This window comes from Streptomyces sp. NPDC055287, from assembly GCF_053646035.1.
The window spans coordinates 1-57,671 of record NZ_JBSHNE010000031.1; the positions used below are offsets into that span (position 1 = coordinate 1).

Sequence of the window (57,671 nt, forward strand, 5' to 3'; positions counted from 1 at the left end):
CCACAGGTGTTGTGATGCATAAACTCACCTACTAGGTCGCTGAGCAGCATCAACGTGAGACAGAACCCACGGCAACAGCATCGACCCCCAGAGAAGCCGCGTCCTCCTTGTCCGCCTGGACCATCGGGTACTGGCCGCCCTGTGTCGGCTGCACCGGCAGCCGGTCGAGCAGCGTGGAGTTGGAGAGGATGACACCGCAGGGGTGCATCGCGATTCCGCGCGGCAGTTTGTCCAGCCCTTCCGCCAGCTCCCACAGCGGCCCGTAGGAGGCCGCCTCGGCGGCGAGCGGCTTCAGCTCGGGGAGTTCGGCGAGTGCGCCGCGGATGTCGCAGGCGGGCAGGTGCGGGAACGACTTCGCGATCCGGTCGACGACCTGCGGGGCAACCCCCAAAGCCAAGCCTGCGTCGCGCAGGGCGTGGCGGGCACGGTAGGTCTCGGGCATGCCGGTAACGGCGACCCGCTCTTTCCCGAAGCGCTCGATGATGCGGTCGTAGACCTCCAGCCTTCGGGCGGACTCGACATCAACGTCGATGTCCGGCAGGGAGGCGCGCCGCTCGCTGAGGAACCTCTCGAAGAGCAGCGAGTGTTCGAGCGGGTTGGCTGCAGCGACGAAGAGGGAGTGGTTGACCATGGAGCCTGCGCCGGAGCCCCGGGCGGCGACTCGAATGCCCATGTCCCGGATGTCGGCGACGACCTGCGCAACGGCGAGAAAGTACGCCTCGAACCCGAGACGGCCGATGATGCCGAGCTCGTAGTCGAGTTGGTTCATCGCACGCTCGTCCAGGTCCAGGCCGCGGGCGACCATCCCGGCCTCGCACCGCTGGCGCAGCAGCCGCATCGCCCCTCCTGGACCGGACTGCGCGCCCACCACAGTGGCCTCGGGAAAGTGCGGCCCTCCGAGCCCGAGGTCGCGTGCGGGGTCCAGGACGCATGCGTCTGCGGTCGCGACCGTGTCGGCGATCAGCCGCTCCGCCCGGCGCGGAGGCGAGCCGGCGGCCGCGGTCATCCGCTGGGCTATCGTGATCATGTCGGCGGGGCCCTTGAGCCAGCGCTCGCCCCAGTCCAGCCGGCGTCGGTCGATCGGGCGCAGCAGGCGGGCCGCGTCCAGCACGTCCGCGATCCGGTGCTGCGCCGGGTCGGCGTAGCGGACCGCGTTGGACAGCACCGCCGTCACACCGAGCCGGTCTGCCAGCGAGAGGGTGTGCGCGGCCAGGCGCACCGATCCCGGACCGAGACCAGACAAACCCCAGCACACGACCTCCAGCCGCAGCGCGTCCCCGACGACCTCGCGCCAAGGAGCCAGGCGCCGCTCGGCGACGTCGGGCCGGCCGGCGGACAGCGCCCTCACCGGCTCCGAGGCGGGGCCGAGAAGGGCCGTCAGCCCCTCTCCCCCGTACCTGGTGATCGTCTCCCAGGACGCCGTAGGCGGCCTGCCGGCGGCAAAGCTGTCGGCGTGCGCGGCGGACACCAACCGGCACAGCCTCCCCCACCCGGCAGCGCTCTGCGCGAGAAACGTTGCCCGAAGCGGCGCCTGCTCCACGTGAGCCCCACCGCGTACGGGGGTCCGGCGCCGAGGACCAACATTCGTTGGTGCGTGGGCGGCGACGGCCAGGTCGACCCCGAAGACGGGGCGCACACCGGCAGCCATGGCAGCCTTCGCGAACCTCACCACACCGGTGACGGTGTCACGGTCGGTGAGCGCCAGCGTACCGATGCCACGCTCAGCCGCCCGGGCCACGAGAGCATGCGGATGGGAGGCGCCGTAGCGGGCGGAGTAGCCGCTGGCGACATGGAGGTGCACTCCAGTACCCACAGCTCACCTCCAACCCTCCCCCACTTTTCAGCCATCCTGACCTGAAATCAATGTATCGAACTAAATTCGAACAGAGCCAGTCGCCAGGGCCGGGACCTGTGCGTAATCGGTTGTTGTGACTGAGCGTTTCAGTTGGCCGCTGAGCGTTGCACTCGGCCCGGCTGAGCGTGACGGTTGGCCCGGGCCGTCCGCGGGTGGCGCCCCGCCGAGCTGTTCGGCTGCAGCGTCATGGGTTTCTCGCTGCTCCACAGCGCGGCCGATGAGTTTGTGGCTGGCCAGCCAGTCCAAGCTCGTGAGTAGTGGTCGGAGCGTCCCGGAGGACCGGGCGGCCATTCCTTTCGAGTCACAAACGACAACCCGCCATCAGCCACACGGTCCTCCCGGACCGCCTCACATTCATAGGGACACCGCCATGTCGGAGCTTCTCGTCGACTTCATCACCTCCCTCGACGGCCACGCATCCGGAGTGGGATGGCCCGGGTTCTGGGGCCTCGAGGGCCCGGAGTACCTCGCATGGCTCGGCGAGCAGCCCGAAGCCACCTACCTGATGGGAGCGAACACCTACCGCCTCATGTCGGGCTTCGCTGCAGGCCACGTCCCCAATGGCCAAGACGAGTTCAGGCCCGAAGAAGAGGCGTCCGTCGCCGAACTCACGCAAGCGTCCAAGGTGGTGTTCTCCTCCTCACTCGAGGAGCCACTGACGTGGGCCAACTCCACGCTCGTCCGCGACGACGCCATCGAAACGGTCCGCGCCATGAAGTCGAGTGGCTCCGGGCTCCTCAACACTATCGGCAGCCTCAGCCTGTGCCGGTCCCTGCTACGAGCCGGACTCGTCGACCGCTTCCGGGTCGTGATGTTCCCGGTGATCACCGGGGCCACGGGCGAAGAACGCATCTACGACGGCTATCCGGACGTTGCCCTCGAGATGATCGAGCACCGCACCTTCGACGGCCGCATTCAGCTGGTCGAGTACAAGCCCCGCGTGCTCGAGCACCCGCCGCTCGGCGTCCCTGCGTGACGTTGCCCCGTCCGCCGGTCCGGACGGCCGCCAGGCCGGCGGACGGCGGGTGCGGAGCAAGACCCAATAGAGGGCTTGCCAACGTCAGGGCGCCGAGCCGTCGCAGGTCAGCCCATGTACGCCCCTCCCGCAGTCTCCGCAAAGGTCCACCTTCCGGGTACGGATGCGCCACTGGACGTTTCCCAGGCAGCAGAGCCTCGCGGCGCCTACTTCCGGGAGAAGCGGACTTCTCCCAACCCGATCACGGCTCGGCCGCCGTCACCCCGCGTCGTCGTCGGCTGGATCCTCCAACGCCCCGAGACCCCCTCCCAGAAATCGACCACCTTCGGCTCAAGGCCGTCCTGGTCCACTGCCCCGAACTCGATGCCATGCGGTCTGCTTGAACAGGCGGAACGTGTGCTCGAACTCGAAGCGGCGGAGGGAGGACTGCCGGCAACGATCGACGTCCGGCGCCGTGGCGTACCGGTGTCGGACGATTTACAGCCCCAGCAGTGGCTGTTCGGTCCAGACGGTCTTCCCCTCGCGGGTATAGCGCGTGCCCCAGCGCTCGGTCAGCTGGGCCACCAGGAGCAGGCCACGTCCCCCCTCGTCAGTGGTGCGTGCCCGGCGCAGGTGCGGTGACGTGTGACTGGTGTCGGTGACCTCACAGATCAGAGATCGTTCACGGATGAGCCGCAGGGTCATGGGGCCACTGGCGTACCGGTAGGCGTTGGTGACCAACTCGCTGGCGATGAGCTCGGTGGTGAAGGTGAGTTGATCCAGGCCCCATTCGGTCAGCTGGGCCGTCGTCAGTGCCCTCGCCTGGGCGGCGGAGGTCGCGTCCAGCGGAAGTCGCCAGGAGGCGACGTTCTGCGGTGGGAGCACCCGTGTGCGGGCGATGAGCAGGGCGATGTCGTCGGCGGGGTGCGCGGGTACGAGGGAGTCGATCACCGCCTGACATGTCTGTTCCAGGGGGTCGGCGGGGCGGCTGAGCCCCGCGCACAGCCGTGCCAGAGCCGCGTCGAGGTCGACGTGCCGTTCACTGATGAGTCCGTTGGTGTACAGGCTGAGCAGGCTTCCCTCGGCCAGTTCGATGTCCCGGGCCTCGAACGGCAGGCCGCCCAGGCCGAGCGGTGGGCCGGCGGGCAGGTCGAGCAGGCTCACCTGTCCGTCGGGGGTGGTCACCGCCGGTGGCGGGTGGCCGGCGCGGGCCGCGGAGCACAGCCGGGAGACCGGGTCGTATACGATGTACAGGCAGGTGGCGCCGATGACCTGCTCGCCCACGGGCCGCTCACCGACTGCTTCTTGCTCGGCTGCCAGCAGGTTGACCAGGTCGTCCAGGCGGGAGAGAACCTCGTCCGGTTCCAGATCCAGGCTGGCAAGGGTCTGCACGGCGGTACGTAGTCGGCCCATGGTGGCTGCGGCGTGGAGGCCGTGGCCGACCACGTCGCCGACGACGAGCGCGACCCTGGCCCCGGACAGGGGGATGACATCGAACCAGTCGCCACCCAGCCCCGAGGCCGCTCTGGCGGGGAGGTAGCGGCGGGCCACTTCGACGGCCATTTGGTGGGGAACTGCCGTCGGAAGCAGGCTTCGTTGCAGGGTGAGCGCGGTCCGTTGCTGCTGGGTGTAGCGCCGGGCGTTGTCGATGCACACGGCGGCGCGCGAGGCGATCTCCAGGGCCAGTGTGAGGTCGTCTGCTTCGAACGGGTCAGGGCGCCGCGAGCGCCACAGGCTCATCGTGCCCAGCACCAGGCCCCGTGCCGCCAGGGGTACCACGATCAGGGAATGAACACCCAAGTCGGGAGCGTGGTCACCCTGGCGCGGTTCCCTGGACAACCAGTCAGGCGGAAGAACCGATTCCAATACGGCCCGCCCGTCGGCCAGGCACCTTGCTTGTGGGGTGCCGGGTGCGAACTCGAGCGGCTCCCCACCCGGGTGGAGCAGTTCGGGCTGCAGGGCCAGTGCGCTGCTCACCGCCACCCGTACGACAGGCTCCTCCGAGCCCTGCGCCGGCTCCTCGCCCCGCGTCACGGGTTGCGCCACGTCCACCGATACGTGGTCGGCCAGGTGAGGGACCATCACATCAGCGAGCTCCCAAGCCGTCTCTCCCACATCGAGCGTGGTTCCGATGCGGGTGCCGGCTTGGGCGATGAGCGCCAGCCGAAGCCGGGCCCGATGGCGTTCGGTGACATCCTCGACGGTCTCCGCCACTCCCAGGACCCGCCCGCCCGGGTCCTCCAGCCGGAAGGCCGAGACGGACGCTGCCCGCTCCCGTGCCGGATCCTGCTCCAGGCGGGTGTACTGCTCGGTGAAGAACAGTGATTTCCCCGTCTGCATCACCTGGCGCACCCGGTCCACGGCCTTGCGCGCGTCCTCGGCAACCAGCAACGCGCCGGTGGGCATTCCTTTGAATGACGCGGCCGGAACGCCGGTGAACCGTTCGATTGACCGGTTGACACGGAGAACTGTCATGTCGGGGCTGTGCACGACAAGGCCGATCGGGCACCGGCGGAACAGCCCGTCGAGAACCGCGCGGTCCCTCTGCCACTCGAGGATCTCCGCCGCCGGAGCCCCGACAAGGAACCACTCGCGGACATCGCCTTCGCGCAGGAGCGCACGTGCCCTGAACCCCATCTCCACGAGCCGTCCGCTGCAATGCCGCACAGCCAGTACGCCGAACCAGCCTCCGGCTCTCCTGCACGTCGCCGCGGCGTCCTTTGCGGCCGGCAGGTCGCGGGGATCGATCAGGACTTCGAGCGCCGGACGGCCTATCACCGCTGTCTCCGGGTAGCCGAGCAGCTCCCGCGCCCGCTGGCTCCATCCGACCACGGCTCCGCGGTCGTCGAGCACCGCCGAGGCGGCCAGGTGCAGAGCAAACGGATCATCCCGGCTCTCGCTGAGCACCGTCACCCGCTGGTCCACTGCTGGACACCACCTCTACTCGGCTACTGATGTTCTCCGCTGATACTGGTGCGCGACCGAGACTGGCGTGGCTCAGCCCGGAGCGGTCACTTCGCCGCGCCACAAGACCTCCGGAGCAAAAGATCCGGGTGATGCCATGGTGAGCCTATTGAACCCGGTCTGACCCGCCAGTCTTCCGGTCGCTGTGTCACGGCGTGGCGGCCGTCACCCGCACGGTCTCACCAGGGATCGGCCCTGCCCAGCTGAGCGTCCGAGTTGGCCGGTTGAGCGTTCGAGGTCATGGCCAGGGCACGTCACGTCGCACAAGTGCCTTGGCGACTGTTTCGCCACTGCGCCGGGCGTATTCCATCCGTTCCCGTACCTCCCGGAGAGTCCGGGGCCGCCTGATCAGACCGGAACCCCGCTCAATCGCGGATCACCCGCCTATACGTATGGCACAGGCGCCCGCGAGACGATCACCGTGGACGGCGACACCGTCAAGACCGGCCCCTGGTCCGCCAAGCCCCGCACCGAGCACCGCAGCGGCCGGTTCGACACGGAGCACGAACGTCGCGTGGCCGCGCTTTTCGACGTGACTGGACCGACGTGGCCCCCGCCTTTCCCCGAGCCGCCGGGCCGCGCCTGACTTGGATGAACGGCACCCTGCCCGACTCCTGGCCGCATCAGGTACCTAGTAGGTACCATCACGGTATGCCGTCCTTGAACATCACTTTCACCGACGAGGAACTCGAAGCGGTCCGCGCTGCCGCGGCCGCCGAGGGCAAGTCCCTCAAGCAGTTCGTCCACGACCTGCCTCTGCGGGAGCAGCAGCGCCTGCAGTTCGTCCGCTACGCCGTCTCCTGGAGCGAGACGCATCGCGCCGAGTTCGACGACGCCTTCCCCGACGAGATGCCCCCCACAGAAGCCCAGCGGGGAGCCGAAGCCGCCTGATGGTGCTCTACATCGACGTCCCCTGGCTCCTGGACGTCCAGGACCAAGTCGTCCCCGAAGACCTGAGCGTCGCCGACTACTCCGCCCTCGTCGCCGCCGTCGCCCGCCACAAGACCCGCATCCCCCGACCGGCCACCGCCGAACCCGACCCCGCCTGGCGCGGCGCCGCCCTGCTGCACACCCTGGTCCGCCTCCAGCCGCTGCCGTACCGCAACAGCCTGTACGCCTGCCAGGTCACCGCCGCCTACATGCACGCATCCGGGGAAGGCATCGATGCCCCGTACGGCGCCATGGTCGACCTGGTCCGCGACATCCAGGCCGGCAAGACCAGCGTCTACCAGGCAGCTGACCGCATCCGTACCTGGCGCATCTGACAGTCCGCCCCTCCAGCGGGAACCGGCGCGCGCCCGCCAGCGGGCGTCGGTCTGCCCCGCCGTGGGAGTGGAACGCGCGGGTGTGAAAGCTCCACCCCACTCGCCGTCAGACGCCGACGGCCGATACTGGCCAGGTGTCTGGCCAAACAGCGACCAATGTCCGGCTGCTGCCCTGCGCCCTCCAGGCTCTGCATCGTCACGGGGCGGCTGCCCCGCAACAGGAGACGTGGGTGGCCGAGGGCAGCCCGTCGCCCGGGCGTGGCTGAACTCCTCGCTGAAGGTCCCGGCGGTTAAGGAGCCTCGGCGAAATCCGCCCTCTCTCCGCAATCCTCACTCGGTCGACTGAGGATTGCGGAGAGAGGAGTGGGTGACGGGTCGGGTTGGCGGATTCTGTTGAGCCTGTTGTGCCACTTGAGTTACGCCAGGTGATCGATGTCATGCAGCGGCAGCGGTTGCGCCAGGACCTTCAGGATTGACCTGGCGGCCTCGGCGCGCTGTCAGAGGCGCACGACGATCAGTGCGATGTCGTCGAGGGCGCCGCCGGCCACACCGAGGCGGGCCAGCAGGGCGTCGGCGAGGCGGTCGGGGCTCAAGCGGACATGATCGCAGAGGGCGTCGGTGAGCCGTTGCAGGCCGACGTCGATGTCCTCATCGCGGCGTTCGATGAGCCCGTCGGTGTACAGGACGAGGATGTCACCGGGGGTGTAGGACAGGGTCGCCTGGGGACGGGGGACGTGTTCGGGGCGGGCGCCCAGCGGAGGGTCAGTGGCCTGGTCCAGCAGGTCGCAGGTGCCGTCGGCGTGCACCAGGACGGGTGGGAGGTGACCGGCGCTGCTGTAGGCGATCCGCTGATGGCGGGTGTCGATCACGGCATTGACGGCGGTGGTGGCCACCGCGCCTTCGACCGAGCGCGCGTACAGGCCGAGGACCTCCAGCGACTTGGCCGGGTCATGCGAGGCCCGGACGGCGGCGCTCAGCGCGCTGCGGAGCATCCCCATGACGGCGGCGGCCTCCAGACCGTGACCGACGACGTCGCCGACCGCGACGCCGAAGGAGTCGTCGGTCAGATCCACAACGTCGTACCAGTCGCCGCACACGTTCAGCGACCCAACCGCGGGCAGGTAGCGCACCGCGACGTTCCGGTGCCGGTCCAAGTCGGGCGAGTGCAGCATGGCCTCCTGCAACGCGACGGCAACCTCGCGTTCCCGGGCGTGCGCCTGGCGCAGTTCCTCGTTCAGCCGCTGCAGCTCCCGCGCCCGCGCGTACAGTTCAGCCTCCATCACCTCCCGCCTACCCAGCGGCCCTACAGTCGGGCTGGGCGGGCGGGAGCGGACGAACTCGGTCACGTCCTCCACCCGGTGGATGATCCACGCCACCTGCCCGTCCGGCCCGAGAACGGGGGTGTTGATCGGCGACCACCACCGCTCCTCGAACACCCCCGGTCGGGAGGGGACGGGGATGTCGTACTTCTGCACCGCCATCGTGTCCGGCTCCCTCGACTGCAGGACCCGGTGCAGCGAGGCGCCCAGGTGCCATACCCCGTCGGCGCCCGCATCCGCCGGATTGTCCGGAAAGGCATCGAACAGGTACTGGCCGACCAAGTCCTGCATGCTGCGACCGGTGGCGCGCAGGTAAGCGTCGTTGACGCCGACGATCACCAGATCCGGGTCCAGCACCAGGTATGGACTGGGCGTGGCCGCAAACAACGCCTTGTAGTCAATGTTCGGTCCCACAGGCTGACAACAGTCCCTTCCGCTGATCGTAGAGATGCCTCCCACCGCCAGTGCCCCAAGCAGTGGGCTTGGCCGTTGTCGTCGAGGTCGTGAGCAGGACGGCGACTCGCCGACTCCGCCTGAGGACCCGGGGAGACAGCCGCGGCCGTCACCGTGAGCTGCCCGAAGCTGCCGGTGAGCAATGAGCTCACCCGTGGTGCACCTGCCCCCACCCTCACGCGTGCGGCTGCGCGGCGCGACACGACCGTGGTCGGACACCGAGGTATGGGCGGTTTCAAGATTCGATGGGCAGAATCTGGACCAGGCCGACCCAGTTGTCCTCGTCCGCCTTGGTGTGGGTGGCATGGACCCTCCAGCGGCTGGCGGGTAGCGGGACCGATGCCTGGGCGGGCATCCCGCCGCCGGGAGAGGGCTTCGGCGGAGTCCATGAGCGTGGCTGGACCGTCCGACACCCATGTGCCGCACTCCTCCCACTGGGTGGCCGCATCTGCGAGGACAGCCCTGGCCGCAGCTTTCAGCTCGGCGCAAGTCTGGGGCGGCGAACCGGCTGGGTTTCGCGCTGTTGCTGAAGTTCTTCGGCAATCGAAGAACTGCCGAGGAACACGGAACGGACCGGGCACCCCATACGTTCAGCAGGGCGGGGCCACGCCGTGCGCACCCGACGAGCACCGAAGGGATGGGGGCGCGTGCCGCAACAGAGCCGCTCCGCGCGCCTGGCCGCATCCGCGCTGACCCTGGTCGTCACCGTCCTCGCGCTGTTCGTCCCGATGGCCGGGGCGCAGGGCATGCCCATGCCCGCCGACAGGCCGCTCGCCCACCACACGGTGGCGGCGCACGCCGGACAAGGGGCAGGACCGGACGACGTCCCGGCGCTGCATGTCGCGGTCACGCACCGACCTGACGCCCACATCCCGGGCCCGCAGCCTGCGGGCCCCGCGCGTACGGCCGTCGACACGGCCCCGCGCCGCGCCCTGGGCGGGCCCGACACGGGCCCCGCCACCGCACTCGCGCCGCCGCGCAGGCCGGCCGAGTCCGCCGCCCCGCGCGGCCCGCCCCACCGATGAGCACGCAGACCGTCATCGACGCCTGACCCTTCTGACCCGGCGCACACCGCGCAGGGCCGGTCACGCGTCCCTCCGTCCTGCCCTCATCGTGGAGTACGCATGTCTCGCGCACCCTTGTCCCGCCCACCCTTGTGGAGGGCGATCGTCGCACTGGCGGCCGTCGCGCTGTCCCTCTACATCGCCCTCACCCAATCCGCCCGCCTCGGCCTCGATCTGCGCGGCGGCACCCAGATCGTCCTGGAGACCCGGGACTCACCCACCGTCAAGGCCGACGCCGCATCCACCGACCGCGCTCTGGAGGTCCTCAGGCAGCGCGTCGACGCCCTCGGCGTCTCCGAACCCGGCATCGCCCGCTCCGGCGAGAAACGGATCATCGTCGAACTGCCCGGAGTGCAGGACCCACGCAAGGCCGCCGAGGTCATCGGCCGCACCGCACAGCTCACGGTCCACCCGGTGACGGGGGCGACGGCCGACAAGGGCTCCGCGAAGCCCGAAGCCGACGGATCGCGCACCCTGCCCGACCCGGACCAGCCGGGCAACCACCTGAAGCTGGGCCCCACCGCCCTCACCGGCGAGGGGGTCAAGGACGCCGAGGCGGTCCTGGACCAGCAGTCGCTCAACGGCTGGATGGTCTCCCTCGACTTCCGCAAGAGCGCGGGCGACACCTGGGCGAAGATCACCTCGGACGCGGCCTGCGCGCCTCAGGGCGCTCCGGAACGCCGCGTCGTCATCACCCTCGACAACAAGATCATCTCGGCGCCCGGCGTCAACGCGGACGTGGTGTGCGGGACCGGTATCACCGGCGGCTCCACGCAGATCAGCGGCGACTTCGGCCGGGCCGAGGCGCGCGACCTGGCGGCGCTCGTGAAGGGCGGCGCGCTGCCGGTGCCCCTCGACATCGTGGAGCAGCGCACGGTCGGCCCGACGCTCGGCGCCGACGCAATCGAGGCGAGCACCAAGGCCGCGCTCATCGGCATCGCCCTGACCGCACTGTTCATCACCGTCGTCTACCGGCTCCTTGGCGCGCTCGCCGCCTTGGCCCTCGCGCTGTACGGCCTCATCTCGTACGCCGCTCTGGTGGCGCTCGGCGCGACGCTCACGCTGCCGGGGCTCGCCGGGTTCGTCCTGGCGATCGGCATGGCGGTGGACGCGAACGTCCTGGTCTTCGAACGCGCCAGGGAGGAGTACCTGGGCGTCCGTTCCAAGGACTTGGCGAAGCCGGTGAAGACCGGCTTCGCGAAGGCATGGAGCGCGGTGATCGACTCGAACGTGACGACGCTGCTCGCCGCGGGATTGCTGTTCTTCTTCGCCACGGGCCCGGTCAAGGGCTTCGGGGTCACCCTGTGCATCGGCGTCCTGGCATCGATGCTCACGGCGCTCGTGATCACCCGCGCGCTCGCGGACTTCGCCGTCGCCCGCAGCTTCGTACGCAAGCGCCCCGGTCTGACAGGCATCGCCTCGACGGGCCAAGTCCGCACATGGCTGTCCCGCCGCAACCCGAACCTGGTCCGCCACCGTCGCCGCTGGCTCGGCGCGAGCGCACTCCTGGTAGCGGTGGCCGTCGCAGGAATCTTCATCCGCGGCCTGGACTTCGGCGTGGAGTTCACCGGCGGCCGCCTCGTCGAGTACAGCACCAGCAGGTCCGTCGACGCGGACACGGCCCGGAACGCCGTGTCCGACGCGGGGTTCCCGCGCGCGGTGGTGCAGGAGTCCGGCGACGGCGACATCACCGTACGCACGGAGAAGCTCACCGACGACGAACAGCAGCGCGTCAAGGCGGCCTTGGAGAAGCCCGGCGGAACCGTCACGGTGGAGCGTGACGAACAGACCGGCCCGAGCCTCGGCAGCGAACTGCGCCAGAAGGCGCTCCTAGCCCTGGGCATCGCGGTGGCCGCCCAACTGATCTACCTCAGCGTGCGGTTCCGCTGGACCCTGGCGGCAGCGGCAGTCTCTGCGATGGTCCACGACGTCCTCCTCGTGGTGGGCCTGTTCGCCTGGCTGGGCAGGCCGGTGGACAGCGTCTTCCTGGCGGCGCTGCTCACGGTGATCGGCTACTCCGTGAACGACACGGTGGTCGTCTTCGACCGCGTCCGCGAAGCGCGCCGCCGAGACCCACGAGGCAACCTGGAGAAAACGGCCAACCACGCGGTGGTCCAGACACTCCCGCGCACGGTGAACACAGGCATGGGAGCCCTGCTCATCCTGACCGCACTGGCGGTACTGGGCGGCGACTCGCTGGCGGACTTCTCCGTGGCGCTGATCGCGGGCGTCCTGGTCGGCATCGCCTCGACCATCTTCACCGCAGTCCCGATCGCGATCGCCCTGGAACACCGCAACCCGCCACCACCACCGGCACGGGGCCACCGCGCCGCGAAGGAAGTCCCTAACGGGTACAGCCCGTTGGAGGCGCGGAGGAAGAAGGAGAGGGGGACGGGGGCAGTCGTCTAGGCCCGAGGACAGTCCTGAGGCCGAGGGCAGCCTCCATCACACGCCGACCGGGCCTCCACGGAGCTCCGACAACCGCGGCCACGCTCCGTGGAGGCCCGGTCGGGAGAGAGCCTGCTGAGCGCGCACTCACCCCGTCTGAGCGCGCCGTTCCTGCACCCGCTGCGTCTGACGCTGCCGCCCGGATGGCGCCGGGCGGCCCAGAAGCTGGGCTGCGTCCTCATCTTCGCGGGTGACGACCTGGGGCTCTGGCCGAACGCCGACGCGGGCCGGTCGGACAACCTGATGGAAACCGTGTCCGCCGCCGTCGAGCGCGTGGGTCTAGCGGTGGTTTGTTAGACGGGGATGTAGAGGTCAAGTGGGTGGCCTGCGCCGACGGCGTTGATCAGTGCTTGGAGTTCGGGCGGTGGGGGTGCATTCGTCCAGGCGCGCCAGCATCGCTGGAGGTTGGTCCAGGGAGCGAGCCAGGCGCGGACGGCTCGGATTGCCTTGGGCCAGCTGGCCGGTTGGGGCTGGTGGGGTCTGCTTGGGCCCCCTCTCAGCCGGTCCCGGCGGCGTCGGGGCGGGCGGGAGCGCAGGGACGGGGGCGGGTTCCCGGTCCGGCGGATGAGCGAACCAGGTGTCCCAGCAGAACGAGAACGCGCAGGTGACCAGTGTCTGGTGGCGGCGGATGGCGGTGTCGGAACGGACCTGGAAATCGGCCCAGCCTAGTTCGTCCTTGACCTGTTTGTAGCTCTGCTCGATCCAGTGCCGGATGCCGTAGATCCGCACGACTTCGTGCAGGTCAGCGGCGGGATGAGGGTTGTCGGCCTCACGGGGGCCGCCGGGGCGGGGCAGGTCGGTGGCCAGGTACCAAGTTGCCTGCGCGGGCAGGATGGCCGGGTCGGTGGTGGCCACGACCAGGCGGACGTTTCCGTCCGGACCCCACCAGCCGAGGTGGGCGTCGGCGGCCCACCAGGTCTCGGTGTGCCCGTCCCGAAAAGTCCGCTCAACCGCGGTCCAGTCCCCGGGATGCTCGGGATTGGTCCAGGTCAGGGCGCGTGCGGCGTCGACGGGGGTGTAGGCATCCTTGCCGTAGGCCCACGTGCCGTGGCTCGGCTTGAGGGCCATGACGAACGGCAGACCCGCCTCGCCGAGTTGCCGGCGGAAGCCGTCCTGGTCGCCGTAGGCGCAGTCGGCGGCCACGGCCCGGAAGGCCACCCCGGCCGTCTTGGCGGTGCGGGCAAGTTCGGCTGCGATCTGCAGTTTCGTGCGGAAGCCGGGGTCGCTCTTGCCGGCGGGGAAGTGACGGGCGGGGCTGTAGGGCACCGCGTGGAGCGGGTAGTAGAGGCTCTCGTCGGCCCAGCAGGTCGTCACGGTGACGATGCCGTTGTCGGTCTTGCCCAGTCGGCCCAGCCACTGCCGCCCGACATGCGCGGTCGCGGTCCCGTCCTTGCGGTCACCCGAGTCGTCTATCACCAGTACCCCGCCCGCGTGCGGCTCGGTCGCCGGGTCGGCGAGCAGCAGTTCCACCCGGCGGGCGTTGATCTGCTCGTGGTCCCAGGTCGACTCGGAGAGGAAGAACTGCAGCCGCTGCACCGCCGGGTGCTGGGATCCGGCCACGGGCTCGGCGCCGGCCAGGCAGGTCAGGGTCTTGTTGCGGTCCCGCGGCAGCAGCAGCCCGGCGAGGTACTCACGGAACCCGCGTCGCTGGGCCAGCGTGGAGAGCTGTCATCGAAGCGTGCGGCGTAGGCTTCCAGCGGGCCAGGAGCCGGCGGGCACGGCAGACGACGGGTCATCACAACCCCCAGGCAGCGAGGCGACTTTCCTCTCTACCGGCCTACCCCAACGCTGACCCGCCGTCAACAAACCACCGCTAGGCGACGTCCTGGTTACGGGGTTTTCTACCAACCGCACGGGGGCGTCGGCGGTCTCCTGCTCGAACTGGGGCATCAGCCAGGTGTAGGTGTCCGTGTGGCTCGCGATCACCCCAACCGGAGAAGTGACCGCTCACCTCGCGGCGGGAAGTACCTCCAAGGTCACCTGGATCAGTCTGGATGGCGCCGCCTGCCGTCTGGACGCACCCGACGAGGTTGACTGAGTCGAGCCCGTCACCGCCCGGCAGCGGTCTGGCTGGCCCTCCATTCAGGAGCCTCGGGCGTGTCCTGGAACTCCAGGAGGTGCTGTCCGGCGAGCCGCTGCAGGGCGGCGCGTACGTCTGCCGGTGTGACGTAGAAGAACTCCCGGCGTAGGTTTACCCGGTTGACGCGGCGGGACTCGAACTCCTGGTGCAGGCGGCGTTCCAGGCCGACGGCGTCCTCACTGAAGATCAGGGCGTGTACGTCGAAGCGGAAGGGGACGGACGCGTCCCCGAGTTCGATGACGCGGTCCATGGGATCGAGGCGCCGGGTCATACCGATCTTGACCATGCGTTCGCCGAACGCTCCGACGTTGGAGATGACGTAGACGTATCCGGCCCGGATGTTGGCCTCGCGGGCCTCGACCGTCTCCAGTTCGGCAACCAACTCGGCGAGCTTTCCTTCAAGTTCGGCGATGGCGGCCTCATCGCCGGTGCCGGAGCGCAGGCGGCGCAGGGCGCCCTCGTAGTGGCTGCGTTCCTTCTCCAGCCGCTGCCGCTCGCGCTCGATCTCGCGCTGCAGGCGCTCCTCCTCGCGCTGCTGGGCTCGTAGCTCTCGCTGCTCCTCCCGCTCGGTCTCCTTCCTCACCAGGTAGTCCGCCGTCAGCTCCAACTCCTCGACCCGCAGCTGGTGGTAGTCATCGCCGATGCGGATCTGCATGGTGGCGCCGAGCCGGGCGATCGACTCCCGCGTCTTGCCGAGCCGGTCGATCAGCGAGTCGAGCCGGTGCGGCTTCATGCCGCGCACTGCGTTGTCCGCCTCGGCGTTGTACGCGCGCAGCATCAGCTTGGAGAAGTCACGGACCATCTTGCGGCCCTTGGCAGCTGAGCCGTCCACCATCCAGTACTGGTTCCCGAGCACTGCCCGATCGTCCCTCGCCAACTGCTTGTAGCGGGCCTTGAGACTGTCGAGCCGGTCCTTGTAGGCGAGCGCGTCGGCGAGCGGATGGCGGTACTCGTAAATGCCGGCCTCTTGCAGCATCCGCGTCTCATCGGTGAGCACCAGATCCCGGCACGCGGCCGTGAGGCGCTGTTCGGCCTCCGCCGTCTGGCGAGCTATGTCGTCGGCTTGTCGGCGCACGTCAACCAGGGACTGCGCGGCGCTCTCGGCGGCGTGCTCTATCTTCTCGTCGAGGAGAGCGTCGATCCGTCCGATCTCTTGGAGCTTCTCCTCATGCGCGCGGCGCAGTCGCTGCTGCTCGGCGGCTATCTGAGCGCTGTCGGCTCCGATGAGACGACTCAATTGCTCCGTCAGGTGACGGTTGTCTTCCTGTAGTCCGCGTACCCGTGTTTCCATCAGCGCCAGCTCGCCCGCAAGACGCGCCGCCTCGGACTCCGCTTGCTTACGGCGCCGGCCGAACAGACCCCCACCTGTGGCCGGGACCGTCGCCTGGGGACCGTAGGGGGACTGCTGAGGAACGGGTGCGCTCGGCTGCGGCACGGCCCCTTCCGGGATCCAGATCTGCCAGCCTGGGGGTGTGGGCCATGCGGGATCCGGTTCCCAGCCCGGTGGCGGGCTCCACCCCTCCGGCGGGGCGGGCCAGGTGGGCGGCGGGTTGAACCGGTAGGTCATGGGGCAACGACTCCTGTCGCGAGGGCGAGAGACGGCCGGCGTAACCCCGATGCCGTCCGGCAGCCAGCGGGCCGAGTCGAACGTACTCGGCCTTGTAGACCTTCGTCCTGCCATCTCCTGTTTTTGGCCCTCCTGGCAGCAGATCCGACGAGGTGGGTGAGCCGCAGGGAGCCGTTAGACTCCGGCCGCTGTCAGGACGGCCCTCCGCCGGCAGCGAAGTGCCCTTCGTCCTCGAGGGACCGGTGCAGCGCCCCCGGGCACGGCCGACCCCGCACTCTTCTGCTTCCAGAACCAGGACGAGATCGCAGCCTCCCATGCCCTGTTCCACCGCCAGACCGAGAACGGCATGGCGCAGGCCATCAAAGACACCCTGCCCTACTTCCTCGGTGCTGCCGGCCCCGAGCAAGCTCTTCGGCAGCACCGTCTCGGCGACGCCAGACGCGAGGTACGCGCCGCGCAGCGCAAGCTGGACGCCGCTCTGCGACAGCGCGAGGTCTTGGACACCAACGGCATCGCCTTGCTGAGACTCGCGCAGAGTGAAGGGCTTCTCCGGGACGTTCCCGCAGCCCTCGACGCCGACACGGTGCACGCTTTGCTTCGAAAAGCGCTCACCGTACCGCCCCTCGCCCCGATCAGCTCCGACGTCGGTGACCGCCGTCAAGAGCTGAATGAGGAGCGTCGGACGCTGCGGGCACAGCCTCAGGAATTCGATGCCGCCCTGGCCACCGTCGACCGTTGGCAGCGCAGAAGCTTCGACTTCTCAGGAGAGCTCCACTGTCAGGTCGACCGGCTCAAGACACTCACCCCTTCTGGGGCCTGAACGGGATCACGACACCGACGTCTGCCCCATGGGCACCCAGCCTCCGAACACCCGGACCCGTCAGTCCGGGACATCGTGAGGCTGACGGACCGGCTCTCGGAGGAACTGGAACAAGCCGCCGGAGTTCAACCCGTCCGCCAAGAGCATCGCCAGGCCCTGCAAGCGCAGCGTGACAGCCTCGTCGAGCGGCTGAAGACGAACGGCGCGCTCATGAAGGAGCTGATGGCGAGCGACGAAACATGACTCGCCTGCAAGAACAGCACCTGCGAGCAGCGCACCTCCAAGGGCGCAAGGCACAGACCCTGGCTCATGACCGCAGGCCCACCGACGACGTCGGTCAGCTGCGCAACGCGCTGGCATCCGCGCAAGAAGTCGTGAGCGTGCTCGAAGAACGCACGGCCAATGACGACGTGCCCGCCGAGACGGAGCGCCGTCTCGCGGATATCGCGGCTGACATGACCCCATGGGCGCGCCGACTTCAGCTCGGACAGTCCACAGCTCCGAACGGCAGGCATCAGCTTCAACAGCCTGAAAGTGGTCATCCGGCGCCCCCAGGGACGACTGGCGCAGGAACGCGTGGGCAGCGCCAAGAACTACATCGGCTACCACCTCGTGGCCCACCTAGCCCTGCACACCTACCTACGCCGCCACCACAGGCCTGTTCCGAGCTTCCTCGCGCTCGACCAACCCACACAGGCATTCTTCCCATCCAAGCCCCGTGACGCGTCCACTGTTCCGGACGCCGACTGGTCCACCGTCACCGAATACTTCCGGCTCCTCCACGACGTCACGGAACTCAACGAGGGGAAACTTCAGATCATCGTCTGCGACCACGCCAATCTCCCCGACGACTGGTTCCAAGACGCCGTGATCGACAACTGGAGGCCCGAAAACGACGGCACACGCAACGCGCTCATCCCCCCAGACTGGCTCACCTGACACCCCGCCATCGAGCCTTCCCTGCGACAAGATCGCCCAGATCGAAGCCCAGCGGAGAAGAAGCAGTCCCGCGTCTTCCTGGGCCTACCCAGCCTCTCCCAGCTCACCGCGCGCACCAGCGAAGCCACCAAGTAGCTGCCGCGTGGTCGCGGGGAGAGACCCCCACTTCCCCAGCCGGAGGACGAGCAGACCGATGAGGAATGAGGCACGCCCGACCCGGGCCGGAGTCAGCTGCGCCTGGGCTCCGTGGCGTCGCCGGGCGCCGGCGCTCCAGTGGCCGCGGGCGCGGCCTCGGCGGCAGCAGCAGCGGCGCGGCGCTTGCTCCGCTTGTCGTGGGCCAGGGTCCCGGCGATAGCGGCACTGGCGACCACGCCGCCAATGATGACGCCTCGACCGGTGTAGAAGCACCGCAACGCGAGAGGGCCGCCTCGCCTGCTGGCTTCCTTTGCAAGTTCCGCGTAGGCCCAGGCCATGACGCTCCCTAGTTCATGTCGCTCGCTCGGGGATGGGTCGATGATCGCAGGACGCCGGGGCGCGGGTGCGTGTGGGGTTGGCCGGGGCCCGCGCGCTCGGGGTAGCGCGGGCCCCGGCAGGGGCAGCAGCCCGCAGGGTCCGGTCCTGTCAGCGGGCCCTGGGCCGCCCTCCAGATCTAGGGCCTCGGCCGCACCGACGCGACCGGAAGCAGGCAGCCCGCCTACGGCGATCACTCGTCCGAGCGGTCACCGTGCTGTCCTACCAAGCAGCCGTCACCCTCGCATCGCTCCTGATGTGGCGTGACACTTTCACGACAACTCCAGGCCGGCGGGCCGGGGCGTCTGCGGAAGGATGCGTCCTAGTCCCGCGCCGTCCTAGTCCGCAGGACCTTCACGGCCCGGTCGAAGGCCGAGTCCTTGTTCTGGTCGAACTCCTCTGCGGTGAAGACCGGCTCGGTGAGGTGCGGCGGGATGCCCCGCGCCGTCGAACGTCCTGCCCGACCGGGTCAGCAGCTCCTCGTTCGGCAGCCAGACCGACATGCCGTTGGGGAGCTTGCGCACCATGACGTCCGAGAAGACGCCCTGCGTGGGCTGCCCGATCCGCACGGTCCGGCCGGGCCGGTCCATGAGGGCCTGGGTGAAAGTCTCTCCCGCGCTGACGGTCGAGCCGCCGGTCAGCACGGCGACCGGTCCGGTGTAGCGGGGGCCCTGGGCGGGCGTGACGTACAGAGGCTGGGGGCGCGTGTGCCGCGTGGGGTCCGCGGGATCGTTGCGGGCCCGCTTGGAGTAGGCGAGGTAGGGGGTGTCGGTCAGCCGCCCGGCGATGTGGAGCCCCATGGCGTCGGAGCCGCCGCCGTTGATCCGCAGGTCGATGACCAGGCCCTTCAGGTGCCAGGTGCGCTCCTGGCCGAGGACCGTATCCAGCGCCTTGTCGAGCTCGGCCAGCTCGGCGGCGTAGGAGGCCCCGCGGCCCGCGTAGCCGCCGAAGCCGGAGATCCGCAGGTAGCCCTGCCCGCCGGGGAGATCGGCGTAGGTGATCCGCCCGGCGGCGAAGTCCTGGAGGTTCCGGGCGTTCTTGAGGTCGCGCTCCACGACGAACTTCTTGACCTTGGCGTCGAGCTCCCCGTCGGGCCGGACGGTGCCTGGGCGGACCTGCGCGAAGGCCCGGTCGGGGTCACCGTCGCCGTCGCCGTCGACGTCCCAGACGGCGACGTGGGCGTCGTGGAGCGGCTCGACCATCTTGCTGAAGACGGCGAAGAGTTCGCCCGGGGTCGTCCCTTCGTGGACCGTGGGCCGGTACCGGTCACGTACGGCGTGCCAGTCGACGCCCTTGGCAGCGAAGAAGGGGTAGTTCTCCTCGAAGGACTGCCAGAAGACGTCGAAGGAGGCGAGCGGGCCCCCGGGGGCGGAACGCTTGCAGGCGTCGGGCAGTTCCGTCATCCGGCGCAGGTTCCGTTCGCCGACGTCGCCGTCCAGCCGTACGGAAGCGCGGTCGCGGTCCCCGCGGGTGCGCACAGTGAGGACGGTGCGTCCGGGCGTGGTGTAGGCGCCGGGGCCAGTCCGCTGTGCGGTGTCGCCCGCGATGCAGCTGACGGCTGTGGTCTGGTACTCCCGGAGGGTTCCGTTCCGGATGGACAGCACGGTGCCGTAGCCGTCGGTGCGCCAGACTCCGTCGGTGGCCGGCTGGTGGGCGGTAGCCGGCGCGGCTGCGCCGACGAGGGCCAGGGCGACGGCGGTGGCCGTGACGATGCGCACGATCTTGCCTTCTCTGTAGGCGACTTGCTGGATACCGCCCCACCGTCGCCGACACGGGATCCACCGGGCCATCCGGCTGTCCAGCCGATCGGGGGTGGGGCCAGCCCCCGCTACCCGCGGTACCCGGGACCACACCTCGTGCTGTGACCGGGCAGGTTCGCCGGTTGAATACGCTGAGCGCCCGCAGCGGCGGACGATGAGGGGGCATGACGCGGAGACACACCGGCGCAACCGTGGCCGGCGAGGCGGCCGGCCATCGGGCTTTCACCTACCGCGCAACACCGTCGAAGGACCGGCTCAAGGCCTTCCGCGGCATCGCAACCAGGTATGAGAAGGCCACCGCTTCCTACGAAGCAGCGGTCAGCCTGCGTCGCTCCTACGCTTGGCAAGATCGCTTTGAAGACGGCCCCTGCTGCATAGTTCGTACAACCCTTTCACCGGGTCATGGGTCTTCTGTGCGCCGACGGCCTCGGATCCCGCGCGCACCACGGGATCCGGAGGAAAGCGGCCCCCTATTGAGTGGGATGTCCCCACGGCATCCTTCATGCTGCAGGAGAGTCACGTGCATAAACGCTTCGGAACCGTCGTAGCCACCGCCTCGGCCGCCGCGCTGACCGGTGGTCTACTGACGCTGGCTGCTGCTCCCTCGAACGCTGCCTCCTCGAGGTACGCCGACGACTTCAATGGCGACGGGTTTCGCGATCACGCCGTATCTGCACCGGGTACCGAGGTCGGAGGGCATGGTGCGGCCGGAGCGGTAGTGATCACCTACGGTTCGGCCGGCGGACTCCAGAGCGCCAAGACGCAGGTGGTCACTCAAAGTTCGAACGGCGTTCCCGGTGCGTCCGAGAAGGACGACTACTTCGGTGCCGTCACCGCAGCAGGCGATTACAACAGTGACGGCTTTGCGGACCTGGCCGTCGGCGCTCCCCACGAGGACACCACCGCCGGTCTGGGCTCGGGTGAGAACAGCGGGGCCGTCACCGTGCTGTGGGGTGGGAGCGGGGGACTGTCCGGCGGCACTGCTCTGGAGATACCTGCGCTCGACTACCCGGCGGGCTTCGGAAAGGTGCTCACCGGCGGAGACTTCGACGGAGACGGCCGCCACGACCTCGCGGTCGGCCAGAGCCAGGACAACTACGTCTTCTTCTACCGCGGAGGAACAGTCAAGACCAGCCAACTCGGTGGCCGCAACGGCTTCGAAGTCACGTCCATGACGAAAAGCTCCACCGGAATCGAGTCGCTGGCGTCGGGTGACGTCAATGGCGACGGCACTGACGACCTCGTGATCGGTGGTGACAACAATGACACCAAGGACTACTTCAAGCAGGCCCTCTACCTGTCCCCGCTCGAACCCGCCCGGCGGACGTACGCGGGCGACGTGTCGCACGGCGCCACGGCAGCGGTCGCAGACGTGGACGGCGACGGCTACGCCGATATCGTGACCGGCCACCCCCGCGACCCGCATTCCTGGATGCCGGGCACCAGCCTGGGCGGCAACGTCACCCTGACCTACGGCACATCGAGTGGTCGTGACACCTCTCGCCCTCCCGTGACGATCACACAGGACACGGCCGGCATCCCCGGCGCATCGGAGGCCGAGGACTTCTTCGGTTCCGCAGTGGCGCTCGACGACATCGACGGGGACAACAGGGCCGACCTCGCCGTGGGCGCCCCCGCCGAGTCGATCGGCTCGGCAGAAGGCACGGGCTCGGTGACAGTGATCCCCGGATCTGCCGGGGGTCTCGCCACCGCGTCCGCGTACGGGTACAACCAGGACTCAGCAGGTGTCCCCGGAGCGGCCGAGGTGGCCGACTACTTCGGAGTCGCCCTGGCTTTGAAAGACACCAACGGCGACCGCAAGGCCGATCTCGCCATCGGCGCCTCCGGAGAGAACGGCGATGGCGCCCTGTGGTCCCTCAAGGGACGCGCCCCGAAGCTCACCACCACCGGCGCGGTCAGCTTCGGAGCAGCCACCATCGGTCTGCCGACCAGCGGATACCCGGACTTCGGCTCCTCGATCGCACGCTGACGCCTGCACCCCGCGTCGCGTCTGCTCATCGCAGACATCGGCGCGGGGGCATGGTTTCTTCGGTGAACCGCGCCACCCTAGTGTGCGCCGGAGATCCGTTGGCAGAAGCGGGCGAGGCAGCAGGCTGGGGGCGGGGCCGACTCAGCCCCCCCAGCCGGCACGCCGAGTGCGGACCTTGGTCCTCGCAGCATCCACTGAGCCGGAGCTGATGCTCCAGGAGGAGGTGTACCGATGAAACCGGTACTCCCATTCGAAAGAGGTAGGCACCTGTGGGTACTGCTTGCGGCAGCCGGCGCGACGTTGTCCGCGGGCTGCGCGGACGGATCGAATGACGGCGGTGGGTCCGCGTCGTCCTGTGCGTTCCTGGTGGAGTACGACAAGCGTACGTACATCGGCACCGATAACACCGACATCCCCGTCGGGGACAAGCTCGGCGCCGCAACCCGTCCGCCGTGCGACGACACGCCGAACGATGATTCCGACGGCAGGACGAAGGCCTCGTCCACGACCGCGTACACGGTCGAGGGCGTGGACCCCACCATCGCTGTCGCGGTAGGCGACGAACCTGGTGATGTCCGCCTGGTCGTCATCGACTCCGACACGGAGCTCCCTGCCGAGGTCAAGAAGCTGATCAACGGCTCCTGACGGGACGAGTCTGCAACTTTGGTGCTGCCCGAACGGTGGCACCGGAGTCTTCGGTGTTGTGGTCCTTCTCGCGGTTCCAGCCGGCGATCAGGGGTTGAGCGACTCGGCGGGGGCCACCGAGGAGAAGGCGGGCTGCCGGGCGGCGCAGCCGCTCGGCCGTGAGATTGAGGGCGACGTCCGTGTACAGCGCGACCAGGTCGGCGGTGACCGGCAGCATGCGGGAGAAGCGGGACTTCGCCAGGGCCCGGTTGGGGTTGTCGGTGCGGCGGCGGACATGCACGTGCGGGCCCTCAATCCCGCAGCCCGCCGCGCGCGAGGAGGCCAGCAGGTGCATGTCGCCGCGGTGCAGACCGAGCGCCTCGCCGATCCGCAGACCGGTACAGGCCAGCAGCGCGATCAGGAAGCGGTCCCGCGCTCTCGGGGCGGTGACGATCATGTGGCGGATCTGCTCGTCGCTGAGGTCCTCGTAGCCCGGCTCAGCGATCCTGAAGCGGAACGAGGCCGCCTGTACCTCGCGCCGCTGGCCGAACTCGCCTGTATCGAAGCCGGGTGGAGTGAAGCGCAGCAGCTTCGGCTCCGACAGCAAGGCGGTCGTAGTGGCCGGCACCCAGCCGTGCGTAGCACCGAAGCGGAGGAACTCCGCGACCACCGTCATCACCGCGTTCGCCGTCGCCCGAGAACGGAACCGGGCCGGCCCCGGCCGGGCCTCATTGCTGCGGGACGGCAAAGGCGCCTCGATGAGCCACTGCTGCAGCCCGGCAAGCCCAAGGAAGCCCGGCGTCATCCATTCCACTCGCCGCATCAGGCAGTAGTTCAGGTAGAGGGCGACTCTTCCGGCGTAGACCCGCTCGGTATTCGGCGAGCAGTCCCGGGCCCGCAGCGAAGCAAGATAGGCCACCGCCTCGGTCTGCAGACTGTAAGTCCGTGAATCGACCACCACCCACCGGGTCACCCCGGTTGCTGGAGAGACAGCCCGTTCCCCTACGTAGATCCGTTCCACGTGCCGAACGTAACCACCACTCCCCCACCCTCACCCCGAGATCGTCACGCAACCATTCCCGCAGGTGACAACCCAAACAAACATCCCTCGCACTCCAACCACCCCTAGATAAAGGGCCTCCGCAGTCATGATGACCGCCTGGTCGAGCAGCTCGCCTCCCGCGCCCTCACCAGCGGCCAGCGCAAGGTCCACTTCCAGCGCGACGAAAACGGGCGGATCGTCGGCGCCGGCGGCGAGGGCGAGGACCAAGAGGACGGCGCCGACGCCGACGCCGAGTCGGCCCTGCTCCACTTCTCCAGCCCGCGGGACGCCGCCACCATCGCCGCGTTCCTGCGCACCCGGGTCTACCGGCCCGAGTCGCTGGTGTGGCTGGAGGGCTACCAGGCCCTGATCCGGTGGCGGAAGGAGAACGAGATCACCGGCCTCTACGCCGTGCCCTACGACGTCGAGGTCGAGGTCGGCGTCACCACGGACTTCCCCCTCGGGCGCTGGGTGCATCAGCAGAGGAAGGCGCTGCGGGCCGGGGAGCTGGAGGAGCGGCGCAAGACCCTGCTGAACGCACCGGAAGCCGGCATGGTCTGGGAGCCGGGCGAAGAGGCGTGGGAGAACAAGCTCGCCGCGCTCCGGTCCTACCGGCGGGCCACGGGGCACCTCGCGCCGCGACAGGACGCCATGTGGGGCGAGGGAGAAGCGATGGTGCCCATCGGGCAGCACATGGCCAACCTCCGACGCAAGGGCGGCCTGGGCAAGGACCCAGCGGGCGGAGGAGCGCGCGAAGCAGCTGGCAGCGGTCGATGAGGACTGGAACTGCCCGTGGCCGCTGGACTGGCAGCGGTACTACCGCGTCCTCGCCGACCTGGTCGACGCCGACGGCAGCCTGCCCGAGATCCAGCCCGGGGTGCTGTTCGAGGGCGATGACATCGGGCGGTGGCTTCAGCGGCAGAAGAACCCGGGCACCTGGGCGCAGCTTCTTCCCGAGCAGCAGGAGCGGCTGGCGAAGCTGGGCGTGCAGCCCGCTCAAGCCTCGTCTCCCGCCCCGGCGGCCGCGCGCGCGACGAAGGGCCCGAGCAAGGCGCAGCAGGCGTTCCAGCGGGGCCTCGCGGCCCTCACGCAGTGGATCGAGCGGGAAGGCACGGACCGGCCCGTGCCGCGGGGGCACAGCGAACAGATCACGGTCGACGGCGAGGCGGAGCCGGTGACCGTCAAGCTCGGCGTATGGATCTCCAACACCAAGGCCCGGCGCGACAAGCTCGATGCCGAGCAGCTCGCCGCCCTCGCCGAGGTCGGCGTGCAGTGGGCGGGACCGGTGCCGGCCGGTCGCTGAGCCGGACCGTACGAGGTCCCGGGCCACGATGCCCGGGACCTCGTGGGTGGGCCGTGCTGCAACGCGGTGATGCAACAGCGGCCCCGGCTGTTCTCTGTCATTGCGGGTCAGGGGTGCAACCCGATGCGGACCCGGCCTTTTAGGAAGCCGGGAGCCCGGTCTGGAGCAGGCCGCCGGGGCCGAGATTGAGAACGCTGGCGGGGCTTACGTCGATGTCCGGGAGTCTGATTGTGACCTTGCCGAAAAGGGGGTCATCAGCGGGAGCTGCTGATGCGGGAGCGACGGGCGTGAGAAGGGCGGCGAGAGTGAGGGCGAGAACGCCTGCCAGCCGCTTGAATGATGTGGCCATGCGACAGACGTACCCCGGCCGACCGGTGCCGTGCGGGAAAGTCACCCGATGGAGTACGGGTGCCTGCGGTCAGCCGATGGCACGCGCGGGCGGCATCCGGCCGCCCAATCCTGCTGAGGCTGCCGAAACGGGGTGCTGTTCGAGGGCGATGACATCGGGCGGTGGCTTCAGCGACAGAAGAACCCGGGCACCTGGGCGCAGCTTCTCCCCGAGCAGCAGGAGCGGCTGGCGAAACTGGGCGTACAACCCGCTGAGGCGCCGTCTCCCGCCCCCGCGGCTGCGCGTACGACGAAGAGCCCAAACAAGGCACAACAGGCATTCCAACGCGGCCTGACGGCCCTCACACAATGGGTGGAGCGGGAAGGTCATCGGCCTGTACCGCGCGGCCACGCTGAGGAGATCGTGGTCGACGGCGAGACGGAGCCGGTGGTCGTGAGGCTGGGTGTATGGACATCGAACACCCGCGCGAGACGGGACAAGCTCGCCCAGGAGCAACTGGACGCGCTCCGGGAACTGGGCGTGGAATGGGCGTAGAGCAGCACTCGGTTGGTGGCCCGCTGAACTCCGACGATCGTCCGAGCCGCTCATGGCGGCGCCGGACCGGATGTGCTGCGGGATCCGATGATGCCGTGAGGCCTCGAATGGCTGTCGCGCGACCCAGGTCGTCTTCTTCGGCGTTAGGGCTTGATCAAAGGGTCACGCCAGTGTTGTCATTCAGTACTCTCCGCGCACGATCCGTTCGTGCGCGTGACGTTCCAGCGTCGTTTGGGTGTTGGGGGATGCGTGAACAGCAGGTTAGTGAGCCGTCACCGGCTTGGGGGCGGGAGCACCTCACAGTCAGCATCTCGCCTACTCGTGATCATGGATGTGTTGGGAACTCCCGCAGATCGGGACGGTGCCGTGCCCGGTGCTGTCAAAGCGGTGCGCTCCCTCACTCGGCTGGTGAAGATCGATTTCTGGCTGCGCAATCCGGACTACCTGGCTCATGAGCTGTTGACCGAAGTGGAGGAAGGCCGTCAGCCTCCACAGGACACGCTGCTCTTGGTCGCAGGCATGATCGGCGGGACAGCGCCGTCACTGCATCGCTATCCGATGGCCAAGTACCTCTACGGGGCGTATGAGCGTCCCGACAACGCATTGGCCCTGCTGGCTTCCCGCAAGCACATCAAGATGCTGCGGGTCAATGAGAGCAGTGCCAACGCCCGCAAGGACTACTACCTCTTGCCCAAGGGACAGGCCGCGGCGACCGCCCTGCGAGAGCAGGTTCCGCCGATGCAGTGGTACGTGCGTCAGGCTGAGGCCATCGGCTTGATACCGGAAGCCGTCAGCGGAGGGCTCATGCGCCGGCGCCAGTACGAGCATCCAGGGTATGAAGCTGCGGTCAATGGCCGCCTGATCCCTGAGATCACTGAGGAAGTGACCAAACGGGCGGAGGACGTGGCGGGGCGGTTTGGCCTTGTCTGGCCGCCGGATTCATCACAGGACGTCGCAGATGGGGGGCCGCAGACATGACCGAGCTGTGGGAGGGCGGTGTTGATGCCGAACCCATCGTGGGTGCGGATGGGTGGATTTCTGAGGTCGTTCGCCGCTCTCGGTGCGGTGAGGAGGAGGTTCGCCAGGTCCTGGCTGCCGAATCGGTCCGGCCTCCGACAGGCTGGAGCACCGGTCGGCACACTTTGGAGGTGCGCGGGGTGCACTTCGCAGGGATCAAGCAGCTGCGGGATGCACCTCCTGCTCCATTCTCCTTCGCCACCGCGATTGGCCCGGGGGTCAGCGGATTCGGCACTCATGAGGTGAACGACGCGGGCAAGTCGAGCTTCTTGCACATCATCTTGTGGGCTATCCGCGGCCGGACCGATATCCAGGACGACGTCAAGAAGTGGCTCCGCGGTGTACTCGTGGAGCTCGCTGTCGATGGTGAGCGCATGGCATGCGTCTTTTCGATCCACAATCGACGCCCGCGCGGCACGGTGTGGTTGCTAGCTCCGGATGCCGAACTTCCGTGGGACGGTTTGAGGCAGGCCAGCGACGAGATCGTGCGCACGGCCTTCGAGGCGAGCGGGGATGCCACGGTAGCTACCCCGGAGCTCACTGAGGAGATCAACAGGATTCTGCGCCCGTACGTGCAGCATGAGCTTGCCTCCTTCTCCTCTGGAGGAGACATGGAGCGCGTCATGGACGGGATCATGACGTCTCGTCTGGGCTTTGAAAGCATCCCCAGCTGGGCGGCCCGACGCGAGAGCGACCGTATCGACGAGTCCGACGGGACCATGGGCAGGCAGGGGTGGCCCACCTGGAGCGGCGCCCTGCTGATCAGCGACCCCAGCATCAAGGTCGTGCTGGGCGAGGAGACATTCGCAGCGGCCCGCCTGCTGCAGGTCTATCTCGGCAGTCCTTGGGCTCCAGTCGCCGCCACCGCCCAGGCTCACGTCAAGCAGTTGGAGAACCGCATCTCGGTGCTGACTCGGCAGACCGAGCAGGCCAGCACCGCGCACAGTGGAAGCCTCGACAACCTCCAGCAAGAGATCGAGCAGATCGACGCCTCTCTGGCAGCCTTGTCACCCGCACCCGACCCTGTCCAGCTCGGTCAGCTCGCAGGCGAACTGCAGCAGGCTTCGGCGGCATATGCACAGGCCAATGCGGTGTGGCTGGAGCGCAGCGAAGCCTACGGGAACACTTCGAAGCTGCTGGAGTCCGCCGAAGCCGATCAGGCGGCACTCGCGGAGGCAGCCCACACCCGACGCTTCTGGCACGCGCTCAAGCCCACGTGCTGCCCTCGCTGCGAGACGGACGTCACCCCCGAGCGGTGGGCAGCGGAGAAATCCGGAAGCTGCTCTCTGTGCGCCAGTGATCTGGACCTGGATCTGGAAGCGGACCAGGAGCAGCAAGTGGCTCCGGCCTCGCCCCAGGATCTGCACCAGCTACTCACGGCCGGGGAGTCCATCGGCTTGGATTCGCTCGACGACCTCACCCAGACCCGCCTGGCCATCCTGCAGCTGGAGGAAGCACTTGCGCAGGAAGAAGGTGCGCTGGACGACGCCAAGCGGCAGCGTGAGCAAGCCGCAGCCGTGCTGGCGAAGGCCCGCTCGCAACTGGAGAGCATCGACACGTCGGTGGCCGAACGCCGCATGGCATTGCAGCTGCGCCGCGCCGAGCTCAGCGGACAGCTGAGCGAGCGCCGCGGCGCCAAAGTCGCACTGTTCAGTCAGCAGATCGACGCCCTGCGCAGGCGTTTGAAGATCGTCACTGCTGCTGAGGCAGTATCAGTGGATAGGCGCGGCGCCGACCAGAGCGAACTTCTGGCGAAGGTCAACGAGCAGCTGACCGCCATCGGACAGCACCTGGGGGTCTCGCAGCTGACTCGTGCGGAGCTAGACGGTGGATGCCGGATGGCTGTCACCAAGGGTGGCACGACCGTAGCGTTCAGCAGGGTCAACGTGGGAGAACGGCTGCGCCTGAAGATCGCTGTGGTGGCAGCGCTGCTGCGGGTCGGGAAGGAGGCCGGCGTCACCAGGCACCCCGGCCTGCTCATTTTGGACTCTGTCGGACGCGAGGAGACCAACCCGGCACACGTAGCCCGCATGCTCGAAGAGCTCATCCAACTCACCGGGGAGATCCCGGGCCTGCAGGTCATCGTCACCAGCGCCCACGGCGCCTACCTGACCGATGCCTTGGGCCCTGATCGGACCTACCTGGCACAGCCGGGGCATACGCTCTGGTGACGGCCGCCGTCGAGGAATTCAGGGGGAGATATGAGCCGCGTACTGGCGCGCTTGGAGTCCCTGCGCGAGGCCGAGGCTGACCTCACCCTGGACGCTTTGGGGGGTATGGAAGCGATTCTGGCTGACCAGGAAGACCTCCTGGCCTCACCCGAGATGCCGCTTCTGGTCAGCGTGCTGCTGCACGAGTGGCCGCAGCTGCCAGCACCGGAGCAGGCCGCAGCCTTGATCGTCGAGAGCATCCCGGTACAGGACGCCTTCGCACTTGAAGACATCGTTGACGATGCTCTCTCTTGTCCCGAGGCTCTTCCGCTGCTGGCCACCCCTATCAGCCGAGCCTTGCGGCGCCGGTCCGGTGGCGCCGACGCCGAGGCCGGAATCGCCTTGGAAGGGCTGACGCGCCTGGCTCTGGGCGGCTGGATCCGCTCGCTGCAGGTGCGCAGCCAGCTGGTCGAGCAAGCCACCGACCTGGCCGAAGGCATCGTGGGCTCCGACCCCGACCCCGACCCCGTATTGATCCAGCGGATCATCCGCGCCCTGGGTGCTGCCGCCGAGTGGTGGGATGACGCTGAAGTGCCCTCCGCGCTGGAAAGCCTGCTGTCGCTGGAAGCCTGCGAAGACGACATCACCTTCGAACTGGCCATGCTCCACATGCGAACTGGGTTGGCCAAGAACACCCTGGATGAGGCCGTTCCAGCGTTGCGGCAGGCCCTGGTGTGGCTGGACCGGTGCAGTCGCTACGAAGACCGCCTGGACGCCCGCATCTTCCACACCGCTCTGGACGCCCTGCTGTCTTTCACTGCAGGCAACTCCATCTCCGACGCCACCCTCGACGACCTGCACGCACTGGTGGTGGAGTACCGGCTGACCGGCCTCCGCGAGCGGCCCACCTGGCGCCAGCCTCGAGCGGATGCCACCGCCGCCTGGGTTCAATTCACCGACCGCCTGCACGCCCTGCACAGCCTCGACGAGGTGTGGTGGGACCCGCCGGCGCTCATCTCCGCCATTGCCCAGGCCTACAGCGCACACCGAACCATCCGTCTGCTCGTGCCGCCCGACATCCCCCACGCCGATGAGCCGCCCGCGTCTGGTGACGCCACAGCACTTCCGCACCTGCTGCAGCCCCGACTCATGAGCTCGCTGACGGCCAGGGGTGACAGCTCCGCCTTCCTCGATCGGTGGTTGTCCCTCCACGCCGACGACCCCAGCGCCAGCAAGGAAGCCCGGGCCGCCGTTCGTGAACTGCGGGACTTGATGCACACCGGAGGCGGCAGTGAAGACCCAAAAGGCCGTGAGATCGAGGTCAGCGCCGTCACCTCGGCGCTGGCCCTGGCTGCACCGGTGCGAGACCGCCTGACCGCACTGCTACACAACCAGCCGGAGCTCGCCGAGGACCTCAACAAGTCCGGTCGGGCCGTCCTTGCCGCGCGCGAGCCCGATCTCAGCGACTACGCCAACACCATCTTGCGCGAGCTGCAGGAGGACATCGACCGGATCACCGGCATCGGCGGAGAAGCTGCACTTCGCGTCGAGGAACTGCTGGTCTTCCTCCTGCGCTACACGCGCTGGTCCATCGAGGCCGAGTCCGGCGGCCCGCTGGGCGAACCCTTCCTGCGGCCTTTCACCAAGGAAGAGGAATCGCCGAAGGAGGTCGATATGGCCAAAGACCTCGCCAAACGCCTGTACACGTCGGTCAGCACCAGCCCGCGTTGGGAAGTGAAGAACCTCGGCGCCGGCCGCACCGACATCGTCCTGTTCTACGGCGCTTTTTACATCGTCATCGAGTGCAAGCAAGAACCCAAGAACGCATCTATGGACTATCTCTGCACCCGCTACAGCGTTCAGCCCGCCGAGTACGGTGCCACTGATATCGCCGTGGGATTTCTCGTTGTCCTCGACCTCACCCCCAAAACCCGCAAAGCTCTGCTCCACCAGTGCCTTCGCGTCACAGAGGTACCCCCAGCCGAACCCGGCGGCCGCCCCCACGCCGTGATCACCGTACGTATCCAGGGGAACACCAGATCCCCCTCGTACTCCTCAACTCCCGCTGCCTACCGCCAGCGCAGCCGTGTAGATCAGCCCTGATCTAGCGATCTGGCATCCTGCGGCGCCATGTCCGTTCAACGAGCGCCGCTCAGGTCGGCCCTACCGCCAAACGAGGGAAGGCGGCCGTCGCAGCCGGAGCCCCGGGCACCATGACTGATCTCCCGGGGCTCCCATCCTGTGGCGGAAGGCGTTCTACACGAGCGTGCCCAAGGCCTGCTCAGCCATCTGAATGCCGACCTGGGCGGCCGCCGTCGCTCCGGCCTCCACCAGCATGGCCTTGACCTGGGTCGCGAACTGCCGCATCCGGCCCGGCTCGGGGCTCGGCGACGTCGCTTCGTCATGGAGCTCCTGGGCGACACGCTCCAGTTCCACGCGGTCCGTCTCGGGTATGCCCAGGGTGTTGCTGATCTGACCGACGTAACCGGCCAGCTGGACGAACGCAAAGGGGGGCGTCCTCGCTGGACTCAGGTCAGTGGGGTGTTGGCCAGGACCCGGCGCAGGATGCTCCAGGAGAGGTCGGACTCGGTGGCGAAGGGGCGCTGCTCCTTGGACTCCTCGTCGATGTAGTTGAAGGAGTCACGGCTGTAGCTGTCACCGTCCTCGTCCTCGACGCCGGTCTGCTCCGGGTTGAGGTAGACGTGGAAGCTGGCGCCGAAGTCGGCGGAGGCGTTCATGTAGCCGGGGCCGGTGGTGCCGCCGCCGTCCATCGGGCAGTACACCTGGTGCACGGCGTAGTTGTCCCTGGACAGCCAGGCGCACTGGCCGGGGGTGAGGGTTAGCAGGCCGAGTTTGCGGGCGTCCCAGTCGAGGTGCTCGTAGACCATGACGTCGAGCTGGCCGGCGAGGCAGAAGACGATGCCGGTGGTGTGGCCGTGGGAGTGGATGGGCGAGTAGTGCTGAGCGGGCCAGATCTCCAGGACGACGGGCGAGCCGATGTCGCCCTTGGGGTGGTCGTGGGGGTGGAGGTGGCCGTGTTCGGCGGCCAGGTGGTCGTAGTCGCCCCGGCCGGTGCAGGCGACGCGGATGTACGGCGGGTGGGTCTTGTCGTGGTTGTACTTCTCCACCAGGATCTGGCGCAGCAGTCCCACCTTCTCGCCGGGTGCGGTGGCGGGGGCAAGGTGTTTGCGCATCGCCTCGATCTCCCACGCCGACAGGCGCAGGTCCTCGGCCTTGCGTGCGAGGTCCATGACGGCCGGTGGGATCATGAGCTGGCGGGCGTACTCGTCGAAGGACGTGGCCTGCCCGATCACGAGGGACGGGGCGGCCTCGGCACCCCTGAGGCGCAGCTGCCGTTCTTCTTCTTTGGTGATGTGGAAGGGGTACTGTGCATCGCCGTATTCCGGTTGTCCGGCGGGCGTCTGGGCGGCGGTCAGGCTCATCAGTGGGGACTCCTTTGTGTGTATGTGTGCCGCGGCTCGGCGCGGCACACATGCACGTCGCGCTGAGCTGGGGCTGGACTGGAGAGGCGGGTGTTCGGGGTTGACGTACCGGCGTGGGTGCACTGGGGCGGTGCGACGCAGGTGCGGGCACAGATGGCGGCTCGGCACATGGCGGGGCAGCTCGCGCCGGCTGCGAGGCGATGCGCTCAGCAGCCCGTGGCTGATCCGTCCGCGCTTACGGATCCGGTGGTGTTGACGCCGCTTCGGTGGCCGCCCGCCACTGCGAGGGGGCGGCTGCGCGCGAGTGAGGCGCCGCCCTGCGCAGTGGGTGCGCGCCTTGCAGGGCGGTGTCTCTGGTGGGGTGTCAGTGGCTGGGCAGGCGGGTGGCCCTGAGGCCGTCGAGGGGGTACTCCTGGGGCAGGCGAGCCGGGTCGCCCGGCACGGTGATCGGCCGGGACGTGCCCGCGGCGAGGAACTGGTCGCCCACCGAGTCCAGGTATGCCTTGCCGTCCTGGGCGATGACGTCAACGCCGGAGGCTTCGGCTTTCGCGCCCTTGACCGTCGGCAGGTCGAAGGAGATGCGGAACTTCCTGACGTCCTCCGCCGTGCCGCTGTCCTTGCCGATGGCGGTGAGCGTGAGGTCGAAGCTGTAGACCCGGCCCCGGGGCTCGCTGTTCTCCCATGTCCGGTTGAACTTCTTCGTCACGGTGATCTCGTCGTAACTGGGCGGGACGGGCAGAGGGGTGATGCGCCCGGCGCCGTTCATGATCTCCAGGTTGCCGACGGGCACCCTGCCCCGTCCAATGCGCTGCGAGTGGTCGGGGATCTTTGCTGTGGTCAGGTCGAGGTGGTTGACGTTGCCGGCGGAGTCGACGGCGTAGAAGTTGCCGTCCTGGTCGAAGAAGGTGGCCGAGTACGCCTTGCGGGAGCCTGCCGCGGTGCTGGCTTGCGCGGGCGGGAAGACACCCTGCTTGAGGACGGTCTTCATGGGCTGTCGGCCCGGGTCGACGAGCAGCAGGTCGCCGTTGTCGCCCTCCACCGAGTACAGCCGCCCGTCCTTGGGGTGGTAGGCGAAGTCGTCCCACCGGCCGCCTCCCGGTGCGTTGCGGGCTGTGGTCTTCCCGGCTGCCACATCGATGGCATAGCTGGGTGTACCGGGATTGCTGACGGCGAAGAGGGTCTTGCCGTCGGGATCCATGTCGCCGTCGAACCAGGGGCCGTTCGGCAGCCCGTCGATGACCTGTTCCTTCAGGGTGCCGGCGGTCACGTCGATGGTGATGAGCTTGTTGCGGCTCACCGCCAGCAGCAGGGGCTCGGTGTCGTTGCCGCGGTACTGCGCGCCCATGGCGGTGTAGCCGGCTTCGTAGGGCCGCACGTTCTCGACGACACGGGTGTCACCGTCGATGGGGTCGAAGCGGTAGATCCGGGTGTGGGTCCTGCCGACGGCGAGATACACCTTGCGGTGAGCCATGAAACCAAGCGTCCTTCCATGCGACTTCGGAACGCTTCGAAAACTGCCCCTGATCCACACCGGTAAGCACACTAGGTATTCGTTCGAATACAATAAGCCACAACGGCCAACAGCAGGAGCACCACTCATAAGAGCGACGCTGCGTCTCGTGAGTAGCCGGAGGTATGCGACGGGCGTCTGCTAGGCGCTGCCCCCGGCCGGCACCGTTCCCGAGCGCGGGCTGCGTACCCGGGTCGCCCTGGCGGCCGGCTCGGTCAGAACCCGACTGGCTCAGAGCCCTGTGGCACGCGCTACCACGGCCCTGGGAGTAGCCCGCCACGGCCGGGCAGGACGGTCCTGCCCGGCCGAGGTCTCGCCCGGACGTCAGCCGCGGAAGCGGGAGAGCCAGGTGCCGCCGGCCTTCTGCTCGAGCACGGCCTGGTCATGCTCCTGGTGCTCGGGCCCGGCCTGCACGGCTCGGCGTTCGGCGGCGTGGGCGCGCTGCTTGCTGTCGTCGCACAGGTGCGGGTAAGTGTCGCGTGGGGCGCCCCACCCGGCGGGCTCGATAGCCTTCCACCGTTCGCCGGTGAACCGGGTGCCGCAGTCGGCGCACACCGGACGGCCGGCCTCCCGCTCCGCCTTGTGCTGTGCGGCCATGCGGCGCAGCTCCTCCTTGTGCTCCCGCTGGCAGGCGGCGTACTCGGCCTGCTTGCGGGCGTCGTGGGCTTCGCGGCCGGGTTGCCGATCGCCTCGAGGAACGTCTGGTTGTGCGGGTCCACTCAGTGGCCTGCCTCCCGGACGCGGTGCGGCCCGGGCTCCTGCGGCCGGTATGCCTGGTGGTCGTCCTGGCGCACCGGGTGCATGCGTCGGCATCGTCCTGTTCGGCGTAGCGGGTCGCGCGGGTGCGGGAGCCGTCGGCCGCCTTTGGGAGGCTACCTCGCCTCTGTGGTCGCGGTACTGATCGCCTCCATGGTTGTAGGCACCGAAGAGGGACACACCGGCCCGGCGGGGAAAGACAGCATCCCGTGTGCTGCACGACGTCGCTCAACGTGTAGCGCCTGGCGGAGCGGATGAAGCGCGCGTCGCGGCCAGTACGTTGATCGCGACGCGCGCTTGTCCATGCCCCCGTGCCCTGCGGGAGGAAAGGCCGGGCCGTGCGGTGCTAGCCAGCTGTCGGTGCCGCCCCGGCGGATAGGTTCAGGCGGTGGTGCGGTTGCCTTGGCGCGCGGCAAGCACGGCGTCGGCGCTGGGGCAGGCGGGCAGGAGGGTGTCCATCCCCGTAACGCTGAGCAGGCGGCCCAGCCGGTCGGGGATGGCCGCCAGGGTCAGGGAGCCGTCGGCGTCCTTGGCGCAGCGCCAGATACCGACGAGGGCGTTCAGGCCGGAGGAGTCGCAGAAGGTGACGCCCGCCAGGTCGGCGACCAGGTCGGGATGCCCGGCCGCGATGAGTTCCAGGGCGCGGGCCCGCACGGCGGGTGCGGTGGCGAGGTCGAATTCGCCGGACAGTGCGATGACGGCCAGGGTGCCGTCGGTGTGCGGGACGTCGATGTGGAATGCGTCGGTCATGGGCGTCGGTTCTCCTGCCCGACGGAGACGTCGGCGGTCGGGGCGGCGGCGCTGTGAGCGGTGGTGGTGATGCCCGCGGGAGCGGCATCGGGGGTGGGGACGGACAGGGCCAGCAGGGCCACGTCGTCGCGTTCGGTATCGGGGAGGGTGTCCAGGAGCGCGACGGTGTCGTCGATCAGGCGGCCGGCGCTGACCGGCGCCGTCCGCCGGGCGAGGAAGTCGGCCAGGCCCGTGTCGTCGAGCATGTGGCCATCGGCGGTGCGGGCCTCGGTCAGCCCGTCGGTGTAGAGGAGCAGGCCCTCGCCGGGTGCCAGGTGCAGGGTGCGTGAGGCGAAGGCGGCTTCGGCGATCGCGCCGACCAGCATGCCGCCCTTGGCGCGGACCGCCTCCACCCGTACACCGCCGTCCCCGGTGGGGCTCAGGTGATAGGCGGGCGGATGGCCGCCGGTGGCCAGCGTGACCGTGAAACCGCCATCCAGAGCCGGGTCGAGCAGGCCGAAGATGGCGGTGCAGAAGCGGGTGCCGACCGCCGCGTCCAGCAGCAGCGCCGTGTTCAAGGCCTTCAGCGCAGCCGTGGGGTCCGCGTCGACGAGGGCTGCGGCCCGCAGCGTGTAGCGGGTCAGTGAGGTGACCGAGGCGGCTTCGGCGCCCTTGCCGCACACATCGCCCAGGAAGAACGCCCACCGGCCCCCGCCGACGGGGAAGACGTCGTAGAAGTCGCCGCCCACTTCCTGCGGGGAGGCTGTCTTGTAGTGGCAGGCCAGCTCCAGCCCCGGCACCGCCGGCAGCGCCGGGGGCACCAGGGTGCGCTGCAGGGTCGAGGCGAACGCGGCGATGGCCGCCCTGTCCCGCTCCGCGCGCTGCCGGGCCTCTTCCTCGGCCTGGCGTTTTTCCTGCTCGACCTTGCGGCGCTCCTGCTCGGCGCGCACTGCGCGCAGTGCCGACAGCCGCAGCTCCAGCTGGTCACGCACCATTGCCGCCAAGTCCTCGAGTGTGGAGGAATCGGCCTGACTGATCTCGCGGGGACGGGTGTCGAGGATGTTGACCGTGCCCAGCCGGTACCCGTCGGCGGTGATGATCGGAGCGGCTGCGTAGAACCGCACCCCCATCGGGCCGGCGACCAACGGGTTGGAGCAGGCGACCGGGTCCAGCAGGGTGTCGGGAATGACGGTGGTGTCATCGGTGAGCACCGCCGAGGCGCACAGGCCCGGATCGCGGCCGATCTCGGTGACGCCTTCCAAGCCGTGGGTGGCCTTGAACCAAATCCGGTCCTCGTCCACGATCGTCACCGTCGCCACCGGCACCTCGAACAACCGTGCCGCCAGAGCCGCGACCCGGTCGTAGGCGCCGTCCGGTGGGGTGTCGAGGATGTCGTAACGGCGCACCGCCCCCATCCTCGCCGCCTCGGCCGACGCGGCCAGAGGTTCCTTCGGCACTATCGCAGGCGGACTCGCTTGCTCCGGCATAACCCTCGTCTCGCTCATCCCCCCGGGGCGCCGACCAGACAGTCAGCCCCCGTTATCTTTTTCGCGGTCCTGCAATGGGGCCGCTGGCCTCCGGGCCCGGTATGACTGTGTCCCCTCTGTCGAAGTGATGACCTGGGGGGTGGTGTCGCCGGGCCCGTGGGGCGCCGTCGGAGACGCTGATGAGAGGTCCGGCCACCGCCTGGCCTGGCGCAATGCCGGGCAGTTCGCGGGCGGCAGGTCTGCATAACGTGGATGCGCGAGCACGGTGCCACCGCCGAGGCCGACACGGTCAACCACCCGGGAGGGGTGCGATGTTAGACACCGGCGATGTGGGCGTCTTCCTGGGTATGGACGTCGGCAAGACAGCTCACCACGGCCACGGGCTGACGCCGGCGGGCAAGAAGGTCTTCGACAAGCCGATGCCCAACAGCGAACCGAAACTGCGGGCCGTCTTCAACAAGCTGACCGCGAAGTTCGGCACGGTGCTGGTGATCGTGGACCAGCCGGCCTCGATCGGCGCCCTGCCCCTGACCGTCGCCCGGGACGCGGGCTGCCAGGTCGCCTACCTGCCCGGACTGGCCATGCGACGGATCGCCGACCTCTACCCGGGAGAGGCGAAGACCGACGCGAAGGACGCCGCGGTCATCGCTGACGCCGCCCGCACCATGCCTCACACCTTGCGTTCGCTGGAGCTGACCGACGAGATCACCGCCGAGCTCACGGTGCTGACCGGCTTCGATCAGGACCTCGCCGCGGAAGCCACCCGCACCTCCAACCGGATACGCGGCCTGCTCACCCAGTTCCACCCGTCACTGGAGCGCGTGCTCGGCCCGCGACTGGACCACCCCGCCGTCACCTGGCTCCTCGAGCGATACGGATCCCCGGCCGCACTGCGCAAGGCCGGCCGCCGCAGACTCGTCGAACTCATCCGACCCAAGGCCCCGCGGATGGCACAGAGGCTGATCGGCGAGGTCTTCGACGCTCTCGACGAGCAGACCGTCATCGTTCCTGGCACGGGCACCCTCGACATCGTGATCCCGTCACTGGCCGCCTCGCTCGCAGCGGTCCATGACCAGCGCCGGGCACTGGAAGCACAGATCAGCACCCTGCTGGAGGCCCACCCTCTTCACCCGGTCCTGACATCGATGCCGGGAGTCGGAGTCAGGACCGCCGCCGTCCTGCTGGTCACCGTCGGCGACGGCACCGGCTTTCCCAGCGCCGCCCACCTCGCTTCCTACGCGGGCCTCGCCCCCACCACCAAGTCGTCGGGCACCTCGATCCACGGCGAACACGCACCCCGCGGCGGAAACCGGCAGCTCAAACGGGCCATGATCCTCTCCGCCTTCGCCTGCATGAACGCCGACCCGGCCTCCCGCACCTACTACGACCGCCAACGCGCCCGCGGCAAGACCCACACCCAGGCACTCCTGCGGCTCGCCCGACAACGCATCAGCGTCCTGTTTGCCATGCTCCGCGACGGCACCTTCTACGAGTCCCGAACCTCCACCGTCACCCTCGCCGCATGACCGCCCCAAACAGCCTCATACCCGGCACCAGGTCCTTGACGAAGGACATAGAGGCACCCCCACACAGTACCGACAGGCCCCAGCCACCCGAACCGACGACGGGCTTCGCTGAGAACTCTCGCCCCTGAGACAGCATCAGCCGCCATGGGATAAGGCCCCACGACAGTGATCCCGCCCATCGATCTCTCACTTCACGACAGCGGCCCACCTGCTCGCAAACAACCGCTGACCAGCCCCGGAACCCCCACCCCAGCACACCACCACCGACAATCAGCACCACCGACACCAAACCGAGAGATCACAGCGGGGACATGGACGCTGACCGCATCACCCAGCTGGAAAAGCTCGGCATGATCTGGTCCCACTACGACGTCGCCTGGGAGGAAGGCCTGGCTGCCGCGCGCGGGTGGGCCGCCGAACACGGTCACCTCCTGGCCCCACTGGACGCCACTTACCAGGGAGCGGCCGTGGGCATCTGGCTGAAGAACGCGCGGGCCGCCGCCCGACGGGCGGTGGAGCTGGAGCGACGGCAGGCTGAGGGCCTGCCGCTGGCATCGTGGGCCGGGGCGCTGTCGGACGAGCGGCTCGAGCAGCTGGAGGAAATCGACCCGTCCTGGTGCCCCGCATGGCCGGTGACCTGGCAGCGCGCCTTCCACCTCGTTCGGATGCACCTCGACGCCGGTGGGACCCTGCCCACCGAGGCGGGCGAAGTCCTACGCCAAGGCGAAGACCTGGGGCGATGGGTGACATCGGTCCGGCTCGGCTGGGACCAGCTCAGTGGCGTACAGCAATGGATGTGCGAACACGTCCTCGGAATCACACCCGCAACCGAAGACGAGAAACCGAAGGCCCGTACGAGCCAGGCACAGAAGTGGGCAATGCACCTTGCCGCCGCGACCCAGTTCTTTGAGCGTGAGGGCCACCTCCGGGTGCCACGCAAGCACATCGAGACGATCATCATCAGCGGCGACGGGACGGGGAACGGTGGTAGCGGCGAGGACCAGGAGGTACGGGAACTCAAGCTGGGGACATGGATCGGGAATCAGCGGAGCAGGGCCGCGACGCTGACACCGGGACGGATCGAGCAACTGTCCGCGATCGGAATGCGCTGGGCGTGATGGGCGTCGTCGTCACCGCGGCCGTCCCACTCGCGGTCGGCTATCTGCTCGGGCGTCTGCCCCGTCCCAACTGTCAGCACCAAGCCCCTGCCATAACAGCCCTGTACAGCGACAACACATCTCACGCTGTACCGACCGGCGACAAACCGACCCGCATCAACGCCAAAAACTCAGCACCAAATCGGCATCCATGACAGCAGCTAAATCACCCACGACAACCCACTGAACAACAGGGAGACCGAGACTCGGCCACTGACATCACCATGCCGAATCACCACCGACCAAAACCCGCAGATCATCAAAGAACGCACGGGCCGCAGCGAGGAAAGCGCGGGAGATCGAGCAGCGGCGTGCCGAGCGGCTGCTGGTGGAGTCGTCGGCCGGGGCGCTGTCGGACGAGCGGCGTTGGCACAAGACCAGGACCGACGCCGCGTTGCGGCTCTGCATGGATGACGTAGCCCTCCACGACGTCCCCACCGCATCCGCCGGCCCCTTGGAATCGGCGCAGGACAAGCAGGAATGGCGAGCAGCCATGCGGCTGATCTCCAAGCTCCCCGAACGACAACAGGCCGTCCTCGCCTACTCCGTCGACGGCGCCACTACACGCGAGATCGCCCACCGGCTCGGCATCACAGAAGCCACCGTCCGCTCCACACTGCGGCACGCCCGCACACGGCTCGCCCGCATGCTCGACTGCCCTGCAGCAGACAACTGGTAACTGTCAGCCAGACTGGACGGCTGAGGGTTAGGAGTGGCCGAGGCCCAGGTGAGCACTGATGCGGGCCAGGTGCTCAAAAGCGTGTCCCTGGCGGTCGGCGGGGTCCTGCTTCTGGTAGTCGCGCTGTTCGTCGACCCAGTGCTCGTCGACCAGGGCTGCGATGCTGGCCCGGATGTCGGCACGCAGGGCTTCAGCTGCTGTGGTGGGCGGCAGGGGGGCGTCCGAAGCCGACTCGTCGACGGAGGGGGGCTGGGTGGTGGTCAACGCCTGGGCTGTGAGTTCGTGGACGCTGCGGCCGGGCGTGCTTCGGGGGGCGGCGGTGGTCGCCGTCAGCTGCTCTTCCTTGGTGGCCAGGGCGTCCAGTACCGCGAGGTGATGGGCGAGTGTGTCGCGGTGGTCTTGTACGCCTTCGGCGGCTGCCCGGAGCGCATGCCACAGGTGGTACTCGGTGCCAATGAGGTTCTCGAAGTCGGCGTACCGCTCAACGTGTTCGGCGACTGTCAGCAGCATGCATGCGGTTTGCTCCAGGAGGCCGTACTCGGCGGTTGCTTCATTACCGAGGAGACCCAGGGCGTCAGGCATGTCGGGTGTGCTGCGGACCTGAGCTGTCAGCTCCCGTACGGCGTCAGCGGCGTGCACCGCACTGGTTGCCTGCAACCGGGCCACGCGCACGTCCACCTGGTGGGCCGGCCCCTCGGGATTGATGCCGAGGGCGACAAACCACTCGTTGAGGATCTGAACCACGTCGGCACCGGCCCAGTCTTCGCCGAGACATTCCTTGAGGGTCCGGAAGAGTTCGCTGATGTGCTGACCTGCGCAGGTAGCAGGGTTGTAGTTCAGGAGGGTCGGCACGGTCATGTCCTCACGTCGTGTTCGGGGTTGGTCGCCGAGCCGCACGTCGTGTGCAGCTGGCGGTGTGACCGTGGCCGAGCGCGGGGCTAGCGCGGCAAGCAGACCGGGGGAACACCTGCGGGCCCGCGCCCCGCCGGTGACGGCACGGGCATGGAGGTTGGCTAGGCAGTTTCGTTTGGATCATGATGGCGGCGAGTGACCGGCGGGTGCTTCCAAGTGGCACTCTTGGGCGATGCAGCCATGGGCCCCATCCGTCGAGAACGACCTTCGGCATCTGCTCAATGAGTGGGATCCGATCGGCGTCGCCGACGACGTGCAGGACGAGTACGACTGCATGCTCGCCCCCTTGCTCCAGCGGCTGCGTGGCGGCGCCAACCAGACCGAGATCGGAGAGTTCCTACGACATGAGCTGGAGGATCACTTCGGACTCGATCCTCTCGGCCTGCGACCCGAAGCGATGGCTACCCGAGTGATCGCCTGGTGGACCGCTGTCGGCAAGGCCGATGGCACCGGCAGCGCGTAGCTGCTCCCTCCAGACTGCCTGATCGTTGGTCAAGGTGTGCCGTTGACTGACGCGCAGTGGGCGCGGATCGAACCCTTACTCCCACGGCGGGCCGCTCCGCCACCACTGCCGGGCACAGTGGCAGCGGGGCGGCTGGCGGGTGTTGTCAGGCGCACAGGGCCGGGGTGTTGGCGGGGATGGTGGCGGGGTGGAAGAACACGTCCCCAACCAGGCGGGAGTGGAGAGTGACGATGCCGCTGGGCAGTTCCAGGTGGATGCTCACGGTGCGGGTGCGGGTGCGGGCTGCCTGCCAGGCGAGCGAGCGCAGCCAGGCGCCGGAGACCGGGTCCTCAGAGAACGCGTCGCCGGTCAGGACGGAGCTGGTGTAGTGGCCGTGGGCGATCAGGCCCGTCTCCTTGGAGGTGAGCCGGTGGACCAGGGCGAACTTGCTGCCGGGCCTGTGCCGGGTCTGCCACCAGCCGGTGACCGTCCGGTCGGCCAGGGTCAGGCCCTTCGGCTGGCCGGGGACGATCCACCGGCCGTCGTAGTGCATCCACTCGGTGCCCTGGGGGCAACTGGCGCTGTCGCCGTTACGGAAAGGCGGCAGCGTGGTCTGCGCCCGGCCGCCGCGGGCGCAGATGAAGAACTCGGCGGCCACGGCGCGGGGACCGTCGTAGAAGACCGGGTGGGCGGGCGCTGCCGGGGCGGGGCGGAGGACTATGACCATCGAGCGGGCGGGCGCAGGCATGGCAACTCCAGGGAAGGGGTGGCGGGAAGAGTCGAGAACAGCCGGCCGGGCTTTCGCCGGTCCGGAGCTCGACCACCACCGGCCGATAGGCCGGGGCGGGAGCCGCGTTCTCGATGCCCCGCACACTGGCTCTGGAGCAACCAAGCCGCACAACCTCTTTGCCACAGCGCCGTCACACCCCAGACGGCGTACGCGGGCGGCCCCGCACGCGGAGTGCGTGCGGAGCCGGGGCCGGAAGGCACTGAATCAGGGCCGCTCGCGCCAGTCGACTTCGACTTGGCCGTAGTAGTTGACGTGGAAGTAGTCGACCATCGAGTCCGAGCCGTCGAAGTTGTAGGCGCCGTGGATCTCCTTGAGGGCCGTCAGGATCGCGTTCAGCTCAGGGCCCGGTACCCAGCGCGGTACCCCCCACATGTCCGTCTCCTGGATGTGCCCCCAGCCCTTCTCAGGGAGGTTGTAGACCCTGACGTCGATGGAGCTGCCACCGGAGAAGTAATCGGTGCGGACGGACACCTTGATCTGCTTGGGCACCCAACCCACACACCACCTACCCCTCCAACGGCAAGAAGGCCCCCCTGGAGTCTCCAGAGGGGCCTTCTGCTAGTTCATCCCACTCTCACCTGGGCTATCTGGATGGCCCAGACCATGAAGTCCACTGAAACATCTCCGACGCGTGGACTGATGCTAACAACAGCATCCCCCCACGTACCGCCCTCCGGGATGGAGATAGCCAGAAGCGTCTCATCAGGACGCACCAATGGATCATGAAACTCGATTACCCGCTCGCCTGAAGAAACGTCTTCGAAGTCTATGACATCTACGTTTCTCCCGTTGAACTCTTCACTCGCCACGCCCGAACGCCTCATTTCAGTCCAGGAACCCAGAGAACTTGCCAGACTCCGAGAACCTGGCTCCTCGACCGTCTGGGGTGCGAACGTCAATTGTGTTCTGGAATTTGCCATTGATACGCCCATACCATGGATTCACGGTACTCCCAGGAGTGGTGAGGATATCATCCAACTGCTCCCGCCCTAGGGCGTTCCAGGCCGCCGGGTTCCTCTTTCCTGTGGGCTCAGGCCATCGCCCCTCGACCTTCCCGCGCCCCACCTTCTTAGCGAGCGCGTTTCCTGCAAGCGTTATCTTTCCCGCCTTGTCCGACGGATCGATCACCTGACCCGATTCGGAAGCCTTGTCGAGGTCAAGGTCGAGGCAATTTGAGTTGTGCACGAGGACTGGGATGTGCCCCGCCAGCACATAGTACGTATGCAGGCCTTCGATGGTCAGGTTGTACGTTCTGACGCGGTCTTGATACTGGCGGGCCTTGACGACCTTGACTGTGCGGCCGTCATGGGTACGCAGGGTCGTCCTGGGCTGGAGGTTGCCAGCTTCAATCCAGCCGCGTGCGGAGACAGACCAGAACGGATGCTCGGAGGTGGCAGTGAGTTTCTCGTTGCCATCCGGAGTGGAGATCGTCAGCTCCGTGAAGTGCTTGTCATCATCGGTAACGATGGTAGCGGTTACTTCACGCTCACTTGTTTCACCGGTCTTCGGGTCAGTCGCAAGGACCTTGTCGCCGGTTTGTATATCTTCAATGGTCTTTGTTTTACCATCGGCCATGAGAACGCCAGTCCCTGCAAGGAAGCACTTACACTTCTTGAGGATTTTACCGACGACCTTGCCGAGCTTAGCCGCCTTCAAGAGGGGAAGATCAGTGGCTGCCCAAGCGCAGCTTTCTCCGTGGCGTTCACTGAGGCATTTTCTCCACGCCTCGACGTCTGGCACAACCACCCGTATGACGATCTCTGTGAGCGCGCCGGCATTGGGGCAGGTGATTTTAAATCCTCTACCATGCGTGCACATCTTTGGTGGTTCGGCGGCGGGCGTAGCTTTGACTTCTACAACGATCCCTCCAGATCCGTTGTAGTCGTCATTGTCATCTCCATTTCGATCGCCGCCGCTACCCTCGTCATTTCCGCTGTCGCTGGCCCCCTTGCCGGGCTTATTGCCTGGTTTACGTTCGGTGTCTCGTGGATCGTGGTTGTTACCACCGGGCATGTACAGACCGGTGGGGTCGCTGTAAGTGAGCGGACTGTTGTAGGCGTAGGCGTAGCCGTTGATCTGTTGTGGTTCGACGACATCCATGACCGGGTCGACGGAGATGAACCGGCCGATGGCACGGTCGTACTCACGGGCGCCGAGGTGGATGAGTCCGGTTGTGGTGGTGTCGTCGGTGCCGCCCACGAAGCTTTTGGTGCCGGGCCAGGTTGCGGCTGGGGTACCGCGGGATTGCCCGAAGGGAAGTGTGCGGCGCTGTGTCATGGCGAGATCTGCTGCCTTGACGGCAATTTGGCCGGTGCCATTGTGGTCGGCGATGGTGAAGCTGATGGTTCCGTCGTCGGCCTGGACGGCTTGGTGGCCGTTTCCGAGGTCGATGTAGCGGGTGGCTTTAGCCTTGGTGGCGTTTTTGGGGAGAACGAGTTCGGTGTGGCCGAGGTAGAGCGTGGTCTCCCCGTTGGTGCGGGCTATTAGGCGGTTGCCGTCGGCGTCGTACAGGTACTCGGTGAGATCGCTGGTGCCGCCTTCGACCGGCTTGGTGACCTTAGTCAGGTGGCCTTCGGTGTCCCAGTCCAGGGTCTGGGTGTCGCCGTCGACCATGCGGGTGCGGGTGTTGCCAGCCTCGTCGTACGTGTAGGCGATCTTGGCCGTGCCGCCGGGCCCTACCTGATTCACCTCGCCCAGGGTGTGTGCCTGCGGGGCGCCGGGAGCGGGGTAGGTGTAGGCGCGCTTAATGTCCTTGGCGCTGTCGCCGGCGGTGTCGTGCAGGGTTTCGGTCTTGCGGTTGCCGGTCTTGTCGTAGGTGTAGGAGTGCCAGTACGGGGCCACGCCGCCGGTCGCGCTGCCTGAGGGGGCGGTCGAGCAGGTGTTGTCTGCCTCGGTCCATGCTTCGGTCATACGGCGCAGGTAGTCGTAGGTGAAGCACTGATTGTCGGTTCCGGAGCGGGAGACGTCTGCGACGGCCAGGATGTTGCCGACCTGGTCGTAGCGGTAGGTCTGGTTGCGGTCGACTCCGTTGACGCCTTCACGGTCTACCCGTGAGGCGGCAAGTCGCTGGGTTCCTCGTTCGTAGTCGTTGGTGACCTGGGTGATCTTCGCACCCGCAGCTGTGGAGGCGTAGGTGTGCTGCAGCGGCTTCCCGGTCAGCGAGTAGCTGGTAGTGGTTTTGAACCCGTCGCCCAGAAGGGAGACGGGGCGGAGGGTGCTGTCGTAGGTGTAGCCGTACGAGCCTCCGGGCAGCGAGCCGGCAGCCGAGTAGGAAACGCCGGCGACGAGACCGGAGGGCTTGTAGGTGGTGCCGGTCTGGTAGGTCCCTGCGAGAGCGGTGCCTTCGGAGGCGGGAATGTCGATGGCGGTGCGCTGGGGGCGGTAGAGCGCGTCGTACTGGGTGATGCGTGAGGTGTAGGCGTTGGCTCCCACGTAGCGGGTGCTCGAAGCGAGCTGGCCCCTGGCGCCGGTGACAGTGTCGTACGTCCACTCGGCGCGCAGGCTGCCGGTCGCGCTGTTCTCGCGGAGTTGCGTCTTGCGGCCGAGGCCGTCGTAGACGTGATGCAGGGTTTTCTTGTACTGGTCAGTGTCCGAGACAAGTTGGCCGTGATCGGTAGTGGTGACGAGTTGGCCGCGGTCGTCGTACGTGCTCTTGGTGGTACCCCGATCGGGATCGATGGTCTCAGTTTGGTGGCCGAGCAGATCGTAGGTGTATTTCCACTTGTTCCCTGCCGGATCGGTGATCTGGGCGAGTTTGCCTGCAGGGGTGTAGCGGTATGCGGTCGCGTCGTAGGCGGCGGTGGCGCTTCGGGAGTGGTGCTGGCGTAGTTCGGCGGTCTGTCCGCGCGCGTCGGTAAGGGTTGTTGTGGCTATTCCGCCCTCGGGGGGAATGACCGTGTGCCGGTCGCCGTCATAGAGGTATTGGGTGGTGGCAAGGACGGCGCCACCGTCGCTATTGCCGGCGATCTGCTTGGATTCGGTTTCGCGTCCCAGCCCGTCGTAGGTGTGACGGCTCTGTGTCTCCACGCTCAAGGCGTTTTCCGGGGTGAAGAGATCCCGTTGAGGAGCACCAGTTGCGTAGTACGAGGCGAAGGTTTTCGTTATCTGGCCGCGCTCGTCGTAGAAGGTGTCGGTCAGCAGCCGTCCGCCGTCGGGGCCTAGATCTTGGGTCTGGCGCGGGCGCAGCAGACCGTCGTAGATGGTGTACGAGGCGATCTGACCACCGTTGTCGTTCAGGGTCTGGGTGCGTACGGCGGTTTCTTTGCCTTCTTCGATGAAGTAGTCGAAGGCGTAGGAAGGGGTGAGGGAGGTGCCGCGGTTGGGCAGCCAGATCTTGGCGGAGCGGCCGAGCGCGTCGTAGGTGAGGGTGGTGACCCGGTTGTTGGTGTCGGTCTTGGTCGTGGGCTGGCCGCGCAGGGGGTCCAGGGCGAGCGTTGTTTTTTGAGCGGTGGTGGTGTCGGTGGGGTTGGCGGGTGGAGTGGTCGAGGTGACCGTGGTGGCAAAGCCTGTGGTGGGGCTGTAGGTAGTGCTCTTGGTGCGCCCGTCGGTGCGCGCGGTGCGTACCGGGGCGGCCGTGCCGGTTGTGGCGACGTTGGCGGTGAGGTCGGTGGTGGCCAGCTCACGGCCATAGGCGTCGAAGGTGGTGCCGGCCTCCAGGTACGTGGCGGTGGTGCCGTTGTGCTTCTTTAGCGTGGCGGTCGCGGTCTGGTCGCCCTTGGTGGGGGCGGCTCCGTAGGTGAGGCCGTCGTAGGCGCTGCGGACGTCGGAGATGACGTCTGTTGCACGGTTGGGGGCGGTGTTGTCGCAGTCGGTTGCCAGCGTTTCGACTTGCGAGGGCAGTGCGAGGATGGCTCCCGCGGTGGGATAGGTGGTGAGGGTGCACTGGTTGTCGTCGGCGGTTGAGGTGTCACCGCGGTCGTCGAGTTCGGTGACGCGGCCGGCGACTGTGTCGTATGTGGTCGACTTGGTGGTGGTGCGCCACTTGGCGCCCGCGCCGTTGTCGAGAGAGGTGTACGTGGTGGAGTTGGCGGTGCCGGTGAAGTTGGCAGTCACGGTGCCCCAGGAGCGGACCTTTTTGGCTGTCTCGTGGTGCCAGGGGCGTTCGATGGTCTTGGCGAGGATGTTGCCGCCGGGTCCGGAGTAGTCGACCGTCTTGTATACGAATCCGGCAGCCGCCTGGTTGTCGGTGATCGGGTCGCCTTCGCCCGTACCGAGTGTGACGGTCACCGACTTGGTGGTGTCACCGCTCGCGTCCTTGCGGTCGCCGTCCATGCCGCGCAGGAAGTAGGTGTCCTGCTGCGTCTTCATGGCGGTGTCCCCGCCCTGGCCGCCGGTCTTGACCCGTACCTGGCCGTAACCTCGCCATTGTGACCAGGTCTTGTGCTTTTCCTTGGTCATGCCGTCGTCATCGTCGTAGTGCCATGCGCCGCCGCCCAGGTACGAGTAGGCGGTCACGGTGTCCGGCGCACCGCCGGTGCGGTCGGTGGCAGTGACGGACTCCACGACGTACTTGTTGAACCAGTGGCGTTCAGGTGCTTCGATGTCGCTTCCGCCGAGCATCTGCGGGAAGCAGCGGGTGGTGTTTGTCTGCGGCGTGGGCAGAGCGCTGGCGGTGCAGGCTTCGGAGGAGTAGTTGACGTCGGTCTGGCCTCCGTGCTCGTCGGCGATGGTGGACAGCCGTGCCTTGATGAAGGGTGCGTAGCCGTCGCCGGTGGCGTCCATCCGGTTGGCCAGCTGGGTGTACGTAAGCGTGGTCTTCGGCAGGGTGATCGGCGTGGTTGCGGTGTGGCCGGTGCGCTGAATGGAGTCCAGTAGGAGTTGGTAGTCGACGTCGGCCTGCCCCCAACGGTGAGCCAGCGCCCAGGAGTCAATCTTCGCGTGGGTGCCGTCGGCCTGCAGAACCTGTGTGCTGATGCTGGTGAGGCGTTTACGGGTCCAGAAGGTGGGCCCCAGACGCCCTTCGTCGCAGTCAGTGGCGGCTGCGCAGTTCATGTCCCACGGTGTGTCGTACCAGTAGAACGAGCCGGTGCTGATGGAGGAGCAGTCGGTCTGGCTGTTGGGTATGCACCGCTCGGAGCTGGTGAAGTCGACCTTGGCCAAAGGCTTGGTGGCGTACATGGAGCTGGACTTCAGGCCGTACTCGATGCGGTCGAGGTAGCCGCCACGGGTGTAGGGGGTGTCGTCGGCGGCCTTGAGGTTGCGGCCGTAGTGGTTGGTTTCCTTGTTGTAGTAGTAGGCCATGGCGTTGCCGTGGGTGTCGACGGCGTAGTCGAGGTTCCAGCGCCATGCCTGCTGGCACCAGGACTCGGCGAAGGTGGCGCCGTGGCACTTCTCGCCTTCGTCGTCACCGTAGACGGGAACGGTCCAGGTGGAGTCGGTGGTCTCCTTGCCGTCTACCCAGCCGGGCAGGCGGTGGTGGCCGAAGTAGTAGCGGGCACCGTCCGGCGTGGTCACGCGCCAGTATTCGCCGTCGTTGTCGCCGTTGCCTCGAGTGGTGGAGGCTTGACGCTTAATGCGGGTGCCGTCGTCCTTCTTGAGTTTCCACTCGTCGTCGGCGCCGGTGGGGACGAGTTCACCGCCCTTGCCGTTGAAGTTGATGAACGCGTTGTCGTAGCCCCAGCACAGGTCGCCGGGCTTGCTGCCGTCGGCGTTTTTGATGCCGTCGTCCGCGCAGGGCTTGTAGCGGCGCTCAATGAAGCCGGGTGACAGGTCGAAGCCGTCGCCGACCCAGGAGGACTGGCTGTTGGTGCCGCCGGTGCGCCCGTCGACCGTTCCGGAGGAGTAGGACAGGCCGACCTTCGGGGCCAGATCACCGGGTACCTCGGGTACTGGAATGTCATACGACCAGCCGAAGTCGCCCGAGTTGAGGTCAGTGTTCCAGGTGGAGGACGCGGCAAGCGGCGTTGCTTTGTAGTCGCCGGTCTTGCCCGAGTCATCAGCGACCGCCGCCATAACGGTGGGCCCGGACGTGTTCAGAGGCACCGCCTTGGCGGTCAGAGTCTGCTTCTCGGTGTCGTTGTCCGTCACCACGGGCGTGGCTGTGCGGCAGGCTGCCTTGGCGGGGGTGGTGAGCGCGCAGGCCGGCAGTTTCACCAGGGTCAGGCGGGAGGCGTAGGCACCGCCGAATGCTTCGGCGAAGGAGGCGTAGTCCACCTGTGTGCCGATGGTGGCCTTCGTGCCCTTCTTGTGGGGCTCGAGGGTGAACAGCAGACCGTCGACACCTGCCTTGCGGGCTGTGGCACGCGGCAGGACGCGGGCTTCGACCTTGCCGCCCATGCTTTGCTTGGCATGTTTCGTGGACGGGGTGTTCAGCCGCACTGGCAGTTTCTGGGCCTTGAATTGTGCACTGGCCTTCACTGCCGGATCGGGCAGGCGCACCGCAGCAGACCCGCTCTTCGGCCAGGCTGCCTTGGGCCTGTCCTGCGGGGTCCGCGGCCCCTTCTGCACCGTGCGCGGGACGACTTTCCCGCTGTCACGCCCGGCGACGGGCTTCTCCGACTTCGGCAGCCCCGGGAGGTTGCTGTCCGCGGAGGCCGTCGGAGCGAAGGCTATGGCCTGGAGGAGAGTGGCCACCATGACCGTCGAGGCGCCCAGCGCGATTTTGCGCCGCAGCCGCCCGCCACGACGAGGTGGAGATATGCCGTTCATTCCTTGATCAATCCTTGTCGGATCAGCGCTCACCGGCACACAAGCGGGGCGCGAGGGAAACAGGTCAAGTTGGAGCCAGGGGCGGGGTACGCCGAGTACTTCGGCGTACCCCGCTTGCTGGTCAGTCGCCGGGGACCTTGGTGGGGATGTCGAAGAAGCTGCCCGCCAGCTTGTTGACCTGGTCGTCTGTCAGTGCGCCTTGGAAGACCCAGGCGTCGTCCACAAGGCCCGGGAAGTACCCACTTGGCCTGACGGCGCCGGAACGGCCGATCTGAAGCGAGGTGGCCTTGAAGGCGACTGCGTCTTCCGCCCACGCCACGGCGTCGGTACACGCAGCGTCGTCGTTCGTGCCGTCCCCGTCCGCGTCCACGCAGCTGTGGTCGGCCAGGACGCCGTTGACGTAGAGGCGGGCTTCCTTGGCGAATCCGTCGTAGACCAGTGCCAGGTGGTTCCACTCGTTCACACCGAAGAATTCGTTGTTGTCGGCGTTGACGATGGCCGCGTCCGTACTGTCCTTGTCTGCGACTGAGAGGCGCCAGCGTCCTCCGGGCGTGGACTGCGGGGCGGCGTCGGGTACGAACCGCACGCCGAACGCGCTTTCGTTCGTGCCTTCTGCACTGGCGACCGCTATCTCGCGGGTCGGGGTGCCGGCCGCCTGAGCCCAGGCAGTGAAGGTAAAGCTGGCTGACGTGTCAACCGGAACGGTACTGGTCGCGGCGTAATCATTGAATCCGTCAAGCTTGAGGGAACCGGAATCTATGTACGCCGTGTCCGACTTTGCGGCTCCGCCGAGGAGTGCAAGCGCGTTGCCTGTTCCTGCGGCGTCCGGCGTCGTGACTGGAGCGGTTGCGGCTGTCTCTTCGAACTTCCAGCGGCTCTTGACCAGCGGCCGCTGTTTGAAGAGTTGCTGAACCTCTCCCGCCGAGAGAGGCCGGTCGAAGAGACTGACGTCATCGATCTGGCCGGGGAAGAAGTTGCCGGGCTTGCCGTCGAAGGAGCCGGCACCGATCTGGAAGGCACCTGCCGCATACCAGGTCGGATTGACGCTCGCGGTGCCGGCGAGCGTGCCGTTCACATAGAGCGTCAGAGTGTTCGCGACCGTGTCGTGCACGCCGGCGAGATGTGCCCACTCTCCGCCCTGGGCGGTCTTGCCCTCGGCCTGCATGGCACGGATCGGTGTGCCGTCGGCTGCGTCTGCGGAGTACTGGTTGAACACCCACCGGTCGTAGCCGGCTGAGTAGTACAACTCGAAGCCCGGTTTGTGCGTGCCCGCCTGTGTGGCGATGACCGCCGCGTGGTCAGGTTTGGTCTTGGGCAGCTTCACCCAGGCCGCAACGGCGAAACTGCTCTGGTTGTTCAGCATAGGCCGGCCGGTGCTGGCGTAGTCGTCGTTGCCGTCGAGGGTCAGTGCCCCACCCTTGACCCCTTCCGCACCCAGGACCGGAGCACCGTGGTACTGGGCGGCAAGGACGTCCGGGGTGCCGATGAGCAATGTCGGGTCAGCGTTCATGTCCACCGGCTTGTCCATCGGGAACACGACCCGCGCGGGCCTGCCGGATGTCAGTGACTCCTTGCCGTGAAGGCGTGTCACCTCCTCGGGGGCAAGGGGCTTGTCGAAGATCTGGAGCTCGTCGATGGAGCCGGGGAAGAAGCTCTTGAGCTGCCCGCTGTAGGATCCGGCGCCGATCTGCAGGCCGCGACGGGCGTCCCAGGGAGAGTCGTAGGTGACGGTCCCGGCCAGCTTGCCGTTGACGTAGAGCTTCATCTCGTCGTACGTCGAGCTGAAGGTACCGACCAGGTGGCTCCAGGCGTTCACGGTGGCGCCGCCGGCGGACGCCTGCATGACCCGGGTGATTCCTGCGTCGGCGGTGTCGGCCTTGTACTGGTTGAACGCCCACCGGTCGTATGTCTTGGAGTAGTACAGCTCGAACCCAGGGGCGTGGTTTCCCGGCTGGGCGGCGATTATGGCCGCTTCGTCGGGGGTCTTTGACAGTTTCGCCCAGGCCGAGACGGAGAATCCCGTGTCGGTACGTACGGTGGGTATGTCAGTCTTCGCGTAGTCGTCTGTCCCGTCGAAGGCGACCGCCGTGCCCTTGACACCCAAGGCGCCGGGGGCGGCGCCACCGACGAGCGAGGCGGTGAAGACTCCGGCGTCCGCCTTCGCTTCAGTGGCACCGGGGGCCTCGTCGAGCGCCCAGTCAGCACGCTCGGGCTGGCCAGCCTTGACCCGGAAGCGGTACCCGGTCGGCGCGGAGACATTTCCCGCGGCGTCGAGCGATGACACGTAGAGGGTGTTCACTCCGGTCCTGGGCGGCAGCATGCGCAGCGCTTTGGCGGCTCCGCTTGCTGTAGTGATGGTGTTCTTGGAACTGGGGTCGACATTGACGCCATACCAGTACTTGGTGACCTGGTTGTCGTTGGCCGTGATGTCGAACGTGCCGTACTTGCCCATCCCGTCGAACCACGGGTCATCCGGGTCTTCGGGACGGGAGGCCGGGTACTCGTCCGAGGAGATGGACGGCGACCGGGGAGCCGTGTTGTCGTAGTAGAAGTAGCAAGCGGTCGCATCACCCGTATATGACCACGGGGAGTGCTGGGCACCGTCATAGGAGCTCACGTACCAGTGAATTTGCTTGTTCTGCGGGATCGAAGACGGAAGGCTGATCGAGAAATCCGATCCGGACTTCTTGGTCTTCGTGCGTTCCGGCTTCCAGCTGCCGCCGTCCCACGACGCCTGGAACTGCACCGAAACATTGTCCCCGTCCGGGTCCGTGACGTTGTCCGCGTAGATCGTGCCCAAGCTACGGTTGCGCTTCGCGCTGCCGGGCTTCTTGCAGGTGCCGCCATACTGCATGCTCAGTTGCGACATCTTGACCTGCGGGGGCGGCCGGTTGTACTTGACCCGCAGGAAGGCTTTGTCGGAGAACCGCTTCCAGCCGTAGGCGTCGGACTCGCTGGACGCCCGCAGACCGAACGTCATCGACGGGTCCTTGTCGTTGGCCGCAGCCTGCACCGCGGACTGCACCGAGAACTCGGCGTCCTTGGCCTCACAGCCCTCGAAACCGTAGGCGAAGGACTTTGAGCCCAACTCCTTCACCCAGAAACCGGACTCACTCTGGGAGTTCCACGTAGTCGATGTCGAAATACCCTTCGTCTGCCACAGTTCGACACCGCGATCCTGGCACGACGCAGACCAGGTGTTGCGGACCACGAATTCGGCCGAAAGAATCGTCTTGCCGGCAAACTTCGACACCGGGATCTGATAGAAGACCCGCTTGGTGTCGTGCGGAGCACAGTACGACCAGCCGCAGTAGCCGACGCCCTCGGTGGATTTTCCGTTGAACTTCCACTGCGGAGAGCCGGCCCAGTACTTCGACGCCATGGTCCACGACGTCGCCCTCGGCGAATACCACTGCGGGTCGATGAACACCGGATACACGGTGTCCTCACCCTTCAGCACCTCCGTATCCGGAGTAAGGACCAGCTCGTCGCCGCCAGCCGGAATTTCAACACCAACCGGCGCGAGCTGCCCCGACTCCCCCGCCCCGGGCTCACCGCGCGGCTCGGCATCGTCTGCCAGCGCCAAAGTGTCACGGGCCGTCAGCGTCCGCGAAGCCCTATTGCTCTCGGCCGCGGCGTCGCCGTTGCTCGAGTCCCACATGAGCGGCGTCGAAGCTTCGAACACCGTGCCCTGTGCGCCCGCGTCGACGGCCCGGAGGCCGCCCTCCGCGGTCTCCTTGACCTTCATGCCGTCAGCGTCCAGCTTCAGTCGCAGCTCGGCCAGTTCTTCGCTGGCTGCCGCCTCCGCGTTCTTGACCACCAGAAGCTGCGAAAACCCGTCGGGCGAGGCGGTCAGCCTCAGATCGACACTGGGAAGGACGTCGGCATAGGTCGCCGTGTCCCCCATCAGCGACGGCTTGGGCAGCGCGGAGGGCCAGGACAACTCCATCTCCCGGCCGGCCTTCTCCATGCGGACCATCGGCCCACTGCCGCCGCCGGAGAACGCCACCTCGACCGTGGCGGCCTTCGGCGCGATCATCCCGCCGGAGACACTCGTCAGATCGGTGTCGACAGGCTTCCATCTACCGTCCACACGCGCCCACACCGGACGCAGGTACTCCCGTGCTTCGAGATCACCTTCCGGGGTCGCGAACACCTCGCTGGTCTCGCCCCGCATGGAGGCGACCTCAACCGCCTTGCCGGACCGCTTCGCCTCAGCGAACGCCTCAGACTCAGAACGTGGCCCGGCCGGGCCCTCTGACCCCTCAGCCTCTCCGGCACTCCGGACCGTTGGAGCCGTGGCCACCGCGCTGGTAGCCGGCAACAGACCAACCAACAAGGCCGAACCGAGAACAAGTCCCCCGGCTCCGCCCGCAAGGCGCGTACGCCTCCATACCCCGAACACGGTTCCCCCACAGCTTGGTCATTGATGCGGAGTGAACGTAACTACGTGTACACGAGTTTTCACAACCCGCATAACGGACGAACATCTGCCGATTTTGGTTCGGTTGCGTGATGTGCGACACGTTCCGGGAGGAACATGTTCACTTAGACGCCCACTCGTCACCCTCTCGGCCCGAGTGCGATCACTCAGGCGTCCGCACATGCCCTGTTGCGAGAACGCCCCCTGGGCGCGTCCCGGTGGGTGGTTGACGGCGGGTCAGCAATCACACGACGGCGGCCCACTCACGGGATCTGCACGGCGAGCGTGCGTCGGAGCCGACTCCAAGCCACCACGAGAAGCAGACGCCCGGAATGAATCGCGCCAGTTTCAGCACAGATCGACCGCCCGACAGCTGCAATGCCCGGCATGGAGAGACGTTTCAGCCAATGGACACTCTGCTGTGACAGCTCCGCCCCTGCGGTGCGTAAGGTACCGATGCTCAGATGCGCCCCGGTGACGGATCGCTGCCACCCGGCCCGCCCTTGGCGTCGGCCATACTCGAGAAGTGACCACGGGTACACCAGACATAACCGTGATCATCGGGGCGTACAACGCCATGCCCTACCTGACGAAGACCCTCACGTCTGTCGTCAAGCAGTCCATCGGGCACGACCGCCTCGAAATCATTGCTGTCGACGACGGCTCGACCGATGACACGGCTGTCGGAGCTGAAGCGGTTCGCCTCTCTGCATCCGCAGCTGCTGACCGTCATCCAGCAGGAGAACTCCGGTGGGCCTTCCAAGCCCCGCAACGTCGGCCTGGACCACGCCCGAGGACGCTTCGTGTTCTTCCTTGACGCGGACGACTACCTCGGCCCCGAGGCGCTGGAGCGGATGCTCGCTGTTGCCGAGAAGAACCATACCGACGTCGTGCTGGGCAAGATGGTCGGCGTCAACGGCCGGTCGGCGCCGGCTTCGATGTTCGTGCGCAATCAGCCGCGCACCGACGTCTTCTCCTCTCGCGTCTATTGGGCACTCAACCCGCTCAAACTCATCCGCCGCGAGCTCATCGAGCGGCACAGTCTGCGCTTCCCCACCGGCTACCAGGTCTGCGAGGACCAGGAGTTCACAGCCCTGGCCTACCTGCACGCCGACGGCATCTCGGTTGTCGCCGACTACGAGTGCCTGTACATCCTGCGCCGCGACGACGGCGGCAACATCACCACCGTCACCCGCGGCGCGGGGCAGCGCATCAAGGCACTGCGCCACATGGTGAACCTGGTCGAGGAGCACACCGACGAGGGGCCGAATCGCGATGCGCTGCTGCACCGGCACATCTCCATCGACATGACCAACGCGCTCTACCACTTCCTGCACGAGACAGACCAAGCCCTGCTGCAGGAACAGTTCGCTGAAGTCCGCGAGGTTGTGGAGCGTGTGTGTACCGAAACGCTTCTGCAGCGGATGGGGGCGGTCAACCGGCTGCGCTGTGAGCTGATCCGCCGCGGCTTGCTGGAGGAGCTCGTCGAACTGGAACAAGTGGTCCGCTCCCCCTCGCGCCCCGACCTCGTCATCGAGGACGGACGGGCCTTCTTCGCGCTGCCGTTCTTCCGCGACGGAGACCGGGGCATCCCGGACCATTTCTACGATGCCACCCGAGAACTGGAGACTCGCCACCAACTTAATGACGTCCACCTGGACGGAAACTTGCTCAACCTGTCAGGCCACGCTTACGTACGCCGCCTGACCACCGAGCGCACCAGCGCCACGCTGCTGCTGCGCGAGCGGGACAATAAGGCGGAACACCGCTTTCCCATGGCCACCGTCGCCACCCCCGGACTCGGAGCCGACGACAACGACGGGGTCACCTACGACCGCGCCGGGTTCTACCTCACCGTCGACCTCACCAGAGCGAACGCATGCACCCCGCTGCCCAACGGCCTGTGGGACATCTTCGTCGTCATCGACCACGACGGTCTCACCAAGGAGATCCGGTTCGGCCACAAGCGGCTTCCCGAAGTGCCCAGTAAGCCCAGGACGTACCTCCTCAAGGACCCCGCGGGCAGTCTCAGTCCCGTGACGCTGTACTACACCAACCCGTACGACAACCTCACCCTCGACCTCGGGGAAAAAAACACCGCCTCGACGGCAAAATACGAGTCGAGCGAATAGATGCCGACTCTGATCCTGTGAGCCTGGTCCTCCGCGGTATCCACTCCCTGACCCGCTCCCCGGCCCGCCATCTCAGCGCCCGCCTCATCGACGCACACGGCAACACCGCCACGGTCGCAGCGTGCACATCCCACGACAACCGCTTCCAAGCCACCCTCCCCCTTAGCCGCCTCCCTGCCGGCGCCTACTCAGTGACACTACGCTTGGGCGAAGACGGCCCCCAAGGGCGGAACATCCCCATGACCACCCCGCCTGCGGACAGCGTCCTGCGCTGGACCCGGTTCGGTCTCCCCTGGTACGCCAAGATCACCCAGAGCGCCGGAGGGCTTCACGTGCACGTGAAGCGCGTCAGCATCACCAAAGGCCTCACCCGCCGCATGCAAACCCGCACCTGACCACACGGACGCTGCTGAGCCAATGCCGATGCTGGTCTCGGGGCGCTCGGTGCGACCACCTCGCCTCCACCGCCGAACGTACGACGCGATCTACTCCGTGTGGGGCGCAGTGTGGTTCACCGACCCGGATGTCCTCCCGCCGCTGGCCACCAAGAGCCTGACCCCTCACGGCTTTTCGCCTTCAGCCTGGCCGAGCCGGTCCCCGGCGGGTACGGGGGCGCAGCCGATGCGCGGCAAATGGCTCGAAGGGCGAGAACGCGAGCTGACCGTGCTTTGTCTATGCCCTGTTCTCGTATAGCTACCGCCAGGTGGCGTGTAACGCTGAGTAACTACTTGGGGCTGCGGTCGCGCTGCTGGAGGGCAGCGAAGTCGGCATGCGCCGTTTCGACGGCCTCCGGGTCCCGGACGCGCCGCCGTCGCCGTGATCTCCGGCGGCAACCTCGACCGGCTATGCGGCGAGTGTCGCCAGCGTCTGCTCGGGTGCGGTGAGGATGGAGAAGTGGCCTTGGCCGGGATGGATGTGAAGGCGTGCGCCCGGTATCGCCGCGGCGAAGTGGCGGGCGTGCGGGAGCGGGACGGTGGTGTCGGCGTCCCCCTGGTGGATCGACGTGGGCACCGTGATCGACTCGAGGTCG

The 57,671-nt window shown here is 67.6% G+C and carries 42 protein-coding genes and 7 pseudogenes (1 of these 49 running past the window's edge); 25 read left to right on the forward strand and 24 right to left on the reverse strand.

The features are described 5' to 3' along the window. Positions 1-82: 82 nt before the first annotated feature. A pseudogene (locus ACWIHY_RS31275) lies at positions 83-1,813 on the reverse strand (PHP domain-containing protein); the annotation flags it as partial. Positions 1,814-2,225: 412 nt separating this feature from the next. Here ACWIHY_RS31275 and ACWIHY_RS31280 point away from each other — a divergent pair. Next, positions 2,226-2,831, forward strand: coding sequence for a dihydrofolate reductase family protein (locus ACWIHY_RS31280; protein WP_454379430.1), 606 nt, complete (start codon positions 2,226-2,228; stop codon positions 2,829-2,831). A 477-nt stretch (positions 2,832-3,308) separates the two neighbouring features. On the opposite strand, the gene ACWIHY_RS31285 is transcribed toward ACWIHY_RS31280, so the two are convergent. Continuing rightward, complete coding sequence (locus tag ACWIHY_RS31285; RefSeq protein WP_454379432.1) at positions 3,309-5,735, reverse strand: SpoIIE family protein phosphatase; 2,427 nt, start codon at positions 5,733-5,735, stop codon at positions 3,309-3,311. 277 nt (positions 5,736-6,012) lie between these two features. Further along, positions 6,013-6,117 (reverse strand): annotated as a pseudogene (locus ACWIHY_RS31290) (deoxyxylulose-5-phosphate synthase); the annotation flags it as partial. A gap of 78 nt (positions 6,118-6,195) precedes the next feature. Here ACWIHY_RS31290 and ACWIHY_RS31295 point away from each other — a divergent pair. The 3 genes from ACWIHY_RS31295 to ACWIHY_RS31305 all read left to right on the forward strand — a co-directional run bounded on the left by ACWIHY_RS31295 (position 6,196) and on the right by ACWIHY_RS31305 (position 7,039). Continuing rightward, entirely contained in the window at positions 6,196-6,360 is a 165-nt protein-coding gene (locus ACWIHY_RS31295; protein ID WP_454379434.1) for a hypothetical protein, read from the forward strand. Positions 6,361-6,425: 65 nt separating this feature from the next. Continuing rightward, positions 6,426-6,665: a hypothetical protein gene (locus ACWIHY_RS31300; RefSeq protein WP_454379435.1), complete on the forward strand. Its 240-nt coding sequence runs from the start codon at positions 6,426-6,428 to the stop codon at positions 6,663-6,665. After that, positions 6,665-7,039 (forward strand): toxin Doc, encoded by a 375-nt coding sequence (locus tag ACWIHY_RS31305; RefSeq protein ID WP_454379436.1) that lies wholly within the window; start codon positions 6,665-6,667, stop codon positions 7,037-7,039. The genes ACWIHY_RS31300 and ACWIHY_RS31305 overlap by 1 nt, the downstream gene beginning before the upstream one ends. 497 nt (positions 7,040-7,536) lie before the next feature. Here the strand turns inward: ACWIHY_RS31305 and ACWIHY_RS31310 are convergent, their stop codons facing one another. Beyond that, entirely contained in the window at positions 7,537-8,772 is a 1,236-nt protein-coding gene (locus ACWIHY_RS31310) for a PP2C family protein-serine/threonine phosphatase (protein WP_454379438.1), read from the reverse strand. Continuing rightward, a complete protein-coding gene (locus ACWIHY_RS31315; RefSeq protein WP_454379439.1) occupies positions 8,694-9,392 on the reverse strand; it encodes an Imm21 family immunity protein in 699 nt (232 codons plus the stop codon). Before ACWIHY_RS31315 ends, ACWIHY_RS31310 begins: the two co-directional genes overlap by 79 nt. Positions 9,393-9,458: 66 nt before the next feature. On the opposite strand from ACWIHY_RS31315, the gene ACWIHY_RS31320 reads away from it, so the two are divergent. The 3 genes from ACWIHY_RS31320 (at position 9,459) to ACWIHY_RS31330 (ending at position 12,620) form a co-directional block, all read left to right on the forward strand. Beyond that, entirely contained in the window at positions 9,459-9,836 is a 378-nt protein-coding gene (locus ACWIHY_RS31320; RefSeq protein ID WP_454379441.1) for a hypothetical protein, read from the forward strand. Positions 9,837-9,935: 99 nt separating this feature from the next. Then, positions 9,936-12,284: a protein translocase subunit SecD gene (secD, locus tag ACWIHY_RS31325; protein ID WP_454379443.1), complete on the forward strand. Its 2,349-nt coding sequence runs from the start codon at positions 9,936-9,938 to the stop codon at positions 12,282-12,284. A gap of 87 nt (positions 12,285-12,371) precedes the next feature. Continuing rightward, positions 12,372-12,620 (forward strand): hypothetical protein, encoded by a 249-nt coding sequence (locus ACWIHY_RS31330; RefSeq protein WP_454379444.1) that lies wholly within the window; start codon positions 12,372-12,374, stop codon positions 12,618-12,620. A gap of 15 nt (positions 12,621-12,635) precedes the next feature. Here ACWIHY_RS31330 and ACWIHY_RS31335 read toward each other — a convergent pair. Together ACWIHY_RS31335 and ACWIHY_RS31340 are read right to left on the reverse strand one after the other, a co-directional pair. After that, positions 12,636-14,059 (reverse strand): annotated as a pseudogene (locus ACWIHY_RS31335) (IS701 family transposase). 312 nt (positions 14,060-14,371) lie between these two features. Continuing rightward, positions 14,372-15,379 carry a DUF4041 domain-containing protein gene (locus ACWIHY_RS31340; protein ID WP_454379446.1) on the reverse strand — a complete coding sequence of 336 codons (1,008 nt, stop codon included), beginning with the start codon at positions 15,377-15,379 and terminating at the stop codon, positions 14,372-14,374. On the opposite strand from ACWIHY_RS31340, the gene ACWIHY_RS31345 reads away from it, so the two are divergent. The 4 genes from ACWIHY_RS31345 (at position 15,371) to ACWIHY_RS31360 (ending at position 17,729) form a co-directional block, all read left to right on the forward strand. Further along, positions 15,371-15,673 (forward strand): hypothetical protein, encoded by a 303-nt coding sequence (locus ACWIHY_RS31345; RefSeq protein ID WP_240509186.1) that lies wholly within the window; start codon positions 15,371-15,373, stop codon positions 15,671-15,673. The two genes, ACWIHY_RS31340 and ACWIHY_RS31345, sit on opposite strands and share 9 nt — an antisense overlap. A 643-nt stretch (positions 15,674-16,316) precedes the next feature. Beyond that, positions 16,317-16,790 carry a hypothetical protein gene (locus ACWIHY_RS31350; protein WP_454379448.1) on the forward strand — a complete coding sequence of 158 codons (474 nt, stop codon included), beginning with the start codon at positions 16,317-16,319 and terminating at the stop codon, positions 16,788-16,790. 75 nt (positions 16,791-16,865) lie between these two features. Continuing rightward, positions 16,866-17,033 carry a hypothetical protein gene (locus tag ACWIHY_RS31355; RefSeq protein ID WP_454379450.1) on the forward strand — a complete coding sequence of 56 codons (168 nt, stop codon included), beginning with the start codon at positions 16,866-16,868 and terminating at the stop codon, positions 17,031-17,033. Positions 17,034-17,318: 285 nt separating this feature from the next. Further along, positions 17,319-17,729, forward strand: a complete 411-nt coding sequence (locus ACWIHY_RS31360; protein ID WP_454379517.1) for a DUF3732 domain-containing protein — start codon at positions 17,319-17,321, stop codon at positions 17,727-17,729. 227 nt (positions 17,730-17,956) lie between these two features. On the opposite strand, the gene ACWIHY_RS31365 is transcribed toward ACWIHY_RS31360, so the two are convergent. Together ACWIHY_RS31365 and ACWIHY_RS31370 are read right to left on the reverse strand one after the other, a co-directional pair. Continuing rightward, the gene (locus ACWIHY_RS31365) at positions 17,957-18,100 is read right to left on the reverse strand and encodes a hypothetical protein (protein WP_454379451.1); all 144 of its coding nucleotides are present in this window, start codon (positions 18,098-18,100) and stop codon (positions 17,957-17,959) included. Positions 18,101-18,561: 461 nt separating this feature from the next. Continuing rightward, a pseudogene (locus ACWIHY_RS31370) lies at positions 18,562-19,957 on the reverse strand (S41 family peptidase). 562 nt (positions 19,958-20,519) lie between these two features. Between ACWIHY_RS31370 and ACWIHY_RS31375 the strand changes: the two are divergent. Further along, the gene (locus ACWIHY_RS31375) at positions 20,520-21,989 is read left to right on the forward strand and encodes an FG-GAP-like repeat-containing protein (RefSeq protein WP_454379453.1); all 1,470 of its coding nucleotides are present in this window, start codon (positions 20,520-20,522) and stop codon (positions 21,987-21,989) included. A gap of 366 nt (positions 21,990-22,355) precedes the next feature. Continuing rightward, the gene (locus ACWIHY_RS31380) at positions 22,356-22,634 is read left to right on the forward strand and encodes a DUF6281 family protein (RefSeq protein ID WP_454379455.1); all 279 of its coding nucleotides are present in this window, start codon (positions 22,356-22,358) and stop codon (positions 22,632-22,634) included. Here the strand turns inward: ACWIHY_RS31380 and ACWIHY_RS31385 are convergent. After that, positions 22,621-23,634, reverse strand: a complete 1,014-nt coding sequence (locus tag ACWIHY_RS31385; protein WP_454379457.1) for a tyrosine-type recombinase/integrase — start codon at positions 23,632-23,634, stop codon at positions 22,621-22,623. The two genes, ACWIHY_RS31380 and ACWIHY_RS31385, sit on opposite strands and share 14 nt — an antisense overlap. Positions 23,635-23,742: 108 nt before the next feature. On the opposite strand from ACWIHY_RS31385, the pseudogene ACWIHY_RS31390 reads away from it, so the two are divergent. Continuing rightward, positions 23,743-24,958: pseudogene (locus ACWIHY_RS31390) on the forward strand (helicase associated domain-containing protein); the annotation flags it as partial. 139 nt (positions 24,959-25,097) lie between these two features. On the opposite strand, the gene ACWIHY_RS31395 reads toward ACWIHY_RS31390, so the two are convergent. Then, entirely contained in the window at positions 25,098-25,307 is a 210-nt protein-coding gene (locus tag ACWIHY_RS31395; protein ID WP_141754356.1) for a hypothetical protein, read from the reverse strand. 129 nt (positions 25,308-25,436) lie between these two features. Here ACWIHY_RS31395 and ACWIHY_RS31400 point away from each other — a divergent pair. The 4 genes and pseudogenes from ACWIHY_RS31400 to ACWIHY_RS31415 all read left to right on the forward strand — a co-directional run. Next, positions 25,437-25,841: pseudogene (locus ACWIHY_RS31400) on the forward strand (helicase associated domain-containing protein); the annotation flags it as partial. A gap of 408 nt (positions 25,842-26,249) precedes the next feature. Next, complete coding sequence (locus ACWIHY_RS31405) at positions 26,250-26,819, forward strand: hypothetical protein (RefSeq protein WP_454379458.1); 570 nt, start codon at positions 26,250-26,252, stop codon at positions 26,817-26,819. Continuing rightward, positions 26,816-29,029 (forward strand): hypothetical protein, encoded by a 2,214-nt coding sequence (locus ACWIHY_RS31410; protein WP_454379460.1) that lies wholly within the window; start codon positions 26,816-26,818, stop codon positions 29,027-29,029. The genes ACWIHY_RS31405 and ACWIHY_RS31410 overlap by 4 nt, the downstream gene beginning before the upstream one ends. 30 nt (positions 29,030-29,059) lie before the next feature. Further along, positions 29,060-31,111 (forward strand): hypothetical protein, encoded by a 2,052-nt coding sequence (locus tag ACWIHY_RS31415; protein WP_454379462.1) that lies wholly within the window; start codon positions 29,060-29,062, stop codon positions 31,109-31,111. Positions 31,112-31,264: 153 nt separating this feature from the next. Here ACWIHY_RS31415 and ACWIHY_RS31420 read toward each other — a convergent pair whose 3' ends face one another. The 6 genes from ACWIHY_RS31420 to ACWIHY_RS31445 form a co-directional block, all read right to left on the reverse strand. Further along, complete coding sequence (locus tag ACWIHY_RS31420) at positions 31,265-31,444, reverse strand: hypothetical protein (protein ID WP_454379464.1); 180 nt, start codon at positions 31,442-31,444, stop codon at positions 31,265-31,267. A gap of 92 nt (positions 31,445-31,536) precedes the next feature. Next, positions 31,537-32,451, reverse strand: coding sequence for a hypothetical protein (locus ACWIHY_RS31425; protein WP_454379465.1), 915 nt, complete (start codon positions 32,449-32,451; stop codon positions 31,537-31,539). 364 nt (positions 32,452-32,815) lie between these two features. Further along, on the reverse strand, positions 32,816-33,922 hold the full coding sequence (locus ACWIHY_RS31430; protein ID WP_454379467.1) for a YncE family protein: 1,107 nt from the start codon (positions 33,920-33,922) through the stop codon (positions 32,816-32,818). A 363-nt stretch (positions 33,923-34,285) separates the two neighbouring features. Beyond that, complete coding sequence (locus tag ACWIHY_RS31435) at positions 34,286-34,558, reverse strand: hypothetical protein (protein ID WP_454379469.1); 273 nt, start codon at positions 34,556-34,558, stop codon at positions 34,286-34,288. Between the two features lie 540 nt (positions 34,559-35,098). After that, positions 35,099-35,467: an STAS domain-containing protein gene (locus tag ACWIHY_RS31440; RefSeq protein ID WP_454379471.1), complete on the reverse strand. Its 369-nt coding sequence runs from the start codon at positions 35,465-35,467 to the stop codon at positions 35,099-35,101. After that, complete coding sequence (locus tag ACWIHY_RS31445; RefSeq protein ID WP_454379473.1) at positions 35,464-36,903, reverse strand: PP2C family protein-serine/threonine phosphatase; 1,440 nt, start codon at positions 36,901-36,903, stop codon at positions 35,464-35,466. The genes ACWIHY_RS31440 and ACWIHY_RS31445 overlap by 4 nt, the downstream gene beginning before the upstream one ends. A 341-nt stretch (positions 36,904-37,244) precedes the next feature. Between ACWIHY_RS31445 and ACWIHY_RS31450 the strand changes: the two genes are divergently transcribed. The 3 genes from ACWIHY_RS31450 to ACWIHY_RS31460 all read left to right on the forward strand — a co-directional run bounded on the left by ACWIHY_RS31450 (position 37,245) and on the right by ACWIHY_RS31460 (position 40,295). Further along, a complete protein-coding gene (locus tag ACWIHY_RS31450; RefSeq protein WP_454379475.1) occupies positions 37,245-38,459 on the forward strand; it encodes an IS110 family transposase in 1,215 nt (404 codons plus the stop codon). Positions 38,460-38,770: 311 nt separating this feature from the next. Then, positions 38,771-39,577 carry a helicase associated domain-containing protein gene (locus tag ACWIHY_RS31455; RefSeq protein WP_454379477.1) on the forward strand — a complete coding sequence of 269 codons (807 nt, stop codon included), beginning with the start codon at positions 38,771-38,773 and terminating at the stop codon, positions 39,575-39,577. Positions 39,578-39,944: 367 nt separating this feature from the next. Further along, positions 39,945-40,295, forward strand: a complete 351-nt coding sequence (locus ACWIHY_RS31460; RefSeq protein WP_454379479.1) for an RNA polymerase sigma factor — start codon at positions 39,945-39,947, stop codon at positions 40,293-40,295. 27 nt (positions 40,296-40,322) lie between these two features. Here the strand turns inward: ACWIHY_RS31460 and ACWIHY_RS31465 are convergent, their stop codons facing one another. Beyond that, positions 40,323-41,147 (reverse strand): hypothetical protein, encoded by an 825-nt coding sequence (locus tag ACWIHY_RS31465; protein WP_454379481.1) that lies wholly within the window; start codon positions 41,145-41,147, stop codon positions 40,323-40,325. Positions 41,148-41,379: 232 nt separating this feature from the next. Between ACWIHY_RS31465 and ACWIHY_RS31470 the strand changes: the two genes are divergently transcribed. After that, positions 41,380-41,670, forward strand: coding sequence for a hypothetical protein (locus ACWIHY_RS31470; RefSeq protein ID WP_454379483.1), 291 nt, complete (start codon positions 41,380-41,382; stop codon positions 41,668-41,670). A gap of 145 nt (positions 41,671-41,815) precedes the next feature. On the opposite strand, the gene ACWIHY_RS31475 is transcribed toward ACWIHY_RS31470, so the two are convergent. The 5 genes from ACWIHY_RS31475 to ACWIHY_RS31495 all read right to left on the reverse strand — a co-directional run bounded on the left by ACWIHY_RS31475 (position 41,816) and on the right by ACWIHY_RS31495 (position 54,263). After that, positions 41,816-42,397 (reverse strand): hypothetical protein, encoded by a 582-nt coding sequence (locus ACWIHY_RS31475; protein WP_454379485.1) that lies wholly within the window; start codon positions 42,395-42,397, stop codon positions 41,816-41,818. A gap of 246 nt (positions 42,398-42,643) precedes the next feature. After that, positions 42,644-42,928 carry a hypothetical protein gene (locus ACWIHY_RS31480; RefSeq protein WP_454379487.1) on the reverse strand — a complete coding sequence of 95 codons (285 nt, stop codon included), beginning with the start codon at positions 42,926-42,928 and terminating at the stop codon, positions 42,644-42,646. A 74-nt stretch (positions 42,929-43,002) separates the two neighbouring features. Further along, the gene (locus ACWIHY_RS31485; RefSeq protein WP_454379489.1) at positions 43,003-43,248 is read right to left on the reverse strand and encodes a hypothetical protein; all 246 of its coding nucleotides are present in this window, start codon (positions 43,246-43,248) and stop codon (positions 43,003-43,005) included. Between the two features lie 16 nt (positions 43,249-43,264). Further along, positions 43,265-50,086: a polymorphic toxin-type HINT domain-containing protein gene (locus tag ACWIHY_RS31490; RefSeq protein WP_454379491.1), complete on the reverse strand. Its 6,822-nt coding sequence runs from the start codon at positions 50,084-50,086 to the stop codon at positions 43,265-43,267. 121 nt (positions 50,087-50,207) lie between these two features. Beyond that, on the reverse strand, positions 50,208-54,263 hold the full coding sequence (locus tag ACWIHY_RS31495) for a LamG-like jellyroll fold domain-containing protein (protein WP_454379493.1): 4,056 nt from the start codon (positions 54,261-54,263) through the stop codon (positions 50,208-50,210). A gap of 823 nt (positions 54,264-55,086) precedes the next feature. On the opposite strand from ACWIHY_RS31495, the pseudogene ACWIHY_RS31500 reads away from it, so the two are divergent. The 3 genes and pseudogenes from ACWIHY_RS31500 to ACWIHY_RS31510 all read left to right on the forward strand — a co-directional run. Beyond that, a pseudogene (locus ACWIHY_RS31500) lies at positions 55,087-55,137 on the forward strand (hypothetical protein); the annotation flags it as partial. 43 nt (positions 55,138-55,180) lie between these two features. After that, the gene (locus ACWIHY_RS31505; protein ID WP_454379495.1) at positions 55,181-56,641 is read left to right on the forward strand and encodes a glycosyltransferase; all 1,461 of its coding nucleotides are present in this window, start codon (positions 55,181-55,183) and stop codon (positions 56,639-56,641) included. A 239-nt stretch (positions 56,642-56,880) separates the two neighbouring features. Beyond that, positions 56,881-57,036 (forward strand): hypothetical protein, encoded by a 156-nt coding sequence (locus ACWIHY_RS31510; RefSeq protein ID WP_454379497.1) that lies wholly within the window; start codon positions 56,881-56,883, stop codon positions 57,034-57,036. A 448-nt stretch (positions 57,037-57,484) separates the two neighbouring features. On the opposite strand, the gene ACWIHY_RS31515 is transcribed toward ACWIHY_RS31510, so the two are convergent. Then, positions 57,485-57,671, reverse strand: the end of a protein-coding gene (locus tag ACWIHY_RS31515; RefSeq protein WP_454379498.1) for an alpha/beta fold hydrolase. 659 nt of this gene lie beyond the right edge of the window; 187 of the gene's 846 nt are visible here — the last part of the coding sequence; its start codon lies off the right edge, out of view; it ends in the stop codon at positions 57,485-57,487.

Bases quoted from the DNA above. Each gene is read 5' to 3' on its own strand.
- ACWIHY_RS31300 (WP_454379435.1), top strand. From the start codon at position 6,426: ATGCCGTCCTTGAACATCACTTTCACCGACGAGGAACTCGAAGCGGTC.
- ACWIHY_RS31455 (WP_454379477.1), top strand. From the start codon at position 38,771: ATGGACGCTGACCGCATCACCCAGCTGGAAAAGCTCGGCATGATCTGG.
- ACWIHY_RS31430 (WP_454379467.1), bottom strand. From the start codon at position 33,922: ATGGCTCACCGCAAGGTGTATCTCGCCGTCGGCAGGACCCACACCCGG.
- ACWIHY_RS31425 (WP_454379465.1), bottom strand. From the start codon at position 32,451: ATGAGCCTGACCGCCGCCCAGACGCCCGCCGGACAACCGGAATACGGC.
- ACWIHY_RS31440 (WP_454379471.1), bottom strand. From the start codon at position 35,467: ATGACCGACGCATTCCACATCGACGTCCCGCACACCGACGGCACCCTG.
- ACWIHY_RS31340 (WP_454379446.1), bottom strand. From the start codon at position 15,379: ATGCTGCAAGAGGCCGGCATTTACGAGTACCGCCATCCGCTCGCCGAC.
- ACWIHY_RS31450 (WP_454379475.1), top strand. From the start codon at position 37,245: ATGTTAGACACCGGCGATGTGGGCGTCTTCCTGGGTATGGACGTCGGC.
- secD (WP_454379443.1), top strand. From the start codon at position 9,936: ATGTCTCGCGCACCCTTGTCCCGCCCACCCTTGTGGAGGGCGATCGTC.
- ACWIHY_RS31415 (WP_454379462.1), top strand. From the start codon at position 29,060: ATGAGCCGCGTACTGGCGCGCTTGGAGTCCCTGCGCGAGGCCGAGGCT.
- ACWIHY_RS31475 (WP_454379485.1), bottom strand. From the start codon at position 42,397: ATGCCTGCGCCCGCCCGCTCGATGGTCATAGTCCTCCGCCCCGCCCCG.
- ACWIHY_RS31490 (WP_454379491.1), bottom strand. From the start codon at position 50,086: ATGAACGGCATATCTCCACCTCGTCGTGGCGGGCGGCTGCGGCGCAAA.
- ACWIHY_RS31395 (WP_141754356.1), bottom strand. From the start codon at position 25,307: ATGGCCACATCATTCAAGCGGCTGGCAGGCGTTCTCGCCCTCACTCTC.
- ACWIHY_RS31495 (WP_454379493.1), bottom strand. From the start codon at position 54,263: ATGCGGGGCGAGACCAGCGAGGTGTTCGCGACCCCGGAAGGTGATCTC.
- ACWIHY_RS31305 (WP_454379436.1), top strand. From the start codon at position 6,665: ATGGTGCTCTACATCGACGTCCCCTGGCTCCTGGACGTCCAGGACCAA.
- ACWIHY_RS31280 (WP_454379430.1), top strand. From the start codon at position 2,226: ATGTCGGAGCTTCTCGTCGACTTCATCACCTCCCTCGACGGCCACGCA.
- ACWIHY_RS31510 (WP_454379497.1), top strand. From the start codon at position 56,881: ATGACCACCCCGCCTGCGGACAGCGTCCTGCGCTGGACCCGGTTCGGT.
- ACWIHY_RS31410 (WP_454379460.1), top strand. From the start codon at position 26,816: ATGACCGAGCTGTGGGAGGGCGGTGTTGATGCCGAACCCATCGTGGGT.
- ACWIHY_RS31350 (WP_454379448.1), top strand. From the start codon at position 16,317: ATGGCGCAGGCCATCAAAGACACCCTGCCCTACTTCCTCGGTGCTGCC.
- ACWIHY_RS31470 (WP_454379483.1), top strand. From the start codon at position 41,380: ATGCAGCCATGGGCCCCATCCGTCGAGAACGACCTTCGGCATCTGCTC.
- ACWIHY_RS31435 (WP_454379469.1), bottom strand. From the start codon at position 34,558: ATGGCCGCACAGCACAAGGCGGAGCGGGAGGCCGGCCGTCCGGTGTGC.
- ACWIHY_RS31505 (WP_454379495.1), top strand. From the start codon at position 55,181: ATGACACGGCTGTCGGAGCTGAAGCGGTTCGCCTCTCTGCATCCGCAG.